The organism is Demequina sp. NBRC 110054 (assembly GCF_002090115.1).
Lineage (GTDB): Bacteria > Actinomycetota > Actinomycetes > Actinomycetales > Demequinaceae > Demequina.
The window spans coordinates 1311966-1369166 of sequence record NZ_BBRK01000004.1; the positions used below are offsets into that span (position 1 = coordinate 1311966).

The 57201-nt window shown below is 67.2% G+C and carries 53 protein-coding genes (2 of these 53 running past the window's edge); 37 read left to right on the forward strand and 16 right to left on the reverse strand.

Annotated features, from left to right (window positions below; all coding sequences use genetic code 11):
* Positions 1-210 carry the final stretch of a L,D-transpeptidase gene (locus B7K23_RS06020; protein WP_084125454.1) on the forward strand. The gene continues 606 nt to the left of window position 1, outside the view, so 210 of the gene's 816 nt are visible here — the last part of the coding sequence; its start codon lies off the left edge, out of view; the stop codon is at positions 208-210.
* Between the two features lie 226 nt (positions 211-436).
* Here B7K23_RS06020 and B7K23_RS06025 read toward each other — a convergent pair whose 3' ends face one another.
* Positions 437-2434: a hypothetical protein gene (locus B7K23_RS06025; protein ID WP_084125455.1), complete on the reverse strand. Its 1998-nt coding sequence runs from the start codon at positions 2432-2434 to the stop codon at positions 437-439.
* Positions 2435-2634: 200 nt separating this feature from the next.
* On the opposite strand from B7K23_RS06025, the gene B7K23_RS06030 reads away from it, so the two are divergent.
* Positions 2635-3564, forward strand: a complete 930-nt coding sequence (locus B7K23_RS06030; protein WP_143338117.1) for a L,D-transpeptidase — start codon at positions 2635-2637, stop codon at positions 3562-3564.
* A gap of 68 nt (positions 3565-3632) precedes the next feature.
* On the opposite strand, the gene B7K23_RS06035 is transcribed toward B7K23_RS06030, so the two are convergent.
* Entirely contained in the window at positions 3633-4397 is a 765-nt protein-coding gene (locus B7K23_RS06035; RefSeq protein ID WP_084125456.1) for a hypothetical protein, read from the reverse strand.
* Positions 4398-4638: 241 nt separating this feature from the next.
* Positions 4639-5151 carry a hypothetical protein gene (locus B7K23_RS06040; protein WP_084125457.1) on the reverse strand — a complete coding sequence of 171 codons (513 nt, stop codon included), beginning with the start codon at positions 5149-5151 and terminating at the stop codon, positions 4639-4641.
* Positions 5152-5393: 242 nt separating this feature from the next.
* Between B7K23_RS06040 and B7K23_RS06045 the strand changes: the two genes are divergently transcribed.
* The 4 genes from B7K23_RS06045 to B7K23_RS06055 all read left to right on the forward strand — a co-directional run bounded on the left by B7K23_RS06045 (position 5394) and on the right by B7K23_RS06055 (position 10184).
* Positions 5394-8372, forward strand: a complete 2979-nt coding sequence (locus tag B7K23_RS06045; RefSeq protein ID WP_084125458.1) for an FAD-binding and (Fe-S)-binding domain-containing protein — start codon at positions 5394-5396, stop codon at positions 8370-8372.
* A gap of 304 nt (positions 8373-8676) precedes the next feature.
* Positions 8677-8805 carry a hypothetical protein gene (locus tag B7K23_RS16030; protein ID WP_255376293.1) on the forward strand — a complete coding sequence of 43 codons (129 nt, stop codon included), beginning with the start codon at positions 8677-8679 and terminating at the stop codon, positions 8803-8805.
* Between the two features lie 271 nt (positions 8806-9076).
* Complete coding sequence (locus tag B7K23_RS06050) at positions 9077-9622, forward strand: YdcF family protein (protein WP_143338118.1); 546 nt, start codon at positions 9077-9079, stop codon at positions 9620-9622.
* Complete coding sequence (locus B7K23_RS06055) at positions 9615-10184, forward strand: DUF4916 domain-containing protein (protein ID WP_084125460.1); 570 nt, start codon at positions 9615-9617, stop codon at positions 10182-10184. The genes B7K23_RS06050 and B7K23_RS06055 overlap by 8 nt, the downstream gene beginning before the upstream one ends.
* Here the strand turns inward: B7K23_RS06055 and B7K23_RS15695 are convergent.
* Entirely contained in the window at positions 10174-10710 is a 537-nt protein-coding gene (locus B7K23_RS15695) for a low molecular weight phosphatase family protein (protein WP_159451329.1), read from the reverse strand. The two genes, B7K23_RS06055 and B7K23_RS15695, sit on opposite strands and share 11 nt — an antisense overlap.
* Positions 10711-10812: 102 nt before the next feature.
* Here B7K23_RS15695 and B7K23_RS06065 point away from each other — a divergent pair, with 102 nt between their 5' ends.
* The 3 genes from B7K23_RS06065 to B7K23_RS16035 all read left to right on the forward strand — a co-directional run bounded on the left by B7K23_RS06065 (position 10813) and on the right by B7K23_RS16035 (position 13620).
* On the forward strand, positions 10813-12528 hold the full coding sequence (locus tag B7K23_RS06065) for a DUF4012 domain-containing protein (protein WP_159451330.1): 1716 nt from the start codon (positions 10813-10815) through the stop codon (positions 12526-12528).
* Between the two features lie 89 nt (positions 12529-12617).
* Positions 12618-13253 carry an LPXTG cell wall anchor domain-containing protein gene (locus tag B7K23_RS06070; RefSeq protein ID WP_159451331.1) on the forward strand — a complete coding sequence of 212 codons (636 nt, stop codon included), beginning with the start codon at positions 12618-12620 and terminating at the stop codon, positions 13251-13253.
* A 235-nt stretch (positions 13254-13488) separates the two neighbouring features.
* Positions 13489-13620, forward strand: a complete 132-nt coding sequence (locus B7K23_RS16035; protein WP_255376294.1) for a hypothetical protein — start codon at positions 13489-13491, stop codon at positions 13618-13620.
* A gap of 43 nt (positions 13621-13663) precedes the next feature.
* Here B7K23_RS16035 and B7K23_RS06075 read toward each other — a convergent pair whose 3' ends face one another.
* A complete protein-coding gene (locus B7K23_RS06075) occupies positions 13664-15067 on the reverse strand; it encodes a polysaccharide biosynthesis tyrosine autokinase (protein ID WP_084125463.1) in 1404 nt (467 codons plus the stop codon).
* Between the two features lie 124 nt (positions 15068-15191).
* Between B7K23_RS06075 and B7K23_RS06080 the strand changes: the two genes are divergently transcribed.
* A complete protein-coding gene (locus B7K23_RS06080) occupies positions 15192-16655 on the forward strand; it encodes a sugar transferase (RefSeq protein ID WP_084125464.1) in 1464 nt (487 codons plus the stop codon).
* A gap of 30 nt (positions 16656-16685) precedes the next feature.
* Here the strand turns inward: B7K23_RS06080 and B7K23_RS06085 are convergent, their stop codons facing one another.
* From B7K23_RS06085 to B7K23_RS06095, 3 genes are all read right to left on the reverse strand, one after another.
* Positions 16686-17666, reverse strand: a complete 981-nt coding sequence (locus B7K23_RS06085) for a GDP-L-fucose synthase (RefSeq protein WP_200809773.1) — start codon at positions 17664-17666, stop codon at positions 16686-16688.
* Positions 17663-18694: a GDP-mannose 4,6-dehydratase gene (gmd, locus tag B7K23_RS06090; protein ID WP_084125465.1), complete on the reverse strand. Its 1032-nt coding sequence runs from the start codon at positions 18692-18694 to the stop codon at positions 17663-17665. The genes B7K23_RS06085 and gmd overlap by 4 nt, the downstream gene beginning before the upstream one ends.
* 65 nt (positions 18695-18759) lie before the next feature.
* Positions 18760-20004: a glycosyltransferase gene (locus tag B7K23_RS06095; protein WP_084125466.1), complete on the reverse strand. Its 1245-nt coding sequence runs from the start codon at positions 20002-20004 to the stop codon at positions 18760-18762.
* A gap of 155 nt (positions 20005-20159) precedes the next feature.
* Here B7K23_RS06095 and B7K23_RS06100 point away from each other — a divergent pair, with 155 nt between their 5' ends.
* The 14 genes from B7K23_RS06100 (at position 20160) to B7K23_RS06160 (ending at position 34130) form a co-directional block, all read left to right on the forward strand.
* Positions 20160-20618, forward strand: a complete 459-nt coding sequence (locus tag B7K23_RS06100) for an acetyltransferase (protein ID WP_234996434.1) — start codon at positions 20160-20162, stop codon at positions 20616-20618.
* A gap of 23 nt (positions 20619-20641) precedes the next feature.
* Complete coding sequence (locus B7K23_RS06105) at positions 20642-21724, forward strand: glycosyltransferase (protein ID WP_234996474.1); 1083 nt, start codon at positions 20642-20644, stop codon at positions 21722-21724.
* A 7-nt stretch (positions 21725-21731) separates the two neighbouring features.
* Positions 21732-22844, forward strand: a complete 1113-nt coding sequence (locus B7K23_RS06110; RefSeq protein WP_159451333.1) for a glycosyltransferase — start codon at positions 21732-21734, stop codon at positions 22842-22844.
* On the forward strand, positions 22820-23947 hold the full coding sequence (locus B7K23_RS06115; protein WP_084125470.1) for a glycosyltransferase: 1128 nt from the start codon (positions 22820-22822) through the stop codon (positions 23945-23947). Before B7K23_RS06110 ends, B7K23_RS06115 begins: the two co-directional genes overlap by 25 nt.
* Positions 23944-25170 (forward strand): oligosaccharide flippase family protein, encoded by a 1227-nt coding sequence (locus B7K23_RS06120; protein WP_084125471.1) that lies wholly within the window; start codon positions 23944-23946, stop codon positions 25168-25170. The genes B7K23_RS06115 and B7K23_RS06120 overlap by 4 nt, the downstream gene beginning before the upstream one ends.
* Positions 25154-26425 (forward strand): glycosyltransferase family 4 protein, encoded by a 1272-nt coding sequence (locus tag B7K23_RS16125; RefSeq protein WP_084125472.1) that lies wholly within the window; start codon positions 25154-25156, stop codon positions 26423-26425. The genes B7K23_RS06120 and B7K23_RS16125 overlap by 17 nt, the downstream gene beginning before the upstream one ends.
* A gap of 388 nt (positions 26426-26813) precedes the next feature.
* The gene (locus B7K23_RS15445) at positions 26814-27989 is read left to right on the forward strand and encodes a hypothetical protein (RefSeq protein ID WP_143338121.1); all 1176 of its coding nucleotides are present in this window, start codon (positions 26814-26816) and stop codon (positions 27987-27989) included.
* A gap of 547 nt (positions 27990-28536) precedes the next feature.
* Positions 28537-29118, forward strand: a complete 582-nt coding sequence (locus tag B7K23_RS16130; RefSeq protein ID WP_375730875.1) for a hypothetical protein — start codon at positions 28537-28539, stop codon at positions 29116-29118.
* A complete protein-coding gene (locus tag B7K23_RS06135) occupies positions 29109-29414 on the forward strand; it encodes a PqqD family protein (RefSeq protein ID WP_159451337.1) in 306 nt (101 codons plus the stop codon). Before B7K23_RS16130 ends, B7K23_RS06135 begins: the two co-directional genes overlap by 10 nt.
* A 46-nt stretch (positions 29415-29460) precedes the next feature.
* A complete protein-coding gene (locus tag B7K23_RS06140; protein ID WP_084125475.1) occupies positions 29461-30873 on the forward strand; it encodes a polysaccharide biosynthesis tyrosine autokinase in 1413 nt (470 codons plus the stop codon).
* A 3-nt stretch (positions 30874-30876) separates the two neighbouring features.
* Positions 30877-32259 carry a hypothetical protein gene (locus B7K23_RS06145; RefSeq protein WP_084125476.1) on the forward strand — a complete coding sequence of 461 codons (1383 nt, stop codon included), beginning with the start codon at positions 30877-30879 and terminating at the stop codon, positions 32257-32259.
* A complete protein-coding gene (locus tag B7K23_RS06150; protein WP_143338122.1) occupies positions 32256-32528 on the forward strand; it encodes a PqqD family protein in 273 nt (90 codons plus the stop codon). Before B7K23_RS06145 ends, B7K23_RS06150 begins: the two co-directional genes overlap by 4 nt.
* 141 nt (positions 32529-32669) lie before the next feature.
* Positions 32670-33227, forward strand: a complete 558-nt coding sequence (locus B7K23_RS06155; protein WP_084125478.1) for a hypothetical protein — start codon at positions 32670-32672, stop codon at positions 33225-33227.
* 360 nt (positions 33228-33587) lie between these two features.
* Positions 33588-34130 (forward strand): hypothetical protein, encoded by a 543-nt coding sequence (locus B7K23_RS06160; protein WP_084125479.1) that lies wholly within the window; start codon positions 33588-33590, stop codon positions 34128-34130.
* An 80-nt stretch (positions 34131-34210) separates the two neighbouring features.
* Here B7K23_RS06160 and B7K23_RS06165 read toward each other — a convergent pair whose 3' ends face one another.
* Together B7K23_RS06165 and B7K23_RS06170 are read right to left on the reverse strand one after the other, a co-directional pair.
* A complete protein-coding gene (locus B7K23_RS06165) occupies positions 34211-35062 on the reverse strand; it encodes a hypothetical protein (RefSeq protein WP_084125480.1) in 852 nt (283 codons plus the stop codon).
* Between the two features lie 79 nt (positions 35063-35141).
* The gene (locus B7K23_RS06170; RefSeq protein ID WP_084125481.1) at positions 35142-35951 is read right to left on the reverse strand and encodes a hypothetical protein; all 810 of its coding nucleotides are present in this window, start codon (positions 35949-35951) and stop codon (positions 35142-35144) included.
* Between the two features lie 341 nt (positions 35952-36292).
* On the opposite strand from B7K23_RS06170, the gene B7K23_RS06175 reads away from it, so the two are divergent.
* From B7K23_RS06175 to B7K23_RS06195, 5 genes are all read left to right on the forward strand, one after another.
* Complete coding sequence (locus tag B7K23_RS06175; protein WP_084125482.1) at positions 36293-36814, forward strand: hypothetical protein; 522 nt, start codon at positions 36293-36295, stop codon at positions 36812-36814.
* A gap of 234 nt (positions 36815-37048) precedes the next feature.
* Positions 37049-38620, forward strand: coding sequence for an HNH endonuclease signature motif containing protein (locus tag B7K23_RS06180; protein WP_084125483.1), 1572 nt, complete (start codon positions 37049-37051; stop codon positions 38618-38620).
* The gene (locus tag B7K23_RS06185) at positions 38617-38922 is read left to right on the forward strand and encodes a ribbon-helix-helix protein, CopG family (RefSeq protein WP_159451338.1); all 306 of its coding nucleotides are present in this window, start codon (positions 38617-38619) and stop codon (positions 38920-38922) included. Before B7K23_RS06180 ends, B7K23_RS06185 begins: the two co-directional genes overlap by 4 nt.
* 106 nt (positions 38923-39028) lie before the next feature.
* The gene (locus B7K23_RS06190; protein WP_084125485.1) at positions 39029-39349 is read left to right on the forward strand and encodes a type II toxin-antitoxin system Phd/YefM family antitoxin; all 321 of its coding nucleotides are present in this window, start codon (positions 39029-39031) and stop codon (positions 39347-39349) included.
* Complete coding sequence (locus tag B7K23_RS06195) at positions 39350-39679, forward strand: type II toxin-antitoxin system RelE/ParE family toxin (protein ID WP_084125486.1); 330 nt, start codon at positions 39350-39352, stop codon at positions 39677-39679.
* A 13-nt stretch (positions 39680-39692) separates the two neighbouring features.
* On the opposite strand, the gene B7K23_RS06200 is transcribed toward B7K23_RS06195, so the two are convergent.
* Positions 39693-40889, reverse strand: coding sequence for a homoserine O-acetyltransferase (locus B7K23_RS06200; RefSeq protein WP_084125487.1), 1197 nt, complete (start codon positions 40887-40889; stop codon positions 39693-39695).
* On the reverse strand, positions 40889-42346 hold the full coding sequence (locus tag B7K23_RS06205; protein WP_084125488.1) for a bifunctional o-acetylhomoserine/o-acetylserine sulfhydrylase: 1458 nt from the start codon (positions 42344-42346) through the stop codon (positions 40889-40891). Before B7K23_RS06205 ends, B7K23_RS06200 begins: the two co-directional genes overlap by 1 nt.
* A 599-nt stretch (positions 42347-42945) precedes the next feature.
* Between B7K23_RS06205 and B7K23_RS06210 the strand changes: the two genes are divergently transcribed.
* Positions 42946-44190, forward strand: a complete 1245-nt coding sequence (locus tag B7K23_RS06210; RefSeq protein ID WP_159451339.1) for a CAP domain-containing protein — start codon at positions 42946-42948, stop codon at positions 44188-44190.
* A gap of 237 nt (positions 44191-44427) precedes the next feature.
* Positions 44428-45933 (forward strand): CoA-acylating methylmalonate-semialdehyde dehydrogenase, encoded by a 1506-nt coding sequence (locus B7K23_RS06215; protein ID WP_084125490.1) that lies wholly within the window; start codon positions 44428-44430, stop codon positions 45931-45933.
* Positions 45934-46142: 209 nt separating this feature from the next.
* Here B7K23_RS06215 and B7K23_RS06220 read toward each other — a convergent pair whose 3' ends face one another.
* A complete protein-coding gene (locus B7K23_RS06220; protein WP_084125491.1) occupies positions 46143-47669 on the reverse strand; it encodes a PucR family transcriptional regulator in 1527 nt (508 codons plus the stop codon).
* A gap of 227 nt (positions 47670-47896) precedes the next feature.
* On the opposite strand from B7K23_RS06220, the gene B7K23_RS06225 reads away from it, so the two are divergent.
* The 6 genes from B7K23_RS06225 (at position 47897) to B7K23_RS06245 (ending at position 55167) form a co-directional block, all read left to right on the forward strand.
* Positions 47897-49216 carry an aspartate aminotransferase family protein gene (locus B7K23_RS06225; RefSeq protein ID WP_084125492.1) on the forward strand — a complete coding sequence of 440 codons (1320 nt, stop codon included), beginning with the start codon at positions 47897-47899 and terminating at the stop codon, positions 49214-49216.
* 290 nt (positions 49217-49506) lie between these two features.
* Positions 49507-50844: an aspartate aminotransferase family protein gene (locus B7K23_RS06230; RefSeq protein WP_084125493.1), complete on the forward strand. Its 1338-nt coding sequence runs from the start codon at positions 49507-49509 to the stop codon at positions 50842-50844.
* A gap of 3 nt (positions 50845-50847) precedes the next feature.
* Entirely contained in the window at positions 50848-51684 is an 837-nt protein-coding gene (locus B7K23_RS06235) for a GntR family transcriptional regulator (protein ID WP_084125494.1), read from the forward strand.
* Between the two features lie 47 nt (positions 51685-51731).
* Positions 51732-53150, forward strand: a complete 1419-nt coding sequence (locus B7K23_RS06240; protein WP_159451340.1) for an amidase — start codon at positions 51732-51734, stop codon at positions 53148-53150.
* Between the two features lie 2 nt (positions 53151-53152).
* Entirely contained in the window at positions 53153-54028 is an 876-nt protein-coding gene (locus tag B7K23_RS15450) for a hypothetical protein (protein WP_143338124.1), read from the forward strand.
* A complete protein-coding gene (locus tag B7K23_RS06245; RefSeq protein ID WP_143338125.1) occupies positions 54025-55167 on the forward strand; it encodes a choline/ethanolamine kinase family protein in 1143 nt (380 codons plus the stop codon). Before B7K23_RS15450 ends, B7K23_RS06245 begins: the two co-directional genes overlap by 4 nt.
* Before the next feature lie 139 nt (positions 55168-55306).
* Here B7K23_RS06245 and B7K23_RS06250 read toward each other — a convergent pair whose 3' ends face one another.
* The 3 genes from B7K23_RS06250 to B7K23_RS06260 all read right to left on the reverse strand — a co-directional run.
* Positions 55307-56251: an alpha/beta hydrolase gene (locus B7K23_RS06250; RefSeq protein WP_084125497.1), complete on the reverse strand. Its 945-nt coding sequence runs from the start codon at positions 56249-56251 to the stop codon at positions 55307-55309.
* Positions 56252-56261: 10 nt separating this feature from the next.
* Positions 56262-57020 carry a FadR/GntR family transcriptional regulator gene (locus B7K23_RS06255; protein WP_084125498.1) on the reverse strand — a complete coding sequence of 253 codons (759 nt, stop codon included), beginning with the start codon at positions 57018-57020 and terminating at the stop codon, positions 56262-56264.
* 64 nt (positions 57021-57084) lie between these two features.
* Positions 57085-57201 carry the 3' end of an amidase gene (locus B7K23_RS06260; RefSeq protein WP_084125499.1) on the reverse strand. Its footprint extends 1284 nt past the window's final position, so the window shows 117 of its 1401 coding nt (coding positions 1285-1401); its start codon lies beyond the right edge, outside the window; its stop codon occupies positions 57085-57087.

Sequence of the window (57201 nt, forward strand, 5' to 3'; positions counted from 1 at the left end):
GCGTATGGGCTCTCGGGCTTCCAGCCGGTCCTCGACGACTTCAACGGCGGCGAGGCGATCATCGGCATCCACGGCACGAACGAGCCGGACAAGCTCGGATCGTTCGTCTCGAGCGGCTGCATCCGGATGAGCAACGACGCGATCACCGAGATCGTCGAGGAGATCGGCCTGCCGCTCGGCACCCCGGTCTACATCGACGAGGAGGAGTAGGGCGCCAGGCCCCGGACATGCGAAGCCGGCACCGACCCGCAAATTCTGGGCGGGCGGATCGGCGCCGGCTTCGGGGGGTTCGTCTCGCGGCCCCTCCCGCTGGCGAGTGCATGGGGGCGTGTCCAGCGGGGTCCGGTGATGGGGCTTGTCGCGGACGGCCTCCCCGGAAGTGACGGCCGGGCCGAGAGGGCTCTCGGCCCGACCGTCCTCTAGTGCTTCAGTGGTGTCATCCCGTGTAGGTCGGGGTGGCGGTGACCGCCGTGGCGGCCGTGGCAGACAGGACCTTGGTTGTCGTGGTCACTGGCTCCGTCGTCTTGGTCTCGCCTCCGGCGAGCTCTCCACCTTCCGGCTCGACGCAGGTGTCCTGCGTGCCGGTGGCGAGGGTCTCCGTCTGGCCTTGGTAGGTGCCCTCGACCGTCCAGTCGTAACCGGTGGTCGGAAGGCCCTCAGAGACACTCCACATGTACGACTCCAACCCGGTGTCGTCGTCGAGCGTGAAGTGCATGTCGTCGCCGATGTACACGTCGAACGTGACCGTGTCCTCGGGGACGGTGGCGTATTCGGCGTCCAGGCTGAAGCCGGCCTCGCACGAGGTCTCGATCGTCAGCGTCGGCGTCGTGAGCGGCGTGGTGCCGAGGCACACTCCCGTGTACTCGGTGCCTGTCCACTCCCAGGTGCCCTCGCCGAGCGCGTAGCCCTCGGTCGCGGTGCCTGTGAGCGTCCACATGCCGGTCGGCTCGTCGAAGACCTTGGAGTACATGACGCCGTCGATGACGTCGCCATCCATGACCTCCATCGGCTCGTCGTCGACCATCATCAGGAACAGGTCGTTCGTGAGCACACCCTCGGGGTTGCACTTCGGCAGATACAGCACCTCAGGCGCCTCGACGATGCAGTCGGTGAAGTCCTCCATGTGGGTGAAGGTCAGCATGAACACCGGGAACGGCCCGTCCGGGTAGAACGCGTAGCCGTACGGTGCGTAGGCGGTGACCGTCCACTCCATGTCGTCGGAGTCGTAGGTCAGCCGGTACCAGACGCCGTCGATCGGGGTGAGGACCCCGGGCTCGAGCGGTGTTCCGTCGATCGCTGCCGTCGTGTTCGCCTCGGCGCCGCACGTGTCGGTCCACGTGGGCTCCGTCGCGACGACGGGGCAGTGCCAGCGAGCCTCGAAGAATCCGGTGACCTCTGTCTGATCCCTGTCATCCTCGAAGTAGTAGCCGTAGGCCGGCGTGGCCGTCACGAACCACTTCTGGATCTGGTGGTTGAACGTCAGCTTGTACCAGACGTGGTTGATGAGCACCGGGTCGCCGAGGTACAGCGTCTGGTCGCCCACCTTGATGATGTCGTTCGCTGCGCCGATCCCGCAGACCTTGGTCCTCGTGGGGGTCACCGGTTCGATCGGGCACGGGAACTTCTCCTCGTGGAACACCTTCGACTTCACGGGGTGCTTGAACGTGTAGCCGTCCTCGGGCGAGAAGCTCACCTTCCACTTGCCGTCGTCCATCGTCAGCGTGTACCAGACGTGGTCGATCAGCATCGGCACGTCGGCCTCGAGCATCTGTCCGTCCACCTTGAACATGTCGTTGTAGGCGTCGACGCCACACATCTTGACCTGCGTGACCTCGGCGGGCATCACGTACATCGGGCATCTCTCACCCGAGTCCGTGTACGAGCCGACCATCATGGCCGTGGACTGGTCCTGGAAGATGTATCCCTCCATGGCGTATGCCCAGACCTCGACCTTGTCTCCCATCTTCTTGGTCTCATAGGTGACGCCCTTGGCCGGGAAGGTCTTCACCTCGACGTTGTTCACCACCTCGGGCGGGTTGCACTCGTCGGTGAACTTCGGATCCTTCGGGTAGGCGATCTTGAGCTCGGGCGTGGGGTCGACCGGCTTGCAGCCGTTCCTCCACATCGCCTGGTTCTCGGTCGTCCAGTTCAGTCCTGCATAGATCTGCTCGCCGCCCTGCATGATGGGCGGGATGATGTCCGTCCCGTGGTCCTCGTGGCCGGCGGTGAATTTCACGACGCCTCCCACGGAGCTCCAGTCCACCCAGTTCTCGGTGTACGGGTTGCTCTCGGACTTGGTTCGGTGACAGATCTGCACCTTGTGCTCGGACTGGATCACCACGGGGGTCGGCTCGGGCGTCTTGCCCTCACCCTCGTCGTCGCCTGCGTAGGCGGCTCCACCCCATGCGATCGTGGATATGGCGGCAACCGTCATCGCCGCCGCGATTTTCCTCCAGTGCTTCATCGCACTCACTCACCTCAGCAGAGGTCCGGGCGACCCCTCTGTCCCCCTGGATGGCCTCTTCGTTCACAGTAGGCCCGTTCGTGTGAGATCTGCAATATATGCTTGCAATCTTGCCTCGTTGTTGATATATGGCGAAGAGTTGACCTGGCGTCAGGGGGGTGACCGGGGGCATGGGCGAGTCATCCGAGCGCAGGCTCCCGTGGCGCTACGTCGCGCCGCTCGTGGTCGGCGTCGTCCTGCTGGCCGTCCTGGGGATGATGATCGCGGTGCTGTGGGGCGTCGCTGGGATCGGCTCCTCGGGTGGGGACGATGCGTCAGGAACGGACGATGCGACCGTCGCCTCTTCCTCCCAGGACGATGCGGCGGACGTGGTCCCGTCGGTGGTCGCGACCGCGGGCGCCGACCTTGCGGACGATGCCGCCGTCGGGCTCGAGGTGGACACCCACGTCAGCACGGTCGCGGTCGCGCATGGCGAGGACATCGACGTCTACGACGAGCCCGACGGCGAGGTCGCGCTCGAGCTCAGGTCAAAGGACGTGCTCACGGTGCCGGGCCAGACGCCGCTCGTGATGCTGGTCAGCGACGTCGAGCCGGCCGAAAGCGGAGAGGCTGCCGCCGGGGGAGACGATGCGGCCGCCTGGTACGAGGTCTACCTCCCCGTGAGGCCCAACGGATCGACGGGCTGGGTGCGCGCCGACGACGTCGATATCCAGCTGACCGAGTACTGGATCTCGGTGGACCTGTCGGCGTTCACGCTCACGGTCTACGAGGGCACGGAGGCGGTGCTCGCGACGGAGATCGGCGTGGGGCGCGACGACCGCCCGACCCCCGGCGGCGTCTACTACGTCAAGGAGCTGCTCCGGGTGCCGGACCCGACGGGGCCGTACGGGCCGTACGCGTACGGGCTGTCGGGCTTCCAATCCACGCTCGAGACCTTCAACGGCGGCGACGCGGTGATCGGCATCCACGGGACCAACGACGAGACGTCGTTCGGCAGGGTCGTGTCGAGCGGCTGCCTGCGGCTTCCCAATGCGGCGATCACGGAGATGGCCGAGGAGATCGGGCTGCCGCTCGGCACGCCCGTCTACATAGAGGAGTGATCCCGAACGCGCGAACGGCCGGCGTCCCTCGCGGGGCGCCGGCCGTTCGGACGGGGTGAAGCGGTGCGTCAGCCCGTGTAGCTGGGGTTGGCGACCACCGCGACCGCGGCCGTGCCGGACTCCTCGACCACGTCGGCGACCGGGGTCGCGCTCGCGGACGCGGAGGGGGACGGCGTGGCGGTCTCGTCCTCCGAGAGCACCTCGCCCTCGGTGGTGGACGTGGTGGTCGTGGTCGGGTCCGGCTCGGCGCTCGTGGTCGTCGGGTCGGGCTCGGCGGACGTGGTCGTCGGGTCGGGCTCCGACGCAGGCGTCGTCTCCTCGGCCGGCGGGGTGGTGGTCTCCGCAGGCGTGGTCTCCTCCGCGGGAGGGGTCGTCGTCTCGTCGTCCGTGGGCGACTCGGACTCCTCGGGCGTCGAACCGCCCTGGACCGTGAGGCACACGGGGCTCTGGCCGCCCTCGCCGTAGTGCTCGTTGTACTGCGAGAGTTGCACCCAGCTCACGCACGCGGTCGAGCTGAGCCCGAAGACGCTCCACGGGATGTAGCTCTTCCCGATGTACTGCGCGATCTCGTGCTTGAGGCCGGCGCACTCGGCGTCGTCCTTCTCGATGCACTTCGACTCGAAGTGGATGCCGAAGTCGCCCTCGGTCGTCTTGATGTTGATGTGGCCGTTGTCCGAGAACGTCTCCCCGGACGGCAGCGTGATGCCAGCCGCGCTGACGGTGTAAGGCGTCGGGCTGTCGGAGCCGCCGGCGAGAGCCGGGATCGCGAAGCCTGCGACGGCGAGTGCCGCGGCTCCTACGACAGCCGCGATTCGTTCGTACCAGTTGATCATTATTGAGTTACCCCCAGCGCAGGGCGGCCACGGGGATGGACCGTCTTCCTGCATTCAGTGCCAGGCAAGGTTAAGCCTGTGGTGTGGGATTTGTCACACGAATCTTGACATCAGTTCTGAGATCGTGAACGAAAACCGCTTCGATGTCCGAATTGCGAAGTTACCAGGCGAGATGTGCGGTGCCTGGTGCGCGACAGCGCGCGGTGACGGCGGACCCGAAGGTCGGCTAGGGTGGGACGACTCAGCCGGTGTACGACGGCTCGGCGTCGGCGGCCGTGGCGGCGGTCGCGGTCTCGGTGGCAGCCTCGTCACCCGTGGCGAGGACCTCGCCCGTGGGGTCGGTGCCGACGACGGCGTCCGAGCCGACGCAGCGCGAGTCGGTCGTGTCGGTGTAGATCGCGCCGTCGTAGAGCGACAGGTTCACCCACGTGATGCAGAAGTCGCCGGAGATGCCGAGCGCCGACCATGGGACGAAGCTCTCGCCGATGTACTGCGCGAGCTCGTGGGTCTCGCCCGCGCACGAGCCGGAGTCGGAGTCGATGCAGTCGGCATCGAACGTGTAGCCGTAGGTGCCCTGCGAACCGGAGACGGCGATCGTGCCGCCGTCGAGGAACGTGTCGCCCGCGGGCAGGGTGATGCCGGAGTCGTCGATCGTGACGCCCGAGCCATCGGCCGCAAGAGCGGGAACCGCGAGAGCTCCCGCGATCATCGCCGCCGCGGTGACCGCTGTGGCGGTGAGTCCTGCCCACTTCATGTCGTGCCCCTCAGACTGCTTGTGGGGTGCTGCGACGATTCGCGGCCCCCGGATTGTCGCCCCCTCAAGGTACGCGACACGGTGTGACGTACGCAACATCCTCAACCTTGGTTGCGGCCTGATCGTGACCTCCTGTGACCGTATGTCCGAATGGTCCCCCGGACCGGTCGCGGAGGCGCCACGGACACACCATTCGCGCCGGGCCTTTCTCCCTGGTCCTGAGGCTCGCACCCGGTGCAAGAATGGCGAACGTGACCGCTACGACGCCCGCCGCAGACCTGACCGATTCGGACGATGGCGCCCGCGCGCTCGTCTCTGAGCTGCGCATGGCAGGCGTGGACCACATCGAGACGGGCACGCGCCGCCGCGCCGAGTACTCGACCGACGCGTCCAACTACCGCGTGGTGCCGCAGCTGGTCGCCTTCCCGCGCGACGTGGACGAGCTCCTCGCGATCCACTCCGTCTCGCGCACCACGCAGACGCCGCTGACGATGCGCGGCGCGGGCACGTCGGTCGCGGGCAACTCGATCGGCACCGGGATCGTGGTCGACACGAGCCGCTACCTCAACCAGATCCTGGACGTCGACGTCGAGGCCCGCACCGCGCGCGTCCAGCCGGGCGTCATCATGGGCGACCTGCAGCGCGTCATCGCGCCGCACGGGCTGCGGTTCGGCCCCGACCCGTCGACGTGGACCCGCTGCACGCTCGGCGGCATGATCGGCAACAACGCGTGCGGCCCCCACGCGCTCGCGTTCGGCCGCACCGCGGACAACGTCCTCTCGCTCGACGTGATCGACGGCGTCGGCCGCAGGTTCAACGCCCGCGCCAAGGCGGACGATGCGGGAGCCGCCGGGGCGGTCGGCCGCGCCGGGGGGCCGGAGGCGGTGCCCGGGCTCAAGGAGCTCGTGGACGCGAACCTCGCGCTCATCCGCACCGAGTTCGGCCGCTTCACGCGCCAGGTCTCGGGCTACTCGCTCGAGCACCTGCTGCCCGAGAACGGCGGCGACCTGGGCCGCTTCCTGGTCGGCACCGAGGGCACCCTCGGCACCGCGCTCGAGGCCAAGCTGCGCCTGGTCGAGGTGCCGACCTTCCGCCTCACGGGCGTCTTCGCGTACGACGACATGCCCGCCGCCGCAGACGCCGTGGTGCCGCTGCTGCCGCTCGGCGCGCAGGCCATCGAGGGCCTCGACGCGCGCCTCGTCGCGCGCGTGCGCGCGGCCAAGGGCGACTCCGGGGTGCCGGAGCTTCCGGTCGGCGCGGGTTGGTTGCTGGTCGAGGTCGGCGCGGTTACCGAGGACGATGCGGAGGCCCAGATGGCCGCGGTCGTCGCCGCGTCCGGGACCTCCTCGTATCGCGTCGTGCGCGACGGGGCCGAGTCGGCGAAGCTGTGGGCCATCCGCGCCGACGGCGCCGGGCTCGCGGGCCGCACCGCGGGCAACGTCGAGGCGTGGCCCGGCTGGGAGGACGCCGCGGTGCCGCCGGAGCGTCTCGGCGCGTACCTGCGCGACTTCGACGCGCTCATGGACCGCCATGGCGTCGAGGGTCAGCCCTTCGGCCACTTCGGAGACGGCTGCATCCACGTGCGCCTCGCGATCCCGATGCAGGAGGACGGCCGACCCCTGAGGGCCTTCATGGAGGACTCCGCCAAGCTGGTCGCGGAGCACGGCGGGTCGCTCAGCGGCGAGCACGGCGACGGCCGCGCGCGCTCGGAGCTGCTCGGCACCATGTACTCGCAGGCGGCCGTCCAACTGTTCGGACAGGTCAAGGCGCTCTTCGACCCGAACAATCTGCTGAACCCGGGGATCATCGTGGACCCGGCACCGCTCGACGCGGACCTGCGCCGCCCCGCCGCACCCAAGACCGTGCCGTCCAAGGGCGGGCTCGCGTTCGAGCACGACCACGGCGACCTCACCGAGGCGGTCCACCGCTGCACGGGCGTCGGCAAGTGCCGCGCGGACCTGCCCGGGACCGGCACGGGCTTCATGTGCCCGTCCTACGCCGCCACGAAGGATGAGAAGGACGTGACGCGCGGCCGCGCCCGCGTGCTGCAGGATGCGATCAACGGCTCACTCATCGGCGGTCTCACCGCGCCCGAGGTGCGACAGAGCCTCGACGCGTGCCTGTCCTGCAAGGCGTGCTCGTCGGACTGCCCGAGCGGCATCGACATGGCCGCCTACAAGTCCGAGGTGCTCCACCGCAGCTATCAGGGCAAGCTCCGCCCGATGCCGCACTATTCCATCGGCTGGCTGCCCAGGTGGATGAACATCATCGGCTGGGTGCCGTGGCTGGTCAATGGCGTCATGGCCGTCGGTCCGCTCCGGCGACTCATTTTGCCGATCGCCGGTCTCGACAAGCGGCGCAGCCTGCCGAAGTTCGCGGCCAAGCCCTTCCGTCGTACCCAGGTCGCGAAGTCGCATCGTCCGGATGAGAACTCGGCCAAGGCATCGTCCCTGGGAACCGACCGCCGGGTGGTGCTGTGGGCCGACTCGTTCACGGACGGCCTGGACCCGGAGATCCCCACCGCCATCGTGGAGGTGCTGGAGTCGGCGGGCTTCGAGGTGATCGTGTCGGCGGGCGACGCGTGCTGCGGCGTCACGTGGATCTCGACGGGGCAGCTGGACGGGGCGCGCAAGCACCTGGAGCATCTCCTCTCAGTGCTGGGGCCGTATGCGGTGAACGGCATCCCGATCATCGGGGTCGAGCCGTCGTGCACGGCGGTGCTGCGGGGCGACATCACGGAGATCCTGCCGGACGACCCGCGCGCGCGGTCGGTCGCGCTGGGCACGTACACGCTCGCGGAGGTCCTCACGGGCCGGGCGCCCGTGAAGCCGGACCCGGAGTGGCAGGTGCCGAGCCTCGAGGGCGTGGACGTGGTGGTGCAGCCGCACTGCCACCAGTACTCGGTCATGGGCTACACGGCGGACCGCGACATCCTGGCGCGGGCGGGCGCGAACGTCACGGAGGCGTCGGGCTGCTGCGGGCTGGCGGGCAACTGGGGCTATGAGAACGGCCACTACGACCTGTCCGTCGACATTGCGCACACGTCGCTGGTGCCGGCGCTCGAGAAGGCGGGCCTGAGCAAGGACGGCCAACTGGTCGAGGGCGCGGACGCGGTGTACATGGCGGACGGCGTGAGCTGCCGCACGCAGGCGGAGCAGGTGGCGGGCGTGGACGGCCTGCACCTGGCGGAGATCCTCACGCGGGCGGTGCGGGGGAAGTAGCGGCGGCGCCGCGCTCCTCGCGGCCGCGGCTGGCGACTCGGGCAAAACGGGCATCGTCCCTGGGAAAGAGGTCCCGAAAGAGTGCATCGGAGCGCCGATTTGCGTGCGGAGATTGTGATTCGCGCCACGCGCGGCTGTTCTTCGAGGCGGCCAGCCGATATAGTGAACACAGCGTCCCGCTACTGACAACGTCGCCACAGCAACGGTCAGAGCGGGACTTTTGCATTGTCCCAACGTGGGGCCACCGGGAGACCGGACTCCACGTCCTCCTCCCGGTTCTCACACAACCGCAAGGAGAAACACCATGTTCGAGTCCATCACCGCCGCGTTCATCGGTCGCAGCAAGTCCGCCGACTACAGCCACCTGCCGGCATCGGTCCGCGACGAGGTCATCGACGCCATGAGCGCGACCTCCGTGTACGACATCCGCTGATCATGCTCAGCGACTCGCGCCTCGGCTCGTGCCGCGGCTTCGACCTCGCGGGATCGGTCCAGCTGATCCCGGGCGGCGCCCGCCAGGGCTGCACCGCCGGCTCGAGGAACTCCATCCGCTGACACCGGTCATCGTGTCCACCGGCCGCCGCGCGCGGTGAGGCCGGTGATGCGCAAGCCCCGTCGAGGGAATCTCGGCGGGGCTTTCTGCTGTCTGGGGCTGGTTGTTGGCGCTCATCAGCCGGAAACCTGCCCCCGCTACCCTTGCGCGCATGAAGGGGTGGGGGATGTGGTTCTTGGTCGCGCTCGGGCTCGTGGCGGCGGTGGTCCTCGCGGGCCTGCCGTTCCTGGTGTTCCCGGCGCACGACGAGCCGGCGAAGGCGGACGTGGCCCTGGTGCTGGGCCCGCCGACCGATACGCGCATGGAGCTCGCGCAGTCGATGGTCGACGAGGGTCTGACCGAGCACGTGCTCGTGTCGCTGGATCCCGAGGAGTCGGAGATGTACCCGCTTGCTGGAGAGATCTGCGCCTCGGGTGACGACACCTACGTGTGCGCCAAGCCTGATCCGTTCACCACGCGGGGCGAGGCGATCTTCCTCCAGGAGGAGGCGACGAAGAACGGCTGGACGAATGCGGCGGTGATCACCTTCACTCCGCACATCTCCCGCTCGCGCATGATCATGAAGAACTGCTTCGACGGCGAGGTGTCGATGCTGGACTCGGGGGAGAGCGTCAGCCTCCCGTTCTGGGCCTATCAGTACGCCTATCAGTCGGCTGCGACGGTGAAGGCGCTCATTCAGGGACGATGCGATGGTTGAGAACCCCGGTCTCATTAGCCAGGACGATGCGCCCGCGGGCTACATGGACGCCGAGACCTGGGAGCTGGTTCAGAATCTCGTCCCGATCCCGTGCGCGGACGTCGTTCTCACCCGACTCGACGAAGAAGGCCGCCGACAGGTCGGCCTGATCCTGCGCACGGATTCCCCGTGGGGGGCGGTGTGGTGCCAGATCGGTGGGCGCCAAAGACTTGGAGAGTCCCTCCGAGAGGCGGCCGAGCGACACCTCCGCGAGTCGGTGACCGGCCCGGGGGGCCGAGCGCTGGCGGCGGACGACTACGACCTCCCTGAGCAGCCTGCCGCGTTGTTCGAGTTCTTCAAGGAGCCGCGACCGGGCCATGGGATCGATCCCCGCAAGCAGGCGACCTCGGGGGTCTACGTCGTCGAGGCCTGCGAAGCCGGGTTCGAGGCAACCGGCGGCGAGGCCACGGAGTTCCGATGGTTCGATGCCGAGCAATTGCCAGCCGACGACGACCTTTGGCGTGGCACGCGCGAACTGGTCGGCCGCGCGCTCGCGAACCTCATCGAGCGGGCTACCCCTTGACCCACGCCGCGATGTCGCGGCACGCGGCCACGATCATCGCGGCCGCCTCGTCGTAGACGTCCTGCGAGAGCTTGTAGGGGTCGGGCACCTCGGCAATGTCCTGACCCGCGAGGATCGGCCGGTGAGCCTGCACGGCTGCTGCAATGTGGGTGATCCGCTCGCCGGGGGAGCCTCCGGCAAGAGGAACGCCCGCACGCGCGGTCATCGCGATCTCCTCGAGCAGAAAGGTGCGCTTGAGCGCCAGGGGGTTCTCGGAGACGATGCGTCGCCGGTGCTCCACGGTCATGGCGATGATCAGATCCGACTCCTGCACGATCGCGGGCGTCAACTGACGCCCGGCGTGACCCTCGCCCGAGAACCCGGCGGGCATCGCGAGCGACATCTCCATCGGCATCTTCCCGCCGACGACGGCCATGACTCCGGCGCTGCTCACCGTCGCCAGGTCCCCTAGGTACTCTTGGAGCGCGATGGCCGCGGCGGGCGAACGGCAGATGTTGCCGGTGCAGACGGTCAGGATCGAAATCACGGCTGGTACCCCCGGGCTTGAACTCGGGGACAGTGTAGAGGGGCACCGATGGGTCAACCACCAGTTCACGCGGCGAGTCACAGGCGCCGGTGGGGTTGGGTCGTGGCGGTACTCGTCGTCATTGCAGCGGTGATCGGCTGGGGCGCCTGGCTCGCCTGGGATGCCTACCAGGCCCAGGGCGAGGCAGACGCGCTGCAGTCCTCCGCCGCGCGAGCCCAGGAGGCGGTGAGCGCGCGCGACGTCGACACGCTCCGTGGCGAGGTCGAGACGCTCTCCGAGGCGGCGAACTCGTTCTACGACCATACGCATGGGATCCACTGGACCCTCGCGACCTACATCCCGTGGGTCAAGGACCAGGTCCGTCCGCTGCAGGCGGCGGGTGTCGCGGTGAAGGCGCTCGCGGACGACGCCCTCGCGCCGCTGTCCGAGCTCGAGGACCTTGATGCGCTCGCGAATCCTGAGTTCGTCGATGGCCGCATCGACCCGTATTTCATGGAGCCCTACCGGCCCACGCTCGAGCAGGTGCAGGCGGTCCTGGTGGAGCAGGCCGACGCGCTCGCCGAGGTCGACACCTCCAACTCGGTCGTCTTGGTGTCAGACGCGTTCGATCAGCTCACCGGGCAGCTGTCCGAGCTCGCGACGATGGTCGACGACGCGACGACGCTCGCGCAACTCCTGCCGGGCATGCTCGGCGGCGAGGAGCCGCGTACGTACGCCGTGATGATCCAGAACAACGCGGAGCCGCGCGCCTCGGGTGGTATTCCTGGCGCGGTCATCATGGTGACCATCGACGATGGTCAGCCGCTGATCGGCGAGTACTTCTCGGCGGGCGAGCTCAACGCGTACGGACCTGCCACAGGTGCCACGGACGAGGAGCTCGAGGTCTTCGGCGACCAGCTCGTGAACTTCTCGCAGACCGTCAACGCGACGCCGCAGTTCCCGCGCGCCGCGATCTTCATGAGCCAGTACATCGAGGGCGCGACCGGCGAAGCGCCCGACGGTGTGATCAGCCTCGACCCGGTCGCCCTCGGTTACATGATGGGCGACGCCGAGTCGCAGACGATCATGGGAATCGACGTCAGCGGCGAGAACCTCGCCGAGGTCATGCTCAACCAGGTGTACTTCGAATTCGAGGACCCGAACAAGCAGGATGAGTTCTTCGCTGCGGCTGCGAGCGCGCTGTTCGGCGAGGTCCTGGGCGGAGGCTCGTCAGCAGTGGACGGCCTCGAGCGGGCACTCGACGAGAACCGCTTCTCCGTCTGGAGCGCGACCGAGTCCGAGCAGGCGATCCTGGAGTCCACGCCCGCGGGCGGCGATCAGCTCCGGGACGACGTCTGGGCGGGCGCCTTCCTCAATGACGGAGCCGCGAGCAAGATCGGCTACTACGTCGACATGGAGGTAGTGCCGAGCGTGGGCTACTGCGCGTCGGATGGTCGAGTCGGGAGCGCAGAGCTCGACGTGACGCTCACGCACACCTACGACGGAGACGTGGCCAGCCTCCCAGACTACGTCGCGTCATCCGGTGTCGCAATCGGAAGGGGCGAGTTCATTGGCGGCCTTTACATTCTCGTTCCCGACGGATATCGAATTCTGAGCGTCGCGGCTAATGGCGAACCGATCGGCTACACGGATTCTGAGCTGGCTGGGCGGCGTCTCGTGGAGCTCCAGGCGAGGCTCGCACCGGGCGAATCGACCCAGGTAACGGTGTCCCTGGAGCCCGAATCGTCCTACTTTGGGATAGGCGAAGTGGTCGCGACCCCGGGATCGAAACCAGTTCTTAACGTTAGCGACGTCGACACATTCGAGTCACCCTGCTAATCTCGCCTACGGAGACAGGTGTGCTGTTAATCACAGTGCACATGAAGAAGCGCCGTTCGGTTCGGCGCACTGCTGGGGGGAAACACCTGATGCGTAAGATCCTTGCTTCCGCTGCCGCGACTGCAGCGATTGTCCTCGGATCCGCCGGCATGGCCGCTGCGGACGAGTTCGACTACACGGGTAGCTACACCGAGGGCACCTACGGCGTGATCGCGCCTCAGGGCCAGAACTACACGGTGCCGGTCAACACGGTGCTCCCGTTCACGTTCAAGAACGTGCCCGCCGGTACGTACACGTTCACTGTGACGAACCCGGACAGCACCCTGTACGGCAAGAAGTTCACCGTCACGGTGGATGCCGACGGCACCTTCTCAACCGACGTCACCGCGCCGTCGACGCCCATCCTGGGCCTCAAGGTCAGCGTGACCTTCGACGACGCCGCGACCGAAGAGGTCGAGTCCACGGTGCTGTTCAGCGGCACGATCGACGTGACCGACTCGGGCACTGGCGCCGCGGGCGACGAGACCGACGGTGACGGCGACGGCACGGACGCCGAGGAGGCCTCGAACGAGACCTCGGGCGAGCTTGCCGCTGGCGACACCGCCTCGGACGAGGAGCTCGCGAGCACAGGCGCCGGCAACATGGGCCTCGTGGCAGGCGCCGCCGGCCTGCTGGTCGCCGGCGCGGGCGCCGTGGTCGTCGCGGCCCGCCGCCGCCAGAACTAAGCGGAGTCTCCACCTCTCAAGCGCTGAAGCTCCTGCTGCTCATGCGAGTAGCAGGAGCTTCGTCATTCCCAGGTCGTGTTACGTCTCAGTGAAATCTACTCTCAAGGTCTACCGCGCTGTGCTCAAGCTGTGACAAACTACACACGATCTAGCGCACAGGGGTAGTGCGCGCGAGGCGTCGCAGGGGTGAATGTCAGCGCTTCAGGGGGATCGAGCGTCACAGGGGGAGACACCGATGGCTACGTACACGTCGCAGTCCTACAAGCCGTGGTACCGCCGCGTCTACGGCGGCATGCCGGTGTGGGGCGCATTCCTGTCGGGGCTCGCGCTGCTAGGGATGCTCGCGTACGCCGTTACGTACGGCTGACAGCAACACTTCACAGGCGCAGGCCGCTTGAGGGCCTCCGGAATCAGCGCTTGCGGTGCTTGGCGGTCTTCTTCTCTCGGGCGTCGTCCTCGGCGTACTGGTAGCCGTATCGGCCATAGCCATAGGAGTCGGGCCCGCTCGTGGGCAGCATCGTGAGGACGATGCCGGAGCGGGGGGCGCCGACGACCTCGAGGGCGTCTAGAGAGGCGTCGAGTTGGTTGGAACGTGTGCGGCCTGCAGCGACGATCAATAGGCTGCCTCCGACCAGACGCGAGAGCACTGCCGCATCAGTCACGGGCAGCAGCGGGGGAGCGTCAAACAGCACGACGTCGTACTGGTGCGTCATCTGGCCGATGAGCTGCTCCATGGCAGACGAACCGAGCAGCTCGGAGGGATTGGGCGGCACCTGGCCCGACGCGACCACGTAGAGGCTGCCTGAACCCCAGCGCTGAGTCACATCGTTGAGAGATGCGCGACCAATGATCGCGTCGGTGAGTCCGACGCCGCCCTCGATCGAGAGGTACTCATTGACCTTCGGCTTGCGTAGGTCGGCGTCCACGAGCAGAACCTTGGCGCCGGACTCGGCCAGGGCGATCGCGAGGTTCGACGCGGTGGTGGACTTTCCCTCGGTCGGCATGGAACTCGTAACCACGAACGCCTTGGTCGAGCGGCCGGCCTCAAGGAACTGCAGGTTGGTGCGGAGAGTCCTGAAGGACTCGGAGCGGGGGCTCCGTGGATCGGCATGGACGACGAGTGGGCGCTGCTTCGCCTTGGGGTCGAAGACGATGCCGCCGAGGATCGGCACGTCGGTGAGGAGCTCGACGTCGCGCTCGTTGTGCACGCGGGTGTCGAGCGCAGCGCGGAGCAGTGCGAAGCCCACACCGAGGGCAAGACCGAGCAGCGCGCCGAGCGCGAGGTTCAGCTTGAGGTTGGGCGAGGAGGGATACGCAGGAGTCTCGGCCTCCTGCACCACAGAGAGGCTTACCGTGGAGCCATCCCCGCCGTCCGTCGTCTCGAGCGCCTCCACGACAACGCCAAGTTGCGTGGCGACCTCGGTCGCCAACGCGGTGGCGAACGCGGGATCCTCGTCGGTGGCGGTGATGTCGATGACGGACTTACGGGTGGATGCCGTGGCGGACACCTCGTCGCGCAGATCCTGTGCGGTCGTATCGGTGAGGCCGAGTGCGTCGATGGTGGGATCGAGCACGGACTGTGTGGTGGCAAGGTCCGCGTAGGTCGCGACGCGCGCCAGTGTGAACGAGCTGCCCTGCTGGAGTTCGGAAACCGACGAGGCCCCGGACGTTGAAACGAACACCTTGGCGCTTGCGGCGTACGTGGGAGGTGTGACTGCCGTGACTGTGAACGCCGCTGCTATAGCCAAGACGAAGGTGACAGCTATGAGAATCCAGTTCTTGTGCAGAATGCGAATGTAGTCCTGCAGTTCCACGGTGTGCGGTTTCCCCTCGATTGTCCAACCTGTCTCAATAGCTCACCTCGACAGATGCCCGTTGCATTCTCTCATGCGCACGAGACGTTGCGTCACTGCCATTCCCGATTGATACACTCCGGCTATGAATTCCCGGAGATGGGGGGCTCCGGCCAGCCGAATGCGCGGTGCCGCCGGTTGGGCCGTACAGCTTCAGGCTGCGCTTGCGATTTCTGACGCCTTCGTGGTCATCATGGTGATGGTGATCGCTCAGTACATGCGCTTCAACGTTGATCTAGGTGCTCAGGTGCAGGGCCCGAACTCACCGCCGTACATCTGGCTCTCCGTCGCGATCGGCGCGCTGTGGTGGCTGCTGCTCGGGGCCTTTCGCACGCGCGAGACCCGGATTATGGGCCATGGTCCCCAGGAATTCCAGAGGGTCACTCGCGCGTCACTTGATGCCTTTGTTGTCGTCGCTGTTGTCGGTTTTCTTACCCAGTGGCAGATTTCCCGGGCGTACTTGCTTATTGCGTTGCCCGTGGGCCTTGCTGCTATTTTGACCTATCGACTTGCGTGGCGTCTCTGGGTACATGCAGAACGCTCTCGGGGGAGGCTTCTCACGAACGTTCTTGTGATCGGGCCCGCCTCGCTCGCCGTAGACCTCTCTGAGCGACTCGAGCGCGCGAGGCTGGCCGGCTACGAGGTCGCTGCTGTCGCCCGAATCGAGGGAACGCGTCTCGCGAATGACTCGGGTCTGGGCCTGCCCGTGGTGGACGAGGACACGGACCTCGTGGCGCTCGCGCGCAACGTAGGTGCCGAGTACATCGTGCTCGCGGGTTCCGACGCGCGTTCGAACGAATATGCGCGTCGACTCGGCTGGCAGATCGAGGGAACCGAGATCGGACTCATCGTCGCGCCGGCCCTTGCCGAGGTGGCGGGTCCTCGTGTGCTCATGACTCCGGTTGAGGGTCTGCCTCTCATGCACGTGGACTCGCCACAGTTCACCGGAGCAAAGTACTACGCGAAGAAGGTCTTTGACCGCATTACAACTGTCCTGCTCCTTCTGATTGCGACGATTCCGATGCTCGTCGTGGCGGCGCTCGTGAAGCTCACGTCGCGCGGCCCTGTGCTGTTCAAGCAGGAGCGCATCGGCATAGGCATGAAACCGTTCGCGATGTACAAGTTCCGGTCCATGTATGTCGACGCTGAAGATCGGCTCAAGGAGATTGAGCACGAGAACGAGGGCAATGGCGTTCACTTCAAGATGAAGAACGACCCGCGGGTCACGCCTGTGGGACGTGTGCTGCGAAGGTTCTCGCTCGACGAGCTCCCCCAGCTCTTCAATGTGATGAAAGGTGAAATGTCGTTGGTGGGCCCACGCCCGCCGCTTCAGCGCGAGGTCGAGGCCTGGGGCGACGATGTGGAGCGCCGCCAACTCGTCCTTCCCGGGCTCACGGGTCTGTGGCAGGTCTCCGGCCGCTCGGACCTCACCTGGGACGAGGCTGTTCGTTTGGACCTGTTTTACGCAGAGAACTGGTCTCTGTCGGGCGACCTGCTGATCATGCTTCGCACGTTCGTGGCCGTATTTGGAAAGAGCGGGGCGTATTGACGCCCCGCTCTTCCGTGTAGTTCTGCTGAGTCAGCCGCGCAACTGCTCCACGTTGTCCTGGTACCACTCGTACGTGCGGCGCAGGCCGTCCTCGAGGGAGATTTGCGCGGTCCAGCCCGCCTCAGCGAGCTGGGTGACGTCCAACAGCTTCTGCGGGGTGCCGTCGGGCTTTGAAGTGTCCCAGTCAGTGGTTCCTTCGAAGCCGGTGACCTTGGCGATGGTCTCCGCGATTTCTCTGATAGTGACGTCGGACCCGGTGCCGACATTGACCTGCGCGGGGCCGTCGTAGTGCTCCAGCAGGTGCAGGCAGGCATCGGCCATGTCGTCACTGTGGAGGAACTCGCGCCGCGGGGTTCCGGTGCCCCAGTTCGTCACTGAGTCAGCAGCTGTCTTCGCGGCCTCGTCGTAGCGGCGGATCAGCGCGGGCAGCACGTGGCTGCCCTGAGCCGAGAAGTTGTCGTTGGGGCCGTACAAGTTCGTCGGCATCGCTGAGATCCACGGCAGCCCGTACTGACGACGCGCTGCTTGAATATGCAGAATGCCAGCGATCTTCGCGATCGCATACGCATCATTCGTGGGCTCCAGGTATCCGGTCAGCATCGAGTCTTCACGGATGGGCTGCTCCGCGAATTTCGGGTAGATGCAACTCGAACCGAGAAAGAGCAGTCGTTCGACACCGTGTTCTATCGCGGCGTCGATCACGTTGGTCTGGATCTGTACGTTGTCCGACAGGAAGTCCACCGGATAGGTGGAATTGGCCATGATCCCGCCGACCTTCGCCGCTGCCAAAACCACATAGCGGGGCTTGGTTTGCGCGAAGAACCCGAACACCTTGTCACGGTCCTTGAGGTCCAATTCTGCAGAGGTGCGTCCGATCAGGTTCGTGAAACCACCGGCCTCGAGTCGGCGCCAAATCGCGCTGCCGACCAGGCCGCGGTGGCCCGCGACGTAGAACGTTGCGTCACGTTCCAGCGGTCCGGGTGAGAACTCCACGCCGTCGGACGAGGTCACTTGGTTGCCCAGGACTCGAGCGCGACTGTATCGATCCACGGGCGGCCCTCGTGATTGATAGCCTCCACATCCGCATCGACCATGAGGCGAGCGAGCGCGCGGCCGTCGACAGTGGCCTTCCATCCGAGCTTCTCTTCGGCCTTCGAAGCGTCACCGATGAGGGCGTCGACCTCCGTGGGACGCAGGTAGCGCTCGTCGAACTTGACATGCTCCTGCCACACCAGTCCGAGGTGAGAGAAGGTCTCTTCGAGGAACTCCCGCACCGTGATGCCGACGCCGGTGGCCAGAACGAAGTCGTCGGGCTCGTCGGCCTGCAACATGCGCCACATGCCTTCGACATACTCGGCGGCATACCCCCAGTCTCGGATCGAGTCGAGGTTTCCCAGCCACAGGTCGTCCTGAAGGCCGGCTGCGATGCGAGCCGCGGCGCGGGTGATCTTGCGCGTGACGAACGTCTCTCCACGACGCGGAGACTCGTGGTTGAACAGGATCCCGTTGACGGCGAACATGTCGTACGCCTCGCGGTAGTTCTTGGTCACCCAGTACGAGTACACCTTCGCGGCGCCATACGGGGAGCGCGGATAGAACGGCGTCTCCTCGTCCTGCGGCGGCGGGGTCGCACCGAACATTTCGGAGGAGGAAGCCTGGTAGAAGCGAGTATTGATTCCCGCGAGGCGAACCGCCTCTAGCATGCGCATCGAACCGACTCCGGTGGTGTCGCCGGTGTGCTCGGGCTCGTCGAAGCTCACGCGAACATGCGACTGAGCGGCAAGGTTGTAGACCTCGTCGGGCTTGATGTCAGCAAGGAGTGTGGTGAGGCGCGCACCGTCGGAGAGGTCTCCGTAGTGGAGAAAGAGCTTCGCATCCGGGTTGTGCGGGTCGACGTACAGGTGGTCGATTCGGCTCGTGTTGAAAGTGCTGGCTCGTCGAATAAGGCCATGAACCTCGTAGCCCTTGGCGAGGAGCAACTCGGCGAGGTAGCTGCCGTCTTGCCCGGTAATGCCAGTGATGAATGCCTTTTTCGTCATGTCCACCTTTCGCACGCCCCCTCATGGTGCGCATACACGTCGCGGGCCAATATAGCTGTCGCCGATTACTGTCCGGTAACGGAACTGAGAATCGCGTCAAATGACCGCATCGCGCCCTCCGCGCTCAGGTTCTCCTCGAAGTAGGCGTACCCAGCCGCGGCTGCCTGGTTTGAGGCGGAGGACTTGCTTGACAACTGCTCTGCTGCTGCGAGCAACTGTTCGGGCTCTCCGCCCTGCACGACGGGTCCCGCGCCGGATGATTGCATGATCGACGCGACGATTCCGGTGGGCTCGGTCGCTGCGATTACCGGTCGATGGGCGGCGAAGTAGCTCGTGAGCTTGCTCGGGACTGCCATTTCCTTGACTCGCGGCAACTCATTCACCAGGAGCGCGTCCGCCGCCTGCAGCGCGGCCGTGAATCCGTCGCCCGGAAGCGGGTCAATGAAGGCCACGTGTGTGCAGTTACCCGCAAGCGCTTCGAGGCGAGACCGGTCCGCGCCGTCTCCGAGCAGCACGAATTTGACGTTACTGCCACGTTCCTGCGCCACTAGCGCCGCATCAACGACGTTGCTGAGCCCCTGCTTGGAACCCATGTTGCCGGCGTGTAGGACTATGTAGTCCTGAGGGCTCCATCCGTGGGACGCGCGGACTTTGGCCACGTCGACTGCTTCCACGGTGATGTGGGACCAGTTCGGAACGACGTGGATGCGATGGCGTTCGACACCGAGGTCTGAGACCATCCGGTCAGCCATCGCGGGATGGATAGCAACCACCGCATCGGCTCGCCGTAGGAGCCAACCCTCCACGACGCCTGCGACACGAGTAGCTAGTCCAGACCCTTCGCCGGTTTCCGCCATGCCCTGCGAGTAGAGGTCCTGCACCCATACAATCCGCTTGGAGCGGGAGAAAGCTAGCGAGCGTGCCATGCATATGGCACTGGAGAACATCGCAGGAGAAACCATGACCGTGACGTCAGGTCGCGACCAACCAGATAGCACCTGGTGGAGGCCGAACGTCAGTTCCGAAAGTAGTCGACGAGCCCCGCGCGGTGGATTCGGTATCCAATGGGAGACTCTGCGCAAATCGACGCCCAGATCCATAGACCGACTTCGGAAACCGCGAAACTCTGGGTTACGCTTCCACTGCGGATAGTGGGGGAAGCCTGCGACCGCAGTGACGCTGGAGTCTGTCGACGCAACATGTTGTGCGAATGCCGCTGTGTACGGCGCGATTCCCGTCGGTTCTGGCGAGTAGTTGAGACCGAGCACGGTCATGCGCACAGGATGGTTCACGCGTTGAGGATAGTTCATTGATGAAGTCGCGAATGTGAGGGGCCATGAGCGAACACCGGGAACCGGAACTAGATATCCCGGTTATTCCACTTAGGGACGCGCCAGGCGAGCGCGCTGCGTGGGGGAGACCTGCCGTCATCGTTTACCTTTGGGGGCTCTGCGAGTGGCTATTCGTGACAAATGCGCTGCAGGTCTCGTCGAGGCTCAGAGTCGTCGTGTTGCGTGCGTTCGGTGCGAAGATTGGTGACCGAGTCACCTTTCGGCCGCGAACTCGCGTCAAGTTCCCTTGGAAGCTTGAAATCGGTGACAACTGTTGGATCGGCGAAGGCGTCTGGATTCACAATCAGGACGAGGTCACGATCGGCCACGACGTCGTCATCTCGCAAGAAACCATGATCACGACGGGCAGTCACTCGTATCGCCGAGATATGGCTCTGGTGACCAAGCCAATCCGTATCGATGAAGGCGCGTGGGTAACTTCCCGTTGCCTGGTCCTCGGCGGTGCTCACATCGGTCGCTCTGCGCTAGTGACGCCTATGAGTGTCGTGCGCGGTGTGCTTCCTGCAAACACGATCCAGCGTGACGACGGTGTTGCGCATTCCGACTTGCGATTTAAGCGGGCAACGTCGTGAGAATCGTGCACATCGTGACACTCGTGAGCCCGGATGGCGCCTACGGAGGCCCGGTCCGGGTAGCAGTCAATCAACTAGCCGAACTAGCGCGACGGGGCCACGAAGTCGAACTCATTGCAGGTTGCCGTGGCTTCGGGAGCGAGACGCCCAGAGAAGAACACGGAGTTCGCCTCTCGCTCTTCCCTGTCTCGCAACGGGTCCCGGGTTCGGGCTTCGCTGGCCTCGCGTCATCCGAACTCATTCGTTACGTTCGCGGGAGCATCGATGAGACGACTGTGGTCCAGGTCCACCTCGCGCGCGACCTGATCACCATGCCCGCGGCCCGCATCGCACGCGCGCGGGCGCGCCGTCTAGTGATTCAGCCTCACGGCATGATTGCGCAGTCGGGCAACCCACTAGCTCCCTTCTTTGACCTCGCCTTGACCCGGCGAGTCCTGCGGAATGCGGACGCGGTGCTGAGCCTCACTGCAGATGAGACGCGTTCGATTGAGAGCATCGCTGGACCTGGTGTCGCACTCTCGAGAATCCACAATGGCATACCGGTACCGGGGCGTGAGCTGGGCGAACCTGAGCCGCTGGAGGTTCTATTCCTTTCGAGGCTGCACCCGCGCAAACGTGCACCTCTCTTCGTGGAGATGGCCATTCGTCTCGCGGGAGATCACCCACAAGTCAGGTTCGCGGTTGTCGGTCCGGACGAGGGCGACGGTGACGAAGTCGCGCGGGAGATCCGTGCGTCGGGCTTGAGCGCAGAGCGCTTAAGTTGGGAGGGCTCATTGCCTCCAGCTGACACTGCTGCGCGTATGGCGCGCGCGGCGATCTACGTGCTTCCGTCGATCGGCGAAGTATTCCCCATGTCGGTGTTGGAAGCGATGGGCCACGGGAAGGCCGTAGTTGTTACTGAGGACAACGGGCTCGCAAGCCTCTTGAAGGCGCGTGACTCTGGCGTCGTGGTAGACGAATCAGTCGAGGGCCTCGTGGACGCTGTCCGGCGGCTAATTGAAGACCCGCTTCGTCGGCAGCAGCTCGGACGGAATGCGAGAGCGCACATCGAGAGTGAGTTCAGTATCTCCAGTGTGGTTGATCGGCTGGAGGTGCTATATGCCTAGAACCGCGATGCGTGTCGCGATCACTCAGCCGTATGTGCCCGCATATCGTCGCAGGCTCTGGGAGCTTGTGATCCAGCAGTTGGCAGACGAACACATCGAGGCTCGGGTGTTCTATGGCGCAAATGCGCGCGAGCGCGCCGCGAGGGAGGCTCGAGGCGACGCGGTCGATGCTGAGTGGGCCTTCGAGGTCCCTACACGAATGTGGGGCTATTCGGGGGCGTTCCCTGCAGTCGTCGACCGTCAGCTTCCGAGGGATTGGCGCAGGGCGATACTGGTAACTGAGATGCAGGCAACCAACGTGAATGCTTGGCGTCAGTTAGTCTCGCGCCGCCCGTTCGTCACGTTCGGGCACGGCGAGAGTGGCACGACATCGAACGGCAGCGTGGCGACTCGGCTTCGAGCGATTCTGAACCGGCATGCGCGCCAGGTAGTCACCTACACCGAGGAAGGGCGGACCGCCGTCATCGCAGCTGGCAGGCTCGATCCGAGCAGGGTCACAGCGTTCGGGAATGCAACTGACACTTCTGCCCTCCGAGCTGCGCTTGCCCGGGTCGACCACGAGGACATTGAACGTTTCAACAGCGAGCACGGGATCGACAGCTCTGCGAAGATCGCGCTTGTTTTAGGTGCCATGCGTGAAAACAAGCGCATCTCGCTCCTGGTGGATGCGGCTAGAAGGGTGCTTCAGGAGGACCAGAGCTGGTGGATTGTCGCTGCGGGAGACGGCCCTGAGGCAGGCAAACTACGTGTTCTGCAGGAGGAAACTGGGCGCGTCGTGATGTTGGGGCATGCGAGCGCCGACGAGTTTGCGCCGGCAGCCAGCCAGGCGCAGTTGCTTCTTAACCCGGGAAGAATTGGCCTCGTCGCGGTTGACGCGCTTGTTATGGGTCTACCTGTGTTGACCGCACCTGGTGCGGAACACGCGCCAGAGGCTGCGTATCTTGAGGAGGGACTCGGCCTGATTTGCGCAGAGCGCGCGACCGATGCCGCATTTGCAGAGGCTTGGCTGGGCCATGTCCCCGCAACTTCACCGGTGACTGGAATTGAAGTGCCTTCGATTGAGAAGGCAGCGAACAGGATCGCCCGAGCGATCCTATGTGCCTGTCGGGAGGGCCAGTGAGCCGCGCGATCCGCCGTGTTGTGAGCTATTACGCGCGACCAAAGTCGTTCGCGACGGGCGGAGTTAACGCGAGCAGTCAAGAATGGATGCGGGCTTTCGCTCAGCAGGGAATTGAAGTCAAGATCGTCTACGCGCAAGGTGGGTACGATCAGCGTCTGGTATCTGACTCCAACCTCAGATACGCCGGTTTGAGGCACTTCGGGAAGTCACGGATGACGATGATTCCCATGGGGCTCGGGGAGCAGATTGACCGAGCGGACTTGGTATATCTGCATGAGGGTTGGACGCCCAGCAACGCGATCGCTGCGGCAATATGTCGACTTAAGAGCGTGCCCTACGTTGTCATGCCGCACGGCGTCTACGACCGAAGGATCGCCAAACGGCAGGCTCTGTATGGCCTTCGAAGGAGGGTTGAAGGCGCAGTACTCCGTGGCGCGCTTGCAGTGCACCTGTTCTTTGATTCCGAAAGGACCGACGTTCTCGCGATCAATTCGCGCGCCCGAACGTTCACGGCCATGACCGGAATGGACCTCCCGGACTCCAGATGGAAGCCGCGGCCCGGACGTGGGTACATTGCGTGGCTCGCCAGATTCGATATTCAGCACAAGGGCATCGACTTGCTGCTGCACGCGATGGCTCGCATCCCGGCTGGCGCGCGCCCGATGCTACGCATGTGTGGTCCCGACCACCGAGGGGACAAGGTTCGAGTCGAGGCGATGGTCGCGGAGAAGGGTCTGTCTGGCTCGGTATCCGTGGAGGGCGAACTTAGGGGCAACGACGTACAGAAGTTCTTGCTGGCCTCCGATGCCTTCATCCATACGCCACGGTGGGAGTCGTTCGGCCAAGCGGTCGCGGAGGCGGCTGCTCTCGGAGTGCCGATGGTGCTTTCGGAGTCGGCGAACATCACCAGTCGTCTCTCTGCCGCTCAAGCCGCTGTGGCCGTCAAACCAGACTGCTCGGACTTGGACGAAGCGCTGAGCTACTTGTTCCTTCACGCTTCCAGCATGTCCGCCGCTGCCTTGAAGTGGTCCCAAGACAACCTTGACTGGTCAAATGCTGCGCAGAGGGCTCTTGTGGGTCTAGGGGCCGCGCGAGACTCATGAGGAGGTCCATTGATGCGCTGGTGCGGCATCCAGCGTTCGCGAGGTTGTCAGTAATCACAGCAGGCAAGGTGCTGGCGTCGATCCTCCAGGCACTTACCTTCGCGTTGCTCGCACGGTCGCTTGGAGTGGCCAGCTACGGTGAGTTTGCGATCACCTACGGAATCGTCCTTGTGTTCATGAGTATTCTCGAATTTGGTTTCGGGAACCGCGCATTGCGCATTTCAGGCGAGGAACATCCGGAGCGTTTGGCCGCGTCAATCGTCGCGATTCGTTCAGCAACCAACGCTCTTGTGATAATTGCCACGGTGGCAACGGTAGCGGTGATCGGTTTTCAGTCTGCTTACGCTGCCGGTGCTATTGCGTTGTATACATCGGGCGAGTTGTTCGCAACGCTTGCACAGACGATGCTGATTGGGTTCTTCAGAGAGAAGGCGGCAACGGTCGCCCTCATCTGCCGTCGTATTGTGACGCTGGCACTTATGGGGGCGCTCGTGCTCTTCTGGGGAGACGCGACCGAGCAGTGGACCTACCTGGTGCTTGGGTTGTCTGGCGCTATCGGATATGCAGTTGGCCTAGCGCTTCTCGCACGCCATTTCGACAGGCCTCGCCCACCAGTCGCGTTGATCCGCGAAAACCGGGTCTTTTGGGCCTCCAGCCTGTCGAACAATTTGCAGCAAGCGGACACGCTGGTGATTGGAATGTTTGGGAGCACCACTCTGGCGGGGCTATACGCGGCCGCCACGCGCCTCACTTCTCCGTTGAACTTGCTTACAGGTTCCATACTGCAGTCAGTTGTGCCAGCGATGTCGGTTGAGAAGCAGCGGCACCGTAGGCGCTCAATGTTCTCGAAGGTGTTGACCGTTATGGGTGCATATGCAGGCTTCCTGGTTCTTGCCAGTCTGCTCGCGCCCTTTGTGGTCCGTATCCTCTTCGGTGAGGAATACGCTGCTGCGGGCCCGATAGCGGTGGCAGTTGTGATGGTCGCAGCGGCCAACGCAGTAATTCAGGCGCTCCTGTCGTGGTATTACGCGACGACGTTGCCGCCTCGTGTACCTGTCTTCCTCGCTAGTTGGACGGTCCTCGGCCTTCTGGCTGTGGCGTGTGGTGCAGTGTTCGACAGCCCAACAGTGCTTGCAGGGGGGTTGGTCGTCAGCGGACTCGTAGCACTCGGTCTTTTCGCGAGCACCTTTCCATGGAGGGACGCCGATGCCGACTCACGATGATGCCGAGCCACAATTCGTTGTGTTCAACCCCGGCACGCATCCAGCGCCGAAGTGGGTCGCAGCGGAGTTTGCCAGGCGTGGCGAACTTGCAGCGTACTTTACTGGTTTCGGGCTCTCGCGAGACGAATTCGAGCGCGTGTCAAGACTCCCGATCGGACGGGCGCTGCGCGCGGCTCTCCGTGCACGTACGTTGCCTCCCGGGATAGAGGCTCATCAGGTCAAACGTGGCTTGGTGGTTCTCGACTTGTGCGCTGTCGCTACTTTAAGGCTCGGCAATGGGGCGTTGACGAGGCGGCTGCTCGATGCGCGAAACAGGTTCCTGGCCCGACGACTCGTCACTTGGCTGCGGCGCCGCCAGGTGGCAGGCGTCTTGTACCCGACAGGCACTCGGTCCGGGCTCCATTCCTCGCTGAATGGGGTGAAGACTGTCCTCTATACGCCCTTGCCCAGAGCACGATTTGTTCGGGAACTGCTTCGCGAGGAGGCTCAAACTAACCCCAGGTGGGCCCAGTTCTTAGAGACCACGCCGGACTCTGCCGTGAACGCCGAGGACGAGGAGGTGTCGTCGGCTTCGATCATTCTGGCAAACAGTTCATTCACAGCGAGGTCGTTCAGTGAGCTGAAGCCGCCGCCCCGTACCGTCGTCGTACCCCTGTCATCGGATGCCGAAGCGGTGAGGCATGGCGCGCGAACGGCCGGAGGCAACGGTCCACGCGATGGTGACTCTCCGACCGGGTTCCGCAGGCTCTGCTACGTTGGCCAAATCTCGCAGCGAAAGGGGCTCAGTTACCTGTTCGACGCCCTCGCCGGACAGGACGATGTCGAACTCACTCTGATCGGCGCAGACCCACTTGGCATGGCGCGAGAGCTCCGGATGCAGTACCCGAGTGTTCGCGCCACTTTCGCTGGACCGCTCCCTCAGCCGCGTGTCTGGGCTGTCCTTGCCACGTCGGACGCATTGGTGTTTCCATCTCTGGTTGAGGGATTTGGCAACGTCATCAATGAGTCAATCGCGCTTGGCGTCCCAGTACTTACAACTGAGCGAACTGGTGCGCCAGACATCCCAGACTTTCCTCACCGCGGATTGGTATTGCGGGCTGGAGACGTGGAGGCGTTGCGGCACGCCATCGCAGGCGTCGAGCGAAGAGACCGGCGAGGGCCGGCGAGCGAGAATGACGAGTGTGCGTCAGAGTCGAATGGAGGGTGGACCCGCTATGCCGGAGAAGCCGTCGACCTGATCGTGGACGCAATGTGAGCACTAGTAATCTGAAGATCGGAGCGCGTGCTTCGCGGTGCCGCCTGACACGCCGCAGGAATTCCCGGGTGGTCTTGACCGCCTGGCCGCAGTGTACATTCGGGTGATCGTACCGATTCTTCGCTGTTGAACTAGAGATAGGTCGGCTGCGCTCTTGAGCGCGGGGCCGCGGCCAGGCTTACACGTTGAGAAGGGTCCATACGTGCAATATCTCCTAGCGACGCTCTTGGCGACGTTGCTCCTACTCGTTACGCTCGGAGCGCATCGGAAGAGCCTTTTTCCTCCCGAAGCGACGGCCGCGCTAGTCGTGCTCCAAGTGCACGTCATTATGGCGGTGGCGCTCGCTGTTTCTGGGGGCGTTTCTATCACCAGTGGCTCGGCGACGACTATGTACATCACAGCAGGTCAGACGCTCGAAGTCGCCTATATTCTGATGCGCGCCGTTCTTGTTGTCATTCTGGTTTCGTTCTTCATGCATGTACTCACCTTTCGCAAGAGCACGGCGAAGGGCGTGTCGCTTGAGTCCCGCGCCGACATTAGACAAACGGTGAGTACCCTTCTTGACGGTCGTGTGACGGTCTTGGTGCTGTTGGCGGTTCTGGGCGCAGTGCTCCTAGGTGCGGTGCTGAGCCTCGACGCTCTAATTGCGAGAACGGATTATCAGTTTGCTGAGCGAGGGGCGTTCTCAACTGCGGTCCTCGGGCTCGCGCTTCCAGCTGGCGTTTTGGCCGCGGCGACGTTGGTTAGCGCCAATAAGAAGAGCGTGACGCTACTAAGTGGAGCGCTGTTGCTGCTGTGCTTCGCTATCGAGTTCAGTCGGTCCTCCAGGGCGTTCGCAGTGCTATGGGTTGCTCTGGCGGCCACAACTCTTTTGCTCGGGCGCGGGCGGCGCTCAACGCGTATTCTCTTGGCTTGTGCATTTTCTGGTGTAGCCGCACTCGCCCTCGTCGCAGTAATACAAATGCGGGGTGCTAACTCAGTCGGTTACGGCATTGTCCCATTCATTGAGATTTTGACGAGTGGCGGGCTAGACTGGTCTGAAGCCCGGTGGGTATCCGCATTTAACAACTTGACTGCGACGATCCCAATCACGTACCTGTCGACTGAAATTTCCTTACCGAGTGGGATGCTGGGAACGAGTTTGAGTCCTCTGCCTGGAACCATGACCGCGTGGTATTCCATATATCAGGATTTGAGCATTTCCCCGGGCGTTCCTTCCAACGCTATCGGGCAACTTGCCGCGTTGCCGACCTACGAATACGTTGTTGGCTGGACCGCAATCACAGTGATGATTTGGGTGCCATCGTTGTCGCGACGCGCTATTACTGGAGTGGCAGCAACTGCCATGACATGGATTTCTGTCGCCCTCGTCGCGATGTCCTCATTGCAGATGATGCAATACAGTCTCCGCGCGAGTTCGCGCTATCTGTGGCTTGCGGTTGGGCTTTCAGTGGCAGTCGGAGTTGTCCTCCGTCTGCACCGCGGATCGGCGACATCCGGCCGTTCCGCTCGTTCTCGCTACTCAAAACGTTCCGCGCAAAGTGTCGAGAGAGCACGAGCGTAGGCCTGAGAAGCGGGATTCGTGAGGTGTTGCAGAGACGAATCCCCCGCTGCGGGCGGTTGGCGAAACTGCAAGCTGGTTGTGTGTGAGAGTGGTCAGGTTTCTGGGCGATTGCGGAGGGGTGTCGGCTGCCCACTCTGGGTTCTGTTCTGCGACGATGGCATGCGTGAACCAATACTCTCTGCTGTCGCAGTCTGACGCGGTGGAGCTCGTGCACGCACTTGTCGCCACGGTGGCGGACCGACATGGCGTACGAGCCTTGGCGCTGAAAGGGCCGATTGCCGAGATGCACGGGCTCCGTGAAGCGAGGATAAGCGCGGACGCTGATGTGTGGGTTGAGTCTTCCGCTGCTAGGGAGTTCGTTGAGGAACTTGGCCGGCTCGGGTGGGTAGAACGGAAATCGTCGTGGCTAGCCCAACAGTTGGTTGGCCATTCAGTGACCCTAATTCATCGAGATTGGCCCTGCGATATAGACCTACATACAGAGTTTCCGGGTTTTCTACGTGAGCGCGATGATGTCTTCCGAGAATTGTGGGGTAGAAGGGTGAACTTGGTTCTGGCCACCAGGTCGGTGCCAGCCCTCGACCGCTTATCATCGACCCTTGTTGCCGGACTACATGGATTGCGTTCGCCTACTCAGACGACGAGGCACCGAGAGGAACTCAAGCGACTGGCAGATCGCGTGATTCCTGGTCTCAGCGATCAGGATTATCTACTCCTAGTGCAGCTTGCGGCAGGGTTGGGGGCGACGGACACCGCGAGGCCAATCTTCGTGCGGCGCGAAGAGGGACTGCCTCGTCGCACTCCGGCAGGTCGTGACAAGGCGCTCGATGAATGGCGACTTCGCTCGGCGAGCGGGGGAGGGCGAGCAGGGCAGATCGCCAATGCCATGCGGCATGCAGGCTGGCGCGAACGGTTTAGTTTGCTGCGTGAGTACATCTGGCGAAATCATGACGAATTCGCCCTGGACTTCCCAGACGTTGAGGACACACCGCGCGGGCGTCTCGGCGCGCACTGCGCCCGGCTCGGTCGCGGCTTCCGCTCAATCAAGAACCTCATCCGCGGCTACCGCTTCATGAAGGCAGGCAAAGACGACACCGCCCTTGTCGACGGGGAGGACCCGTGGTCCTGAGCAGGCACCCCGACCTCGCCGAAGTCTTGCACGACGACTACACCGTCGTCCTCAACCTGGTGCGGCTCAAGGAACAGCAGTCGCCCTACGTCTTCGAGGGGCCTTCCTTCGAGATCTGGACGCGCATCGACGGCACGCGCGATGAGGCGCAGATCGTCGACGAGCTCGTCGAGCAGTTCGGTGCACCGCGCGAGCAGATCGCCTCCGACGTTCGGACATTCCTCGCAGAACTCCTCGGCTTGGGCCTCATCGAGGACGTGGCGCACGAGGGCGGCACCGAAGCGCAACTAGACTGACCGCCAGCACATGACGTGAGGCGCGCCAGCCTGGAGGGGCAGATCGATGGAGCTTGAGGACTACCTGCGGATCCTTCGTGCGCATTGGCTGGTGATCCTCATCATCACGGCCTTCGCCGGCGCGGCCGCCTTCGCCTGGACCGAGACGCAGCCGAAGGTCTACACCTCGTCCGGCTCTGCCATCGTCACGACCGGCGGCTCGACGTCCCTTGGTGACGCGCTCGTCGGTGACAACTACGCCAAGTCCCGCGTCCTCTCCTACGTCGACATCGCAGAGTCCCGCAAGGTCGCCGCGATCGCGGCCGAGGAGATGGGCTTCGAGGGCAACGCCGATTCCCTGGTCGGTCGCGTGAGCGTCTCCAACCCGACCGACACTGCGACACTGAGCGTGACGGCGACAGGCTCCACGCCCGAGGACGCGCAGGCCCTCGCCGAGGCGTGGATCACTGGCATGGCTCAGGTGGTCGAGGACATCGAGACCGTCGACGGCTCCGAGACCGTCGTCTCGCTCGAGACGCTCGACAGCGCCTCGCTGCCGTCGTCCCCGTCGTCCCCGAACCTCAAGCTCAACCTCGCCCTCGGACTGCTCATCGGCCTCGCCCTCGGCGTGGCCTACGCGCTCGTGCGCGCGACGCTCGACAAGCGCCTGCGCGTCCCCCGCGACGTGGAGCGTGAGTTCGACATCGCCGTCGTCGGCGCGATCCCGCTCGACACCGCCTTCTCCAAGCCCGGCTGGACCACGTCCGACCTTGGGCAGGCCACGAGCGAGGCCGTGCGCGAGCTGCGCACCAACCTCGCCTTCATGGACGTCGACAACCCGCCGCGCGTCGTCGTCGTGACGTCGTCCCTTCCTGGCGACGGTAAGTCCACGACCGCGATCCTGCTCGCGCAGGCCGTCGCGGAGAGCGGCCGCAACGTGGTGCTCATCGATGCCGACCTGCGCCGCCCCACGATCGCCAAGCGCCTCGGGCTGGTCGAGGGCGCGGGCCTCACCCAGGTCCTGGTGGGGCAGGCGAGCGCGAGCGACATGCTCCAGGCCTCCGGCGCCTCCGGACACCTGTGGATCATGGCCGCCGGCACGATCCCGCCCAACCCGTCCGAGCTGCTCGGCTCCGAGGCGATGCACTCGCTTCTGTACTCGTTCCCCGAGGACGCGCTCATCCTCATCGACTCGCCGCCGCTCATCCCCGTCACGGACGCCGCGATCCTCACCGCGCGCACGGACGGCGCACTCGTCGTCGCCCGCTCGGGCAAGACCACGACCGACCTACTTGATAGGGCGCTCGGCAACCTAGATCGCGTCAAGGGCCGCGCGCTCGGCGTCATTCTGGACGGCGTCAGCCGCAAGGGCCCCGAGGCCAAGCTCTACGGGTACGGCTACACGTACAGCTCCAAGGGGGACAGTGCGCCTAGGGAGACTGAGCCGCAGGCCCGGCACGCGTCAAAGGGCACCGACTAGACGATGCAGCCCAGGCTCAGATCCGCGTTCCGGATCCTGCTGGTCGACACGCACCACACCGGTCGTGCCGCGGTCGCCGAACGCCTCCTGCGCCGCTCGCTCGCCGGCTACGGCATCCCCGCGGCCGAGATCCGCGTCACCTCCGCCGGACTCAACGCCGTCGACGGCGCCCGCATCACGGACACCGCCGCGAGGCTGATCGTCGCGCACGGCGGCAATGCGGACGGCTTCGTCGCGCGGTCCTTGAGCTCGCAGCTGGTGGGAGCCTCGGACATCGTCCTCACCGCGACCGCCGCCGAGAGAGACGAGGTCGCACGGCGCTATCCCCGCTTCGGGCGGCGGGCGTTCGCGTGGACCGAGCTCAACGCGCTGTACCGCGACGTGGTCGAGCTCGCCGCGCCCCTGCACGAGCACCCGCTGATCCTCGCCCGCAACCGCGCCGTCGCGCCGCCCGAGACCGGACGCGAGCTGCACGCGTGGACGTCCGACGCCGACGCCGACTACGTGGCCGACTGGATCTCCCAAGGCTCCGACAAGGCGGCCGAGCGTTGGTCCGCCCTGGTAGATCGCAACATCGCCCCGGTGACCCACGCATCGTCCTGTGTCCTCGATGCCTTCGGCACCCGCATCGGCGTCACCTGCTCGGGCGCCGGGAGCGACGAGCTCTCTCGCGAGGCGATGCGCGTGTGGAGCCGCTGCATCGTCCCCGAGCAGGGCGAGCACGACGCCGAGATCGAGGTGTGCGTGGACCCCGACCCCGAGGTGCTCGCCGCCGCGCGCGCGAGGGGAGCGTTGGCGTTCGTCGAGGTCGAGCAGGCGCTGCACCACCTGTCGAGCGCCGTGACGGTGCGTGCGATCGACCGCCACGCGGGGAGCCTCGTCATGCTGCACGCCTCAGCGGTCGCCTCGCGCGATGGCGACGTGATCGGCTTCATCGCCCCGTCGGGCACGGGCAAGACCACGCTGTCGCGCGTGCTCGGCGCCCACTACGGCTACGTCACCGACGAGACGCTCGCGATCGCGGGCGACCGCGTGTACCCGTACCCCAAGCCGCTGTCCGTCATCACCGAGTCGCGTCAGGGGATCAAGCTCCAGTGGAGCCCCGACTCGCTGGACCTCGCGGTGCCCGGGCGGGATCTGCGGTTGTCGCGGCTCGTGCTGCTGGACCGACGCGTTGACGGGCCTGTCGAACCCGAGCTCACCGAGGTGCCGCACCTGCGCGGGATCGCCGAGCTCGCCGAGCAGACCTCGTACCTGCCGCGCCTCCCACGCAAGCTCCACACGCTGTCCGACACCGTCGACCTGGTCGGCGGGCTCACGCGGCTGTCCTATCGCGAGGCGAGCACCGTGCTGTCGGTCATGCCCGAGCTGTGGGGGGCGTCGTGAGCCTGTCTCCCTCCACCGTGGTTGTTGCCGCGTACGACGACGCGCTCACGCGCGACGGAGAGCTTCTGGCCCTCGTGGGGTCCGAGGTGGTCCTGCTGTCCGAGGTGGCGTCGGCGCTGGTCCAGCACGTGGGGGAGGGGACCTCGGTCGCCTCTCTCGTGGACCGTCTGGTCGCCGAGTTCGGAGCGCCCGAGGACGCCGATCCGATCGAGGTCGTGTCCGTTTTGGTAGGAGAACTGATAGATCACGGAGTTCTCCAAGTCGGATAGTTCACGGTGAGTGGAGTTGGACGCTCTCAATCTGATAATGAATCGTCTTCCAGGCTTGTGATTTCCCAGGTCAGCGCCTAGGTTGGCCCCAGGCGGCGCTCACCCGGACGCGCCCCGTCAACGAGTCTGAGGGGACTTCTCGTGGCCGATGCGCTTGAGACGACCGTGAACGCTGGACCGACGCTGTCGCGTCGCCGCATCATCCAGGGAGCCGCGTGGGCCGCTCCCGCGATCGTGGTCGCCACCGCCGTGCCTGCGGCGGCGCTCGCGTCCGATGCCTCTGGAAGCGCCACCTGCGTCGTCGAGGTGAACGGTTCGAACGTGAAGTTCACCTTCCAGTCTGTCTCGCTCGCGGGTTTCAGCTCGGGCGACGTGGTCCAGGTCAACGCGTCCTTCAACGTCCTCAAGAAGGACGGGACGGCGGATTGGCCCGTGTCCACTGTCAACAACGTGAACAACGATGGTTGGACCGTCAGCTCGGGCTGGGGCACTTCCAACAGTGTCTTCTCGTTCTCTGCGACCTACACCTTCGGATCGTCGCCGGCCTCGCCGGTTCTCCAGGTCCAGATGTCGGACAGCGCCGGCGCCAAGGAGATGGTCGGCAGGGCTGCCTCGATCTCGATCATCGGCTTCGAATCCGGATCGACTACCAGCAAGACGCTCGCTTCCTACCAGCCCACGATCGTCAAGAACGCGTAGGCTCAGCACTCGCTTTCGACAGCCCCCGGGCTCGGCGAGACCTTTCTGGTCTCCCGAGGTCGGGGGCTTCGTCATGCGCGGGGTCGCTCCCGCGGATGACGCGCCTCGTGCATTGCGTCGCGGCCAGCCCATGTACCGTTCAGCGTGAACCGATGCTCCACTACCGGCTCTGAGGACAAATCTGGGGCGACACGCCGAAAGAATTTTCGGCCGCTGTCGTGCTTGATCCGGGTTTGTGATGAATTCCACACGTAGCAGTGGGTGCCAACTTTATGTATCGTGAGGTTGGCCCCGCCCGCACAGGGCGGTGTTGTGCGTCTCTTGGGGGGCGCCGCACGACTGCTGAGGATGGTTTTTCGCATGGACTCGAAGCACGTTCCTACCCTGTCCCGACGCCGGACGCTCCAGGGCATCGCCTGGGCGACGCCCGCGCTGCTCGTCGCGACCGCGGCGCCCGCCGCCGCCTGCTCCGCGAACACCGGCTGCACCGACCCGTCGTACTGCGACGGCACGTGGGAGAAGGGCGACCACGACAAGGACGGCCGCCGCGACTGCGATGCGACCGTCACCCGCTCGCCCGGCCCGTCCGACGCCAACTACTGCGTCACCGGGATCACCGTGTGCTTCACCTCCAAGGAGGAGCCGAAGCGCGACTGCGTGACCGAGGTCTCGAGCGGCTGGACCTGCGGCACGCCGACGCCCGAGCGCACCCGTGACGGCTACGACTGCAAGGTCGAGATCAAGCCGTCGTCCGGGTCCGAGGAGCTGAGGAGCGGCGCCGAGGGCTGCAACGTCGGCTTCAAGGTCGAGTGCGAGGACGTCACCAAGGTCGAGTGCGACGGCTACAGCGAGGTCGACTACGGCCCCGTCACCATGCCGACCAAGGAACTGGACTGCAAGTAACTCGGCGGTAGCGCCCGGGCGACTGCCGCATCGTCCCTGTGGGCGCTGGCCGTGCGACCGGGTGACGTCCCCGCCGTGGCCTAGAAGCAGCCGGACTGCATGACCTGGGGCTTCTGGACCCAGATGTCGTCCGAGACCTGGCGGGCTGACTCGGAGACCTCCCAGTTCGAGTCCAGCGTGGTGCCGATCTCGTAGACCGCCTCGAGCGTGAACGTGTACTGCAGCGTGACCGTGCCCGAGTCCATCGCGTTGTAGTACGCGGTGTACGTCGTGAAGTCGTCGCTCGAGGCCTCGCCCTCCGAGGTCTGCGGCGACGCGAGCTGCATCTCGTAGCCCAGGGCCACCATGTCGGCGTCCGTGCGGTTGTTGCTCGGCAGAGCGGCGCCGTCGTGGTCCACGGACATCTTGACCAGGTCCGTCGTGCCGCTCGTGTCGATCGCCGACAGGACGACGCTCTGACGCGCGCTGCGGGCCGCGTTGTGGAAGCCGTGCTGCGTGCGGGCCGTGAACTCGATCTGGTAGGTCGTGTTGGCGACCGCCTCGAAGGTGTAGCCGACCGTGACGACGGTCCACGCATCGTCCTGGGTGTTGTCGCTCATCGACTGGAAGCCGGCCGCGCCCGACGTGCCCGTGCCGCCGCCCAGGTTCCAGTTGTTGAGGTCGCCGTCCGTGGAGGGGGTCCAGCCCGACTGCGTGGTGCCGCCGACCTCCTGGCGGAGCTCGCCCTCGGCTACTGACCACGCCGTGGCGGTGAGCGTGGCGAGCGCGCCGTTGTTGGCGGTGTCGCAGGTCTCGCCCGTGTCCCCGGACGATGCGGCGGCCGGGGCGGACGTGGCGAGGACGATGGCCGGGGCGGCCCACGCGGCGCCCTGGATGATGCGACGCCGGGAGATCGCGGGGGCTTCGGCGGTCTGGAGGGAGGGCGCGTTCATGGGTTCTCTCAGCTTCTGTGCGGGGTGTCGTGCGGTGCGTGTGCGCGCGAGCGTGCACGGCTTGCCGGCCGAGCGTGTCCTAGAGGCAGGCGTCCTGCGTGACGACCGGGCGGCTCACCCAGATGTCGTCCGTGACGTTGCGCATGTTGGAGTCGTTGCCGTCGGGGTAGATGCCCTCGATCGTGAACGTGAAGCGCAGCGTGATGACCGCCTCCGAGGTGCCCGTGTGGTCGTACGTGAAGCTGCGGTTGACCTTCGAGTCCCACGGGCCCTGAAGCACGTAGCCCAGCCCCGTCATGTCGACGTCCGTGCGGTTGCCGACCGGGAGTGAGCTGTTGTAGTGCCCGAGCGTGACCTTGCTGAACGTCTCGCTGCCGATCGAGACGACGACGCTCTGGCGCGCGCTTTGGTTGGCGTTGCCATTGCCGTAGCCGACAATCGTGTCGAAGTCGATGACGTAGCGCGTGTTCGCGGTCGCGGTGAACATGTACTCGGCGGTGACCGTGAGCCAGGCGCTCGTGGGGTCCGACTCGCTGCTGCGCAGAGTGTTGTCGTCCATCGACTGGAAGCCGTCGGCGGAGGACAGCGCGTAGCCGGACTGCTCCGTGGAGGCGTCGCCCGAGACGCTGGGCGTCCACCCGGTCTCAGGGTTGTGCCCCGACAGGAGGTTCTGGCGAAGCTGCTGCGGCGAGGCCGTCCAGCTTCCGCGCGCGAGGGCGAGGGTCTCGCCCTTGGCCAGGGGGTCGCACAGGCCCGTGACGGTGGAGGTCGCGGCGGCCGGCACTCCGGTCGCGAGGACGATCGCGGGCGCAGCCCACGCGGCGCCCTGGATGATGCGGCGGCGCGACACCTCGACTGTCGCGGCCGCCTGCGTGGCAGGCGTGTTCACTTCGGGTCCTTCTTCCCTCAACATGGTCGAACGGGACGCGCGTCCGCGTCCTGTCCTGGAACGAGGGCGCGCGTCCGCGACCTGTTCCGCTCCGAAGGCTACGCGAGAGTCGGACGTCCGTACAACAACATCGTCCCTGGTTGTTACCGTGTTGAAACGTCGCCTTGTGTTGACAGGTGTCGAATTAGCGCGTTTTGCGCGTGGGACTCTTGCGCGATTTGGCGGCGTCGCTAGACTGAGGCACCGGGTGCCTCGAGCCGAGGTGACGAGGACTGAAGGACGGAAGCGCGGGCATGGGAACCGACGAGTTAATGGTGACTCGACGACAGACACTCCAGGGCATGGCCTGGGCCGCCCCCGCGATCGTGGTGGCGAAGAGCGTGCCGGCTGCCGCATCGTCCACGTCGCCCACTCTTGCCGAGGGGATCGGGGTCGAGGTCCACTCGCTCGACGCGAAGTATCGCGAGTCCTACTGGGTGGGCGACCGCTCCGCAGTCTCGCTCGAGATCTACATCCAGAACATCGGCAACGACGCACCCGACGCGACCGGCTTCGCGCTCACGGTGACCGTGCCCGTGTCCGGGGCCGACGAGGCGTGGGGCATCCAGAGCACCGAGGGGGTGCCGTCCGGCGACCCGTGGACGCTCGCGAGCTACTCGCGCTCCGGCGGCATGGCGACGCTCGTGCTCGCGTACACCGGCGGGACGCTCACGCACTGGGGCGGGGTGTCGGTGTCGAACCTGTGGTTCGCGACCGCCGACGCGCTCAAGGACGTGAAGAACTCTCGGGTGACGGCGACGGTGAATGCTTCTTACGCGAACGGCGCGACGTCCGTGCGCGTGGCTACCGCGAAGGTGAAGTAGGGGTTCTCGGGGCGTCGGGGCTCCTACTGCGGCCCGTCGTCCCTGTGTCAGGGGCCGCCGGGTGCGGACGTGGTCGAGGCTGGCCGGGTGCGGGCGTGACTGCGGCCGCTCGGGTGACTGCCGCATCGTCCACGGTGGCTGTCGCATCGTCCACAGTTGCGGTCTTGTTGGTGCTTGCCCCCGGCTGGTGTCCTGTTTATCCGATTTGTCACACCCCCGTGATGGACTGGGGTCATGAGTTCGGACGACGAGGTGGGCGTGGTGTTCGCCCAGGCACATGCCGCAGTGGCGGCTGTGCAGACGTCGCTGTCGGGGCTCGAGTCGTGGCCGCAGGGGGAACTTCTGAAGTGGCAGGACGAGTTGTTCGCGCTGCGCCGCGCAGTGGACGTCGCGTCCTCGCGGGTCGTGGCGGAGACGTTTCGTCGCTGCGAGGACGATGACGGGTTGGGGCTCGCACGCGGTCAGGGTGCTCGTTCGCCGGAGGAGCTTGTCGCGAACGCGTCGGGCGGGTCGACGGCCGAGGCGGGTAGGCAGGCGCGCATGGGCAAGGTCTTGTCCGATGCGGAGCGTGCGCAGCAGCGGGGGGCCTCGAGCGGGGACGATGCTGGTGGGGGCGGCGCTGGTGCCGACGATGCTGGCTTCACCTTCGGCGAGGACGATGCGGGCGACGGTGGTCCAGGCGGCGATTCCGAGCCTGTCGGTCCGGTGTTTCCGGTGCTGGCGGCGGCGCTCAGGGAGGGGCGGCTGTCGGTCGAGATCGGTGACGTGATCGGGCAGGCCCTGCTGCGGGTGGCGGAGACCCTCGACGAGTCCGCGTTGTCCGAGTTTGAGGCCGAGGTGGTGGGCAAGGCCGTCGGGCTGTCGCTGAGGCACGTGAAGAAGATGATCGCGTTCGCGGAGGCGCGCGTGAAGCCGGACGACGTCGAGGAGCGTGAGCGGAGTGCACGTGAGGGGCGCTTCGCGTCCGTGACCTCCAAGCCTGACGGCACGTGGCGGCTGACCGCCGTGCTGGATGCCGCCTCGGCCGCGCCGATCAAGGCGTTCCTCGACGCGTTCGTGCGCGATAGCCTTCACCGCCAGCGCGACGCTAGCACGACCGGCAGCGGCAAGCTCGGCGGCGGCAGGGACAGTGCCGACGCAGGCGGGGATGGCGGCGGCGCTGACTCAGGCGGCTTGGGCGGCGCGGGAGGGGCTGAAGGCGCGGGTGCTGGCGAGGGGTTCGTCAGGCGCACGCCGGGACAGATGCGTGCTGATGCTCTCGTCGCCCTCGCCCGCCACGGTGCCGGCTGTGAGGCTGGGCACGCGGGAGTGAAGACGACTGTCGTGGTGCGCCTGAGTCTCGAGGACCTGCGCTCCGGTGAGGGGGTCGCGGAGGTCGACGGCATGGACGTGCCGGTGTCCGTGACGACTGCCCGTCAGCTGGCGGCGGACGCCGAGATGATCCCGTGCGTGCTCGGTGGCGACGGCGAGATCCTCGACTGGGGACGCAAGCGTCGATTCTTCACCAAGGCGCAGGCTTTATACCTGGGGGAACGCGACGGCGGTTGCGTGAAATGCCATGCCCCGCCCGACTGGTGCGAGTCACACCACGTGCAATGGTGGAGCCGTGGCGGTCCCACCGATGTCGCGAACGGGGTGCTCTTGTGCACGTCATGTCATCACGATCTGCACCGCGACGGCTGGCAGGTCGAGCTCCGCGACAACAGGGTCTGGGTGACCCCACCGCGACACGTCGACCGCACCCAGACACCCCGCCTGGGCGGACGAGCACGCATCCAAGCCGCCGTCACAGGAGTCGCGGCGTGAGCGAGAGCGAGACGGAAGGCGCAGGGAGTAGAGGCTTGGGGAGTAGGGGAGCTGAGACCGTGGAAGTCATCGTCACTCTGACCGTAGACGAGGCAGCAAGAATCGACGCCGTCGCCGACCGGCAAGGGCTGAGCCGCACGGATTTCCTTCGCGAGGCGGCCAGCAGATACGCCGACCGGCTCGACCGTGACCGCGAGCTCACTGCTGCGGCTGAGGCTGCGCTCGCGCGGGCCGGACAGCCCGCAGGATCCGGGATCTTCCTCGCTGAATCGCAGCGCGTGATCGCCGAAGAGGACGAGTAGTGAGAGCGCGGGGAGGCCATGCGTGAACGGGTTGAGGGCTGGGGCGAGGGCGGCGACACGCCGTCATCCTCGCCAAAAGCGTACGTCTTTGCGTACCATTCTTCGTATGTCGATGCTTGACCTGCCGCAGCCGATCACGACGATCGAAGCCCGCAGCGGGCTCAGCGCGATCCTTGGCCGTTTCCGTGCGGACGCGACCGCGCAGCCCGTCGTATTCGGCAACCACCGCAGGGCCGAGGCAGTCGTGATGCCCTTCGCGCAGTTCGAGCGCATGCTGGAGATCGTCGAGGACCAGACGATCGCGCCGACCGTGGCGGAGCGAATCGCAAGTGGCGGCGGACGCGACTTCGACGAACTGCTGGACGACCTCGGGATGCATGAGCTGAAGTCGGAAGCGGGCCACGGGTCGGCGACACAGGCGCAATAGGTGGCGCTGCGGATCTCCGTCCTCCCGGGCTTCGAGGAGGACTTGCATGCGCTCCCGCTCCAGGCACAGAAGGCGATCATCGCCGCGATCGTCGACCTTCGCGAAGGTCGACGGCGAGGACTGCCGCTCGAGGCACGATCATCCGTCGCGGACCTCTCGGACTGCCACAAGCTGTACGTGGGGACCAGCCCGAGCGGTCGACCCGAGTACCGGCTGGTGTACAGGCTCGTATCCAACCGGGTCACCGTCGTAGGTGCCGAGATCGTCGCGGCGGGTAGGCGCGAAGGGCTCGACGCCTACCTCCGAGCGGCACGTCGGCTCGGGCGCTGATCAGCCGGTCAGTTCAGACCCGGGCTGCCACCTTCTCCAGCAGGTGCGCGACTGTCTCATTCAAGCCAGTGGAGTCGATGAGGAAGCCGTCGTGACCGATGTCCGAGTGCAGCACCGTGACCGCGACCTCGCCCGGGAGGGCCTCCGCGAGGCGCTCCGAGTTGCTCAGCGGGTAGAGCCGGTCCGAGTCGATCGCGACCACCAGGGCGTCGCCCCCGAAGTCCTTGAGGGCGGCGGCGAGGCCGCCGCGGTCGCGGCCCACGTCGTGCGTGTTCACCGCGTGGATCATCCGCAGGTACGAGTTCGCGTCGAAGCGGCGCGCGAGCTTGTCCGCGTGGTGGTCGAGGTAGGACTCGACCGCGAACATGCCGTCGTGCTTGAGCGGGTCCCCGAGCTGCGCGCGGTTGCCGAAACGCTCCTGCAGCTCCGCCTCCGAGCGGTACGTCGTGTGAGCGATCGCGCGCGCGACGCCGAGGCCCAGGTACGGGCCCGCGCCCTCCGCGGCGCCGTAGTAGTCGCCACCCCGGAACTGCGGGTCCAGGCGGATCGCCGCGGTCTGCGCCGCGTTCCATGCGATCTGCTCGGCGGTGCTCGCCGCGGTGGTGCCGATCGCCCCGATCGCGCGCACACGGGCGGGGAAGCTCGCGGCCCACTCGACCGCGCGCATCCCGCCCATGGACGGGCCGATGACGAGCGCCCACGAGTCGATGCCGAGGTGGTCGGCGAGGCGGGCCTCGGCCTGGACGTGATCGCGCAGGGTCAGCCACGGGAAGCGCGAGCCCCACGGCCGTCCGTCGACCGGGTGCGGGTGCGCGGGGCCGGTGCTGCCCTGGCAGCCGCCGACCACGTTGGCGCTCACGACGAAGTAGCGGTCCGTGTCGATCGCCTTGCCGGGACCGACGAGCCCGTTCCACCAACCGCCCGTGAGGTGGCCCTCGCCCGCGGCGCCCGACACGTGGCTGTCGCCCGTGAAGGCGTGCGCGACGTAGACGGCGTTGTCGCGCGCCTCGTTGAGCTCGCCCCACGTCTCGTACGCGAGCGTCACGTCGATCCAGCCCAGCGGGTCGGCCTCGAGCTCGAGGCCGTAGATGTCGAGGAACTGGCGTTGCCCCGGATGGTCGCCGGGCAGCCACGCCGCCGAGGCGGGGAGGGGCCGAAGCCCCTCCTCCGCCTCAGCGTCGGGAACCCACGACGAGTAGTCGTCGTCCATCAGGCGCCCACGGTTGCCGGGGAGGTCGCGGCGGGCGAGCCGGTGGCGGTGCCGGTGCCGGTGGCGGTGCCGGTCGCGGTGCCGGTCGTGGTGCCGCCGTCGGCCGCCTCCTGCGCCTCGCGGACCGCCGCGGCCGCCGCGAAGCCCTTCTCGAGGTCCGCCAGGATGTCCGTGATGTTCTCGATGCCGACCGACAGGCGCACCGCGCCCGGTGTCACGCCGGCGGTGAGCTGCTCGGCGGGCGTGAGCTGCGAGTGCGTGGTCGAGGCGGGGTGGATCGCGAGCGAGCGCACGTCGCCGATGTTCGCGACGAGGGAGTGCAGCTCGAGCGCGTCGACGAAGGCCTGCCCGGCCTCCTTGCCGCCCGCGATCTCGAAGGCGAGCACCGAGCCGGCTCCCTTGGGCGAGTACTTGAGCTGGAGGTCGTGCCACGGCGACGAGGCGAGGCCCGAGTACGCGACCGACTCCACATCGTCCCTGTCCTCGAGGAAGGCCGCGACCTCGGTGGCGTTCTGGACGTGGCGCTCGACGCGCAGCGAGAGGGTCTCGATGCCCTGCGCGATGAGGAAGGCGTTGAACGGCGAGATCGCGGCGCCCGTGTCGCGCAGCAGGGTGACGCGCGCCTTGAGGATGAACGCGAGGTTCGCGCCGAACTGCGAGCCGACGCCCAGATCGCGGGCGTACACGAGGCCGTGGTAGCTCGGGTCGGGGGTGTTGTAGTTGGGGAACTTGGCCGCGTCCTTGCCGAAGTCGAACGAGCCGCCGTCGACGATCACGCCGCCGATCGCGGTGCCGTGGCCGCCCAGGTACTTGGTCGCCGAGTGCGTGACGAAGTCCGCTCCCCACTTGAGCGGCTGGACCAGGTACGGCGAGGCGACGGTGTTGTCGACGATCAGCGGGACGCCGGCCTCGTGCGCGATGCCGGCCACGGTCTCGATGTCGAGCAGGTCCTGCTTGGGGTTCGAGATCGACTCGCCGAAGAAGGCCTTCGTGTTCGGGCGGACCGCGTCGCGCCACGACTGCGGGTCGTCGGGGTTCTCGACGAACGTGACCTCGATGCCCCACTTCGGAAGCGTGTGGTGGAAGAGGTTGTACGTGCCGCCGTAGAGCGAGGGCGAGGAGACGATGTGGTCGCCCGCCTCCGCGATGTTCTGGATCGCGACCGTGTTCGCGGCCGAGCCCGAGGCGAGCAGCAGCGCGCCGACGCCGCCCTCGAGCGCGTTGATGCGGTCCTCCACGGCCTGCTGGGTCGGGTTGCCGAGACGCGTGTAGATCGGGCCGAGGTCGGAAAGCGCGAAGCGGTTGGCGGCGGTGGTCGTGTCCGGGAAGACGTACGCGGTGGTCTGGTAGATCGGGAGGGCGCGGGCGCCGGTGTCTCCGTCGGGGGTCTGGCCGGCATGGATCTGCTTGGTCTCGAAGTGCCAGTCATTGGTCGATGCAGTGTTGTTCGTGGTCATGTCGTTGCTCCTGAGGTCTGGCTGCGCTTGCCGGTTTCGGCGAGGTGGCGCGTGTGGGGAAAGGGGAGTGGTGCGCCATTCCAGAGGGGCCCGGGGGGCCGTCGGAGCTGGCGCGGCTTCTCCGCGACCTCAGGGGCTGTCGAGTCTCGGCAGCAGCGTCGTGACCGTCGGGCGTGCAAGCGCGCCGACCGTCCGCGACCCCTGGGGGTGCGGTGCGACACGTGGGGCTTGCTGCGCCCTGCGGGGATGTGTGCTCGCCGGTCCGTGTATCGGTCTCGGTCGCGAGCGGCGCCCTCGTGGGCGCACGCCAAACGTGCGCTAGGTCAGCGGCACATTCGACGGAACATGCGCACAGACTAAGCGGACGTCGCGCGAAGACGCAAGTGCCGCATCGTCCGGATGTCTTGGCCGACGTCCATGGCGAGGCCGCGAGGTGGGGCCCGTGCCCGCATCGTCCTATTTGACACGAAATGCGCGAGTGGAACGTCTCACATGTCCTGAACCATTGGGCGTCTCGGACGAAGGGCCAGGCGTCGGAGGGCACGGATGCCACCGATCCGAAAGCACCCGGAATGGTGTGTCCCCTCAGGTACTTACGTATGGTTCTTCAGCTACGAGTCGTCCTCGCCGCCCTCCTCGCCGCCGCAGTCCTCGCAGGCACCGTGGTCGCCGCCCCCGCCGCAAGCGCGGAGGTGACGTACAGCGATCCAGAAGGTCGGATCATCAAGCTCACCAATGACATCCGCAAGGGAGTCGGCCTCAACACCCTCAAGCGCTCGGAGAAGCTCTCCGCCGTCGCAGAGAACTGGGCCCGCACGATGGCCGCGAAGTACGAGTCCGACCTCAAGTCCGACCCCTACGCCTCCGTGCCGCTGTGGCACAACCCCAACACCGGCTCGCAGATCCCCTCGGGTTGGTACGCGTGGGGCGAGAACGTGGCGTGGAACCTCTACTACGACGACCCGGTGACGCAGCTGTCGACGCAGTGGGAGAACTCGCCGAGCCACTACGAGAACATCGTCAAGTCGCGCTTCAAGTACATCGGCGTCGGCTACTACAAGGACAAGTACGGCATCTCGTGGGGCGTCCAGGTCTTCGGTGACTACACCTCCGACGCCGCCGCCGGCGTCTCGACCAAGACCCAGAGCGCGACCAAGGCCGTCGCCTCCGACGGCATCGAGACGGTCTCCCTCAACCGCGGTCGCAAGTACATCATCAAGAACAACCTCGGGACGGGCACCGCGCACAAGTCGTTCTACGTGGGCAAGTCCAGCGACACCGTGCTCGTGGGTGACTGGGACGGCGACGGCGACGACACGCTCGCCCTCAAGCGAGGCAACAAGTACTACGTGTATCTGAAGCTCGGCAAGGTCGGCGCGTGGCGCGTCTACAGCATGGGCAAGTCCACCGACACGCCGCTCGTGGGTGACTGGGACGGCGACGGCGACGACACCATCTCGCTCAAGCGCGGCAACCGCTACATGATCACCAACAAGCTCAAGCCCAACACGTGGAGCCGCATCTTCCGGATGGGCAACGCCGAGGCGACCGCGCTGGTCGGTGACTTCAACGGCAACGGCAAGGACTCCATCTCCCTGAAGCGGGGCCGCAAGTACAGCATCAAGTACGCGCTCGACGGTGCGACCAAGAAGTCCTTCACGATGGGCAAGTCGAAGGACACCGCGCTCGTCGGTGACTTCAACGGCAACGGCAAGGACTCCATCTCCCTCAAGCGGGGCAACAAGTACTACATCAAGTACAAGCTGGGCCCCAGCAGCTCGAACAAGATCTTCTCGATCGGCAAGGCGTCGGACACCCCGCTGGTCGGTGACTTCGACGGCTGACGCCATGAGCTGACGCCATGAGCTGAATACCTGCGCACGAAGCCCCGGATGGTCTCCGACCGTCCGGGGCTTCGTCGTGCGTGCGCGCCGTCAGTGGCGGTTCCGGTGAAGTCCCGTGCGCCGGTTCGACAATCGCGCCACTGCCCGCGCGTGCGGGGTCGCCTAGGTTCCGAGACAGCACCGCTGCGTGTTCATGCATCGAAGCTTCCCCGCCCCCACCGCATCGAGGAGACCGTCTTGACCGACACCGACCTGCCCACCCTCGGCCACTGGATCTCTGGCGCCGAGGCGCCCGGTACCGGCGCGAGGACCGCGCCCGTGTACGACCCGGCCCTGGGCGTCGCGACCAAGAACGTCGCGCTCGCGAGCCAGGAGGACGTCGACGCGGCCGTCGCGTCCGCCAAGGCCGCGTTCCCCGCGTGGGCCGAGACCCCGCTCGCGCGCCGCACCGCGATCATGTTCCGCTTCCGCGAGCTCCTCAACGAGCGCAAGGGCGAGCTCGCCGAGATCATCACCTCCGAGCACGGCAAGGTCGTGGACGATGCGCTCGGCGAGATCGCGCGCGGCCAGGAGGTCGTCGAGTTCGCGTGCGGCCTCGGCGCGCACCTCAAGGGCGAGCACGCCTCGCAGGTCTCGACCGGCGTCGACGTCCACTCGGTGCCCTCGCCGCTCGGCGTCGTCGGCATCATCTCGCCGTTCAACTTCCCCGCGATGGTCCCGATGTGGTTCTTCCCGATCGCGCTCGCGGCCGGCAACGCCGTGGTCCTGAAGCCCTCCGAGAAGGACCCGACGGCCGCCAACTGGCTCGCCGCGCTGTGGAAGGAGGCCGGTCTTCCCGACGGCACCTTCACCGTGCTGCACGGCGACAAGGTCGCGGTCGACGGCCTGCTCACGCACCCCGACGTCGAGGCGATCTCCTTCGTGGGCTCGACCCCGATCGCGAAGTACGTCTACGAGACCGGCACGGCGCACGGCAAGCGCGTCCAGGCCCTCGGCGGCGCGAAGAACCACATGCTGGTCCTGCCCGACGCCGACCTGGACCTGGTCGCCGACTCGGCGATCAACGCGGGCTTCGGCTCCGCGGGCGAGCGCTGCATGGCCGTGTCCGTCGTGGTCGCCGTGGGCGACGTCGCGGACGAACTCATCCCCAAGGTCACCGAGCGCATGGCCGGGCTCCGCGTCGGCGATGGACGACGCGGCTGCGACATGGGCCCGCTCGTCACCGAGGCCCACCGAGACAAGGTCGCCGGCTACATCGCGACCGCCGTCGAGGACGGCGCCGATGTGGTGGTCGACGGCCGCGGCATCTCCGTGGATGGGGACCCGAACGGCTTCTGGCTCGGCCCGACCCTGATCGACAACGTGCCCACCACCTCGGCCGTGTACCAGGAGGAGATCTTCGGTCCCGTCCTGTCCGTGGTCCGCGTCGACACCTTCGAGGACGGCGTCGAGCTCATCAACTCGGGCGCGTTCGGCAACGGCACCGCGATCTTCACGAACGACGGCGGCGCCGCCCGCCGCTTCCAGCGCGAGATCGAGGTCGGCATGGTCGGCGTCAACGTGCCGATCCCGGTGCCCGTCGCGACGTTCTCGTTCGGAGGCTGGAAGGCCTCGCTGTTCGGCGACTCGCGCGCTCACGGCGCCGAGGGCATCCGCTTCTTCACCCGCCTCAAGGTGATCACCACGCGCTGGCTCGACCCGTCGCACGGTGGCATCAACCTCGGCTTCCCCGTGACGGACTAGCCAGCGTCCCCACTCCCTTTCGGACGCCACGGGGAACTCGCCCGCCGACCGCGCCTCAGCCGCGGTCGGCGGGCTTCTTCGTGTCTCGGGGAGGGCCCGCCGCACTGGGAGGAACGCAGGGCCCGGCTCCGGGGCTCGGGCAACGCACGGAGGAATGTGGGGCCTGAGACGATGCCGGCGGCCGGGTGCGGGCGGGTGTGCGCCCGCGGCTAGGGGCGCGTCGGCGTGCGGCGCAGGAGCGTGAGCGCCGCCCAGAGCTCCGCGCGGTCGTCCATGCGGTCCAGGTCCAGGCCGAGGCGCCGGCCCGTCGTCCCCACGCGCGAGCGCAGGGTCTGGCGGTGCACGCCCAGGGCTCGCGCCGCCGGATCCCACTGGCCCAGGTGCTCGAGCCACACGGCCGTGGCCTCGAGGAGCGGCGCATCGTCCGGGTCCTCCAAGAGCGGGGCGAGCAGACGATGCGCCACGGCCTCGCCGCCCGACTCCTCCAGGTAGGTGAGCAGGCCGCGCGTGGCCAGGTCGGGGAAGCGGGCCAACGGGCGGCCGTCGGTCGTGCTCGCGAGGGCGCGCGCCGACTCGTCGAGGCCGCGGTCCAGGTCGTCCCACTCGATCGCGCCCGAGGCTCCCGCGCGCGCCTGCGCGCGCTCGAGGAAGGGGCCCACGAGGGTCTCGTCTCCGCGCGAGGTGACGATGACGATGCGGTCCTCCCACTCGGCGAAGAACATGCGCCCGTGGTGGCGGTCCGCGAAAGCGCCGAGCTGCTCGAGCAGGCCTCCGCCGTCGGTGCCGGGCTCGGCGAGGGTCACGATGAGCGGCTCCTCGGGGAGGCCTCCCCACAGTGCTCGGGCGGTCGAGTCGGCGACGTCGAACGTGCCCGAGCGAAGCAGCTCGAGGATGCCGAGCCGCAGGCGGCGGCGCGCCGAGTCGAGCGTGCGGGACTGCTCGAGCGCGATGCCTGCGAGCGCGATCACGCTCGAGACCAGGTCCGCGCCCGCGGTGTCGAGCCCCTTGGCCGTGCCCACCGCGAGCGCGCCGCGCAGGGGTGCGCGGCGGCCGATCGTCTCGAGCGTCGCGGTGACCCCCGCATCGTCCAGGCGCATCGACCCTGGCCTGCCCTTCGCGAGCAGCCGGGCGGCGGCCTCGGCGACCGGGCCAGCCGCGTCGGCGGGGATCGCGCGACGCGTGGCGACCTCGACGCGCTCGCCCGAGGAGTCGAACATCGCGACCCACGTGCCCAGGCGCAGCTCGAGCTCGGTGAGGATCGCGCGCAGGCCGTCGGGGCGCAGGGCCGCGCGGGCGACGGCGCGCTGGGCGTCCAGGCTTGCCTCGAGGCGGGCGCGGTCGTCCTTCGCGATCGCGTCCGAGACGTGGCGGATGATCTGCATGAACGGTGTGGCCTGGGGGACCTGCAGCAGCGGCAGGCCCGCGGCCTCGCACGCCTCGATGAGGGCCTCGGGCACCGCGTCGTGCGCGATCCCGACCGCGAAGCCGAGCGCGACGATGCGCGCGCCCTGGAGGCGGTCGACATAGGCGCGGAGGTCCTCGGGCGTCGCGGACTCCATGAAGCTCACGCCGTCCGTGAGCAGCAGCCCGCCCTCGGTGAGCCAGGGCGTGGGGTCCGCCAGGTCGGAGCTGTGCGCCCACGCGAGGGGCGCCTCGTGAAGGGCCTCGTCGCCGGGCACGAGGATGCTCAGCGCGAGATCGCGGTCCTCGAGGAGGGTGCTGATCGTGGTCGGCACGCGGACTCCTTAGCGTCAGTGGTGATCGATCACCAAGGGAATCACCATATCTGCCAGCGCCCGTCCGGCGTGGCGACGGCAGGATCGGAGGGCGAGACATCGTCCGTCCCCGCCCCCGCATCGTCCCTGTGCCCGTCGCAGACGGTGCTCGCGTGCCCGGTGGCGCGCGGCTCAGGCGGGCCGGGCAGAGAACCGGGCCTCGCAGAGGACCCAGACCAGGAGGATTCATGAGCCAGTCGCCCTTCATCCAGCCCAGCGACAACGCGACCATCACCGCCGCCGACACCGGCAGCGTCTTCCACTCGTGGTCCGCGCAGGCGGCGCTCGCGCCGATCCCGATCGCGAGCGGCTCCGGCGTGAAGGTGTGGGACTTCGACGGCAAGGAGTACCTGGACTTCTCGAGCCAGCTCGTCAACGTCAATATCGGCTACCAGCACCCCGCGGTCGTGACGGCGATCCAGGAGCAGGCCGCTCGCCTCGCCACGATCGGCCCCGCGTTCGCGAACGACGCCCGCGCCAAGGCCGCGCAGAAGATCCTCGAGCACGCGCCCGAGGGCTTCACCAAGATCTTCTTCACCAACGGCGGCGCCGACGCGATCGAGAACGCGATCCGCATGGCGCGCCTGCACACCGGTCGCGACAAGGTCATCTCGCGCTACCGCTCGTACCATGGCAACACGGGCGCGGCCATCGTCGCGACCGGCGACTGGCGCCGCATCCCCAACGAGTACGCGACCGGTCACGTGCACGTCTTCGGGCCCTACCCGTACCGCTCGAACTTCTGGGCCACTACGCCCGAGGAGGACTCGGCGCGTGCGCTCGAGCACCTCGAGCGGACCGTGGTCGCCGAGGGCCCGTCGTCCATCGCCGCGATCCTGCTCGAGGCCATCCCGGGCACCGCGGGCGTCATCATGCCGACCGCCGAGTACATGCAGGGCGCCCGCGAGATCGCGAGCCGCTACGGGATCATGCTCATCATCGACGAGGTCATGGCGGGCTTCGGCCGCACCGGCAAGTGGCTCGCGCACGAGCACTTCGGGATCACGCCGGACCTCATCACCTTCGCCAAGGGCGTCAACTCGGGCTACGTGCCCGCGGGCGGCGTGATGATCTCCGAGGCCATCGCGAAGACCTTCGACGACCGCGTCTTCCCCGGCGGGCTGACCTACTCGGGCCACCCGCTCGCGATGGCGTCGATCGTCGCGACCATCGAGGCGATGGAGAACGAGGGCGTCGTCGAGAACGCCGCGACCATCGGCGAGACCGTGATCGGGCCGCGCCTGTCCGCGATGGCGTCCCGCTTGGACGTCATCGGTGAGGTGCGCGGCGTCGGGGTGTTCTGGGCCATCGAGCTCGTCGCGAACCCCGAGACCAAGGAGCCGCTGCCCGCCGCCGAGATGGGTGCGATCAAGAAGTCGCTCATGGAGCACGGCCTGCTGCCGTTCATCGCCGACAACCGCATCCACGTGGTGCCGCCGTGCGTCGTCACGGCGGACGAGGCCGAGACCGGCCTCGCGATCATCGAGAAGGTGCTCTCCGAGCGCTGATCCCGCACGCAGCAGGGGCCCGGTCGCCGTGGGGTGACCGGGCCCCTTCTGCTTCTCGCTCTGCGCGTCGGCTGGGCGCCGGCTTGTGCCCGCTTGTGCCGGCCGCGGGCCGGCCGTGCTCCCGCTTGCGCCGGCTTGCGCGCCCGCTTGCGCCGGCCGCGGACCACGAAACAAACCATTCACATCGCGGCCCACGGCTTAACCGGGCGGACACGCGCGCCTGCCGCTGTGCCGGTCCGGAGGGGCGATCATTGACAGGTCACAGCCGCCCGCACCCGCTCGGAGTACCCATGTCCACCAGGTCCACCATTATGGACAGCAACAGCTTCCGCGCCGACGACGCAGCCGGCCTTCCCGACGGGCTCAAGGAGCTCACGGACCGGCGCGCGGTGCTCGGCGGCGCGTACCGGCTGTTCTACCGCACCCCCGTCCACCTGGTCCGAGGCGAGGGGCAGTACCTGTTCGACGCCGACGGTCGCAAGTACCTCGACATGTACAACAACGTCGCGAGCCTGGGCCACGCCCACCCGGCGGTCGTCGAGGCCGTGACGGCTCAGATGCAGCAGCTCAACACCCACACCCGCTACCTGCACACCGCGATCCTCGACTACTCGGACGAGATCCTCGCCACCATGCCCGAGGCGCTCGACCGGATCATGTTCATGTGCACCGGGTCCGAGGCCAACGATCTCGCCATCCGCGTGGCGCGCGAGTACACGGGCGGCCAGGGCATCATCGTCACGCGCGAGTCGTACCACGGCACCTCGGCCCTCACCTCGGGCCACTCGCCCGCGCTGGGCAGCGGCCAGCCGATCGACCCGACGGCGCGTCTCGTCGACGCCCCCGACGCGTACCGCGCGGGCACCGAGGACATCGGCCGCGTCTTCGCCGACCGGATCGCCGCCGCGATCGCCGACATGCGCGCCGCGGGCATCCCGTTCGCGGGCGTGCTCGCGGACTCGATCTTCTCCTCCGACGGCGTCTTCGCCGACGCGCCCGGCCTGCTCCAGCCGGCCATCGAGCTGGTCCACGCCGAGGGTGGCGTGTGGATCGCCGACGAGGTCCAGCCCGGCTTCGGCCGCACGGGCGACTCCTTCTGGGGATTCGCGCGCCACGACGTGGTGCCCGATCTGGTCACGATGGGCAAGCCGATGGGCAACGGCATCCCCGTGTCCGGCATGGCCGCGAAGGACGAGGTGCTGCGTGCGTTCACCGACCAGCTCCCGTACTTCAACACCTTCGGAGGCAACCCCGTCTCGATGGCCGCCGCGCGCGCCGTGCTCACCGTGATCCGCGAGGAGGAGCTGCAGGAGCGCGCCAAGCGCGTCGGCGCGGAGTTCCGCGCGGCCCTCGCCGAGATCGCGACGCGGCACGAGGCCATCGGGGACATCCGCGGCGCGGGTCAGTTCACGGGCCTCGAGCTCGTGCTCGATCGCACGACCAAGGAGCCCGCCTCGGCGCTCGCGCTCGACCTGCTCGAACAGCTCCGCGAGCGCGGGGTCCTCACCTCGACCGCGGGTCCGCACGCCAACGTCCTCAAGCTGCGCCCGCCGCTCGCGTTCGGCAGCGAGGACATCGACTGGGCGGTGTCCGCGATCGACGAGGGACTCTCGGCGCTGGGGGCCTAGGGCATGGCCGCCCGTCTTGCAGCGCCCCGCGACCAGGACGACGTGCTGGGGCGCCTTCGCGAGGCCGTCGCCGACGCGACGGTGCAGGGTGCCGACCGCCTGCCGCCCGAGCGGCAGCTCGCCGAGAGGCTCGGCACATCCCGAGCGCGGCTCAGGCGCGCAATCGACCGGCTCGTCGACGACGGCGCGCTCACGCGCGTGACCGGGCGCAACGGCGGGGCGTTCCTCACCGATCTGCTCGCCGCGGAGCCGCTCGCTCCCGAGCTGTTCGCTCCTCAGCCCGGCAAGGTCGTGAGGGATCTGGACAATCCCGACGGCGTGCCCGCGATGCTCGCCGCGCAGGGCTTCACGTCGCGCACCGAGGTGCTCGCCGAACGACTCGTCCCGCTCCCGCATGACGAGATCGCGCGCCGGCTCGGCATGCGCGTGGGAGCCGAGGCGGTCACGCTGCTGAGGCTGCGGTTCGCCGACGAGGCGCCGCTCTCGCTCGAGCGGATGTTCGTGGACCCTCGACGGTTCCCCGGGCTGCTGGACCACTCGCCGATCCACTCGCTCTATGCGCTGCTCGAGAGCGAGTACGCGACCCAGGTCACGACGGTCACCGAGACCGTGGACGTGGGAGACGCGTCGCAGCAGGTCGCCCGGCACCTCGGCATCCGGCCCCGCACCCCGGTGCTGATCATCCGTCGCACGGCCTTCGACGCCGCAGGCGCTCCCGTCGAGGCCTCGGTGGACATGTTCCGCGCCGACCGCACCCGCCTCCAGGTGGGCACATCCGATCCCTGCACCCGCCTCCAGGTGGGCACGTCCGATCCCCGCACCCGAAAGTTACCCCTGTGAAACACGCGCACCAGAGACCAGAAATGGTCGTCGTGTCCAATGGAGGGATGCAGCCCTCCACGCCCCGACCCTCGGCCATGTCGGCCGCATCGATGACCGACGCCTTCGCCTCCGGCGACCTCACCCCGGTCGACGTCCTCGAGGACGTCCTCGAGGTCGCGCGCGAGGCCGGCGAGCAGTTCAACGCGATCGCCTTCATGGACGAGGACGCCGCGCGCGGCGCCGCCGCGGAGAGCGCGGCACGCTGGGCGGCCGGCGAGCAGCGCGGCCCCCTCGACGGTGTGCCCGTCTCGATCAAGGACAGCATCCCGGCCGCCGGAACGCCATGGCGTCACGGAAGCGCGGTCCACGAGCCGATCTGGGCGACCGAGGACTCGGCTCCGGCCGCGCGGCTGCGCGACGCCGGCGCGGTGATCTTCGCCAAGACGGCGATGCCCGACCTCGGCATGGTCGCGTCGGGCCTCAGCAGCGCGTATGGGACGGTCCGCAACCCGTGGAACCCGGAGATGTCGCCTGGCGGCTCGAGCTCGGGCGCGGGCGTGCTCGTCGCATCCGGGGTCGGTCCCCTCGCCGTCGGCACCGACCTCGGCGGCTCGGTCCGCATCCCCGCCGCGCACCACGGACTGTTCGGCTTCAAGCCCACCCAGGGCCGGATCCCCTACGCCCCCGCGAGCGCGGTCCGCACCCCGGGACCGCTCGCCCGGAGCATCGACGACATGGAGCTCCTGCTCGCGGCGCTCGCGATCAGCGATCCGTCCGACCTGCTCGCCCTGCCCGGTCGCTACGAGCCGGGCGCGGCCCTCGAGTCCTTCACCGGGCTGCGCGTCGCTGTGGTCCGCGATGCGGGCTCCGGGATGCCGACCGGCGACGAGGAGTGGGCCGCGGTCGAGCGCCTCGCGGGGGTCATGTCCGATGCGGGCGCGGAGCTCGAGACGATGCCGGACCTGGGCCTGGTCCCCGAGGACCAGGACGCGATCCTCGCGACGTTCCGCAACCGCGTGCTCGTCGAGATGGACGGCGCGCCGCTCGAGCGCTGGGGCCGGCTCATCCCCGAGCTGTGGGAGTTCGTGAAGCCCGGCTACGACCTGTCCGCGCTCGCGCTCGGCACCGCGATGGCGAGGCTCGACCGCGCGCGCGAGCAGGTGCGGCGCGCGACCGCAGGCTTCGACCTCATCCTGACGCCCGCGCTGTCGGTCGCGGCCTTCCCCGCGGAGCTCGCCGCACCCGAGGGTGCGCGCTCGACGATCGACCACTGCCAGCTCACCGCATGGTTCAACCAGACGGGACAGCCCGCGGGCGTCGTGCCGGGCGGACTCACGTCGGCGGGGATGCCGATCGGGGTGCAGCTCGCGGGCCAGCGCTTGGACGACGCGCGCGTGGTCGCGGCGATGCGCCTCGCAAGCCAGCTCGCCGGCACGAGCCTCGACTATCCGCTGCTCGAGTCCCACGTGACCGGAGCCGAGTGAGCATGACGGTCCCCGCGTCGTGGACGGCGCTGCCGATCATCCCCGCCGCCCCCGGCTGGTGGGGCGGCAACACCCACGTCTACGTCGAGCGGACCGGCGAGGGCGAGGTCGTGCACCGGCTCGCGCGTGCGCACCGTGCCCGCGTCATGCCGTTCGACGCATCCGCCGACCTGGTCGGGGCGCTCGCGTCCGCGGGACTCGGACCCGAGCTTGTCTCCTCGGAGCCCGGCCACCTCGTGACGCGCTGCCTCGAACCGGGTGCGATCGTGCTCAACCACACGAGGATCCGCGAGCACGGGCTGATCGGGCGGGTCCTGGGGATGCATCGTGCCGTCGCGGCGCTTGACGTGGCTGTGCCCGTGCTCGATCCGGTGGCCGAGGTCGAGCGCCTGCTCGGCGTGCTCACGGACCTCGGCACGACCCTTCCGTACGGCGGCGACGAGGCCGCGCGCCTGGTCCTCGACTCGCGCGACGCGCTCACCGCGACCGAGGCTGCCGTGCCGAGCCTCGGTGACGCCGCCGCGACCAACCTTCTGCTCCTGCCCGACGGATCCCTCCAGGCGGTCGGCGGCACCCTCGCATGTGCCGTCGACCCGGCGTACACCGCCGGAGCGCTGCTCGCGGAGTACGCGCCGTACCTCGGCTCGCCCGAGGAGCTCTTCATGGACGTGTGGGGCGGGTGGGACGCGGCCGCGTACCGGCGGGCGAGGCTGTTCGGACTCGTCGACGACGTGCGCTGGGCCGCGATCTCGCGCATCGCCGCAGTGCTCGCGGACAATCCCGGATTCGTCGCGAGCCACACCGGGAACCTGCGGGTGAAGCACGCCGTCGCGACGATGCACGACCCCGAGCTCGAGTCGTGGAGGGTCGCCGCATGACGGGCGCGGGGGAGAACGAGGCCCCCGGTCCGGTCGTGAACGAGACCGCCGGTCCGGTCGTGAACGAGACCGCCGGTCCGGTCGTGAACGAGACCGCCGGTCCGGTCGTGAACGAGACCGCCGGTCGGGTCGAGAACGAGACCACTGCTCCGGTCGAGAACGAGGCCGCCGCATCGTCCCTGTTGGCTGAGAGGCTCGACTCGCTTGCCGGGTGGCCCTGGCGTGGCCGCTCCCTGGAGCTGCACCCGATGGCCGGTGGGCTGAACAACGAGAACTGGCGCCTCGTGGTCGGCGGCGCCGAGCCAGGCAGGATCGTGCCCGGCAGTGTCGAGCCAGGCAGCACCGAGCCAGGCAGCGCCGAGCAGTACTTCCTCAAGGTCCCCGGCGCGGGCACCGACAGCTTCGTCGACCGCGACACCGCCCGCGAGGCCTCGCACGCTGCGGGAGCGCTCGGCATCGGCCCCACGGTCGCGTTCCACGACCCCGGGACGGGGATCGAGGCGACCGAGTTCCTCGACGGCTACCGCCACCTCACGGAGCTCGAGCTGTCGACCACGGACGCCGCCTTCGACGTCGTCAGGGCGTACAAGACCTTCCATGGCGCGGCGCCGCTGAGCCTCACCCGCACCTTCATCGACGAGATCGACGCGTCCCTCGACGACCTCGCGTCGCACGGCTGGAGGGTCCCCGACTGGGCCGAGCGCGCGATGTCGCAGTGGTGGCGGGCCTCGCGGTCGCTGTCCGCGTCAGGGATCGACACTGTGCCGTGCCACAACGACCCGAACTACACGAACATGATGGTTGCCCCCGGCAAGCCCTTCAAGCTCGTCGACTACGAGTTCGCGGCGAACAACGACCCCTCGTACGAGGTGCTCGGGCTGATCTCGTACTACCCGATCCCGGCAGCGACCAAGCGAGAGCTGATCGAGGAGTACTTCGGTGCCTGGACGCCGTCCCTCGAGGCCCGGATGCACCTCATGCATCTCGCGATCCTGGTGCGGTTCTCACTCTGGGCCATCGGAAACGCGTACTCGCTGCGCACCGACTACGACTATGAGAAGTTCGGCACGTCGTATCTGGTCATGGCCGACGGGATCATCCGCCACCCCGACTGGGAGACGTGGCTCAAGGCCGTGTGACGCGGGGCTCGGCCCCGACAGTGTGAACCACTCCCACAGACGACACCCCGGCGAGTCGCGGACTTGCCGGGGTGTCGCTCTGCGTGTCGCGCTGAGATCGGTTCGGACTGTCGGTGGCAGCCCGCGCCGTCCGCGAGAGTCAGACCCGCGTCGACTCGAGCACCTTCACGAGCTCGGCGCAGAAGTCGTCGATCGCGGCCATCGCCGCCGGGGACGACGCCGCCGACACGAAGCCGTGGATGAGGCCCGCGTACTCGCGGTGCACGGTCGTGACGCCGGCCTCGAGGTAGGCGTCACGCAGCACGGTGCCGTGGTCCTTGATCGGGTCGAACTCGGCCGTGACGATGACCGCGGGCGCGAGGTCGGCGAGGCTCTCGCTCAGCAGCGGCGAGGCGATCGGGTCCCAGCGCAGGTCCGGGTCCACGAGGTAGGCGCGGTCGGGGAAGTCGACCGGCGGGGTCTCGAGCAGGTACCCGGTCGCGAGGTCGTCCATCGACGGGTAGCGCTTGGACAGGTCGCACGAGGGGTAGATGAGCAGCTGCGCGCCGAGCTTCACGCCCGCGTCGCGCGCCCACACCGAGAGCGAGGAGCCGAAGTTGCCGCCCGCGCTGTCGCCCGCGATGACCACCGCCTCAGCGTCGCCGCCGAGCTCCTCGATGTGCTCGTGCGCCCACAGGATCGAGTCGCGCGCGTCCTCCCAGCCGGCGGGGAAGGGGTGCTCGGGGGCGAGGCGATAGTCGATGCTCACGACCACCGCGCGCGCCTCGCGCGCGATGCGACGCGTGACCGGGTCGTAGATCTCGACGCTTCCCATGACCCACGAGCCGCCATGCGCGTAGACGATGGTGGGGCAGGGCTGGGTCACGCCCTCGGGGCGGTAGATGCGCGCCGGGACGGGGCCGCCGGAGGCCGGGATGACGACGTCCTCGGTGTCGATGCCCTCGACCACGTCGATCCCGAACGCGCCCTCGCGCCAGTCCGCCATCTGCTGACGGATCTGCTCGATCGTCGGCGGCTCGGTGGCCGCGGCCTTCTGCGCGTTGACCCAGTCGATGATGCGGGCGATGTCGGGATCGAGGGGCATGGGGTTCTCCTTAGAGGGTGGCGGCCAGCAACGCGCGCTCGCTCTCGCTCACGTGGTCGCCGTAGTACTCGAGGATGTAGCGCTTCGCGAGGCCTCCCGCGAGCTGCCCGTCGCGGGCGCGGATGGCCTCGAGGATCTCGGCGTCGTGCGCGCGCGACTCGCGCATGAGCTCGACCGCGTCGGTCGCGGAGCTGAGCTTCGACTGGATCATCTCGAACATGAGGTCCTGCGTGACCTTGCCGATCAGGGTGACGAGGCCGTTGTGGCCCGCCTCCCACACGGCCTCGTGGAACTGCACCTCCGCGCGGGTGAACGCCTCGGGAGTGTGGTCCCCGTCGATGACCTCCTGCATGACCGCGATCGCGGCGTCCATGCGGGCGAGCTGCTCGTCGCTGCGCAGCGTCGCGGCGCGCGAGCACGCGACGGACTCGATCGACATGCGCACGGGCAGGAAGTCGGCGAGGTTGAGGTTGTTGGTGCGCACGAGCCGGCGCACGGGCCGCACGAGCAGGTCCGCCGACGGTGGGAGGATCTCGGGGCCGCGCGGGTCGCCGTGGCGCGAGCGGATCACGCCCATGCTCTCGAGCACGCGCAGCGCCTCGCGCACCGTGGGACGCGAGACCGAGAAGTTCTCCATCATCTCGCGCTCCGAGGGCAGGTGCTGGCCGGGCTTGAGGGAGCCGTCGGCGATCGCGTCCTCGACCTGCGAGACGATCATCTCGTACGCGCGCTGGGTCTTGACCGCCTGGAAGTCGCTTCCCTGACTCATCCTGTCTCCTGTCCTGGCTGCAGCATCGTCGCGAGCCGCGTGCTGTGCTGAACGTTACTGGTCATCAACTGGGCCACACCGGGTCGGCGGTCTCGGGTCGTGCCTGCTCGAGCCACGCGGCGAGCCTCAGCAGCGCCACGTCCTCGAACCTCCGGGTCGCGAGCTGCACGCCGATCGGGCG

What these genes read in the sequence shown, in the direction of transcription:
- B7K23_RS06025 (WP_084125455.1), bottom strand. Translation starts at nt 2,434, where the DNA reads ATGACGGTTGCCGCCATATCCACGATCGCATGGGGTGGAGCCGCCTAC.
- B7K23_RS06030 (WP_143338117.1), top strand. Translation starts at nt 2,635, where the DNA reads ATGGGCGAGTCATCCGAGCGCAGGCTCCCGTGGCGCTACGTCGCGCCG.
- B7K23_RS06035 (WP_084125456.1), bottom strand. Translation starts at nt 4,397, where the DNA reads ATGATCAACTGGTACGAACGAATCGCGGCTGTCGTAGGAGCCGCGGCA.
- B7K23_RS06040 (WP_084125457.1), bottom strand. Translation starts at nt 5,151, where the DNA reads ATGAAGTGGGCAGGACTCACCGCCACAGCGGTCACCGCGGCGGCGATG.
- B7K23_RS06045 (WP_084125458.1), top strand. Translation starts at nt 5,394, where the DNA reads ATGGCGAACGTGACCGCTACGACGCCCGCCGCAGACCTGACCGATTCG.
- B7K23_RS16030 (WP_255376293.1), top strand. Translation starts at nt 8,677, where the DNA reads ATGTTCGAGTCCATCACCGCCGCGTTCATCGGTCGCAGCAAGTCCGCC.
- B7K23_RS06050 (WP_143338118.1), top strand. Translation starts at nt 9,077, where the DNA reads ATGAAGGGGTGGGGGATGTGGTTCTTGGTCGCGCTCGGGCTCGTGGCG.
- B7K23_RS06055 (WP_084125460.1), top strand. Translation starts at nt 9,615, where the DNA reads ATGGTTGAGAACCCCGGTCTCATTAGCCAGGACGATGCGCCCGCGGGC.
- B7K23_RS06070 (WP_159451331.1), top strand. Translation starts at nt 12,618, where the DNA reads ATGCGTAAGATCCTTGCTTCCGCTGCCGCGACTGCAGCGATTGTCCTC.
- B7K23_RS16035 (WP_255376294.1), top strand. Translation starts at nt 13,489, where the DNA reads ATGGCTACGTACACGTCGCAGTCCTACAAGCCGTGGTACCGCCGCGTC.
- B7K23_RS06080 (WP_084125464.1), top strand. Translation starts at nt 15,192, where the DNA reads ATGAATTCCCGGAGATGGGGGGCTCCGGCCAGCCGAATGCGCGGTGCC.
- gmd (WP_084125465.1), bottom strand. Translation starts at nt 18,694, where the DNA reads ATGACGAAAAAGGCATTCATCACTGGCATTACCGGGCAAGACGGCAGC.
- B7K23_RS06095 (WP_084125466.1), bottom strand. Translation starts at nt 20,004, where the DNA reads ATGAACTATCCTCAACGCGTGAACCATCCTGTGCGCATGACCGTGCTC.
- B7K23_RS06110 (WP_159451333.1), top strand. Translation starts at nt 21,732, where the DNA reads ATGCGTGTCGCGATCACTCAGCCGTATGTGCCCGCATATCGTCGCAGG.
- B7K23_RS06115 (WP_084125470.1), top strand. Translation starts at nt 22,820, where the DNA reads ATGTGCCTGTCGGGAGGGCCAGTGAGCCGCGCGATCCGCCGTGTTGTG.
- B7K23_RS06120 (WP_084125471.1), top strand. Translation starts at nt 23,944, where the DNA reads ATGAGGAGGTCCATTGATGCGCTGGTGCGGCATCCAGCGTTCGCGAGG.
- B7K23_RS16125 (WP_084125472.1), top strand. Translation starts at nt 25,154, where the DNA reads ATGCCGACTCACGATGATGCCGAGCCACAATTCGTTGTGTTCAACCCC.
- B7K23_RS15445 (WP_143338121.1), top strand. Translation starts at nt 26,814, where the DNA reads ATGTACATCACAGCAGGTCAGACGCTCGAAGTCGCCTATATTCTGATG.
- B7K23_RS06140 (WP_084125475.1), top strand. Translation starts at nt 29,461, where the DNA reads ATGGAGCTTGAGGACTACCTGCGGATCCTTCGTGCGCATTGGCTGGTG.
- B7K23_RS06145 (WP_084125476.1), top strand. Translation starts at nt 30,877, where the DNA reads ATGCAGCCCAGGCTCAGATCCGCGTTCCGGATCCTGCTGGTCGACACG.
- B7K23_RS06160 (WP_084125479.1), top strand. Translation starts at nt 33,588, where the DNA reads ATGGACTCGAAGCACGTTCCTACCCTGTCCCGACGCCGGACGCTCCAG.
- B7K23_RS06165 (WP_084125480.1), bottom strand. Translation starts at nt 35,062, where the DNA reads ATGAACGCGCCCTCCCTCCAGACCGCCGAAGCCCCCGCGATCTCCCGG.
- B7K23_RS06175 (WP_084125482.1), top strand. Translation starts at nt 36,293, where the DNA reads ATGGCCTGGGCCGCCCCCGCGATCGTGGTGGCGAAGAGCGTGCCGGCT.
- B7K23_RS06180 (WP_084125483.1), top strand. Translation starts at nt 37,049, where the DNA reads ATGAGTTCGGACGACGAGGTGGGCGTGGTGTTCGCCCAGGCACATGCC.
- B7K23_RS06190 (WP_084125485.1), top strand. Translation starts at nt 39,029, where the DNA reads ATGTCGATGCTTGACCTGCCGCAGCCGATCACGACGATCGAAGCCCGC.
- B7K23_RS06200 (WP_084125487.1), bottom strand. Translation starts at nt 40,889, where the DNA reads ATGGACGACGACTACTCGTCGTGGGTTCCCGACGCTGAGGCGGAGGAG.
- B7K23_RS06205 (WP_084125488.1), bottom strand. Translation starts at nt 42,346, where the DNA reads ATGACCACGAACAACACTGCATCGACCAATGACTGGCACTTCGAGACC.
- B7K23_RS06210 (WP_159451339.1), top strand. Translation starts at nt 42,946, where the DNA reads ATGGTTCTTCAGCTACGAGTCGTCCTCGCCGCCCTCCTCGCCGCCGCA.
- B7K23_RS06225 (WP_084125492.1), top strand. Translation starts at nt 47,897, where the DNA reads ATGAGCCAGTCGCCCTTCATCCAGCCCAGCGACAACGCGACCATCACC.
- B7K23_RS06230 (WP_084125493.1), top strand. Translation starts at nt 49,507, where the DNA reads ATGTCCACCAGGTCCACCATTATGGACAGCAACAGCTTCCGCGCCGAC.
- B7K23_RS06235 (WP_084125494.1), top strand. Translation starts at nt 50,848, where the DNA reads ATGGCCGCCCGTCTTGCAGCGCCCCGCGACCAGGACGACGTGCTGGGG.
- B7K23_RS06240 (WP_159451340.1), top strand. Translation starts at nt 51,732, where the DNA reads ATGCAGCCCTCCACGCCCCGACCCTCGGCCATGTCGGCCGCATCGATG.
- B7K23_RS15450 (WP_143338124.1), top strand. Translation starts at nt 53,153, where the DNA reads ATGACGGTCCCCGCGTCGTGGACGGCGCTGCCGATCATCCCCGCCGCC.
- B7K23_RS06245 (WP_143338125.1), top strand. Translation starts at nt 54,025, where the DNA reads ATGACGGGCGCGGGGGAGAACGAGGCCCCCGGTCCGGTCGTGAACGAG.
- B7K23_RS06250 (WP_084125497.1), bottom strand. Translation starts at nt 56,251, where the DNA reads ATGCCCCTCGATCCCGACATCGCCCGCATCATCGACTGGGTCAACGCG.
- B7K23_RS06255 (WP_084125498.1), bottom strand. Translation starts at nt 57,020, where the DNA reads ATGAGTCAGGGAAGCGACTTCCAGGCGGTCAAGACCCAGCGCGCGTAC.